The organism is Chondromyces apiculatus DSM 436, from assembly GCF_000601485.1.
In the GTDB taxonomy this organism is placed as follows: Bacteria; Myxococcota_A; Polyangia; order Polyangiales; family Polyangiaceae; genus Chondromyces; species Chondromyces apiculatus.
Map to the genome: position 1 here is coordinate 115,343 of NZ_ASRX01000019.1, position 56,213 is coordinate 171,555.

Below are 56,213 nucleotides of genomic sequence, written 5' to 3' on the forward strand. Positions count from 1 at the left end.
ACGCCGGCTACCCATCCTCCTCCGTCTCGTTCCGCCTCTCCGGGCGCTATGCGCGGCGTCCCTACACCGTCGCGTACGGCGAATCCGACTGGGGCTTCATGGCGCGCCTCCTCGCCGAGGAGGGCGTCAACGTCTGGTTCGACCAGCGTGAGGGCGGCGAGCCGCTCGTCGTCTTCGGCGATGGCCCGAGCGCCCACGCCTCCATCGAGGGCGGCCCGACGGTCCGCTTCGAGGATCCCGCGGGCATGGCCCACACGTCGAGCGCCTTCTTCGAGCTGTCGCGCACCGTGACGCTCGCCCCTGAGCGCGTCCACCTCCAGGATGTCGACCTCCGTCAGCCCGAGGTGCCCATCGAGGGCTCCGCCGGCAAGGGGGCGCTTGAGGTCTTCGAATTCCCTGCGCGCATCCCCCATGCCGAGGCGGCCGCGGCCCGTGCTGTCGTCCGCCTCGAGCAGCTCCGGCGCTTCGCCATCCGCCTTGAGGGCAGGAGTAGCTGCGCGCGGCTTCAGCCCGGCCGTGTCGTCCGCGTCGAAGGCGCCACCGATGAGACGTTCAACGGCGAGCTCCTCATCGTCCGCGTCCGCCACGAGCTGCGCCAGGCCAGCCAGAACGCCTCGGAGCACGGGAGCCCTTACCTCAACGCGGTGGAGCTCGTCCCGTTCTCGCGCCCGAGCGCGTTCCGCCCTGCGCCCCCTGTCACCGCCCATCGCGCCGCTGGAGCGCTGCGCTCCTCGCTCTCCCTCGGAGCCTCGCCGCGCGTCGACGGCCTGGAGACGGCGATCGTCACCGGCCCTCCGGGCGAGGAGATCCACGTCGACGATCTCGGCCGCATCAAGGTCCGCTTCCCGTGGGATCGCTCGGGCGTGGGCGACGATCGCGCCTCCCACTGGGTACGCTCCCTCCAGATGAACCTCGGGGGATCCATGATCCTACCCCGCGTCGGCATGGAGGTCCCCATCGCTTACGTCGACGGCCACCCGGATCACCCCTTCGCGCTCGGCCGTGTCTACAACGGCGCCGCCGCCACGCCGTACGGCATGCCGGGGAAGAAGGCCACCACCACCCTCCAGTCCGCCACCTCCCCGGGGGACGGCACGACCCAGGAGATCCGCTTCTCGGACGACGGGGGCCAGATGGAGGCGTTCATCCACGCGACCAAGGACCAGACCGTGAACGTCGGGGGAACCCACACGATCGAGATCCGCGCCCGCGAATCCCACGACGTCCAGAAGTCGTCGAGCCTCGGCATCACCGGCACCCAGACGACCACGGTCGGAGCGAACCAATCGATCTCCATCGGCGGCGACGCCTCGCTCACCGTGCGCGGGGCGCGGGAAGAGAGCATCGGCGCCATCGAGACCATCCGCGTCACGGGCAACCAGCTCCTCGTCGCCGAGGGCAGCTACAGCGAGCTGATCGGCGGGGCATATGCCCTGCAGTGCAACCAGTCGAACACCGTGGTCCAGGGGGCGTTCACCCAGCTGGTCGGTGGCGGCCTGATCACCGCGGCCGGTCTCGGCACGAACCTCACCGCCGCCATCACGCACCTGGAAGAGGTGGGGGGCTCGCGCAGCTTCAAGGCCGCGGCGTCGTATGCGGACACGGTGAAGGGCACGAAGAAGATCACCGCGGGCAGCGCCAAGGACAAGGCCGGCACGGACGTGGTCACCCACGTGACCGGCGCCGGAAGTATCGAAGTCGGGGGCAGCGCGACGATCAAGGCGGGAGGCCAGCTCCTCGTGGAGGCCGCGAGCATCACGCTCCAGGCGGGCGGATCCCTGACGGCCAAGGGAGGCGCGACCATGAAGCTCGGCGGCAAGCTCAAGGTCTCGCGCGGCAAGCTCAAGTTCGACGCCGCCAAGACGCAAAAGAAAGTGTCCTCGAAGGTGGGTCGATGAGCCTCGACGCGAGCTACACCCTGACCATCGACGGCACCGACGCCACGCTCCGGGTCCGGTCCTTCTCCGCCGAGGAGCGGGTATTCGCGCCCTATCGCCTCGACATCGAGGTCGAAGCAGCAGATCAAGCCCCCCTCGCGGCGGAGGCGCTCCTCGGGCAAACGGCTTCCTTCACGATCCGTGACCCGCTCGAACCTCGGGTCTTCTGCGCCATGGTCGACGCCGTCGAGGCGCGCGGCCGAGGCTACCGCCTCACCCTCGTCCCCCGCCTCGCGCTCCTCGCCGACGCGGTGGACCACCGCGTCTGGGTCGGCGAGGATCCCGTCGCGCTGGCCGAGGAGGTACTGCGCGACCATGGTCTCGAGATCGAGCGCCGCCTCTCGCGCTCCGCAGAGCCGCGCGCCCAGTGCGTCCAGGCCTTCGAGACCGATCTGGATTTCGTGCGCCGCATCCTCGCCGAAGAGGGCGTGCTCTTTCACCTCGAGCAGGGCGAGGGCCGCGACGTCGTCGTCCTCTCCGACCAGCCCGGCGCTTATCCCCCCGTTCCTGGCGGCGATGCCCTCGCGCTCGCGGAGGGCGAGCAGGCAGCCCTTCTGGGTCCCGAGTCTGTCTATGCCGTCGAGAGCACCCGGGCCGCGGCCGCCGACAGGGTAGCGCTCCGCGACGTCGATCCCGAGCACCCGCTCGCCGATCTGAGCGTCGAGAGCGGGAGTGGCCCGATCGAGCGCTACGAGCACCTCGCTGGGTACGTGAATCCCGACAAGGGCCGCGAGCTCGCCGCCATCCGCCTCGAGGAGGCCCGCGCCCGGGCCTTCGTCCTGCGAGGCAGGAGCACCTGCCGCCGCCTCTTTCCCGGCTCCACCTTCGAGCTCACCGGAGACGCCTCGGGCACCCTCGGCCGGCGCTGGCTCGTGCTCGAGGTCTCCCACCGTGGCATCGAGTTCGACGCCGACCCCGGAGAGAGCGGCGGCCAGCGCTATGAAGTCGAATTCGTCGCCGTCCCGGCCGCGACGGCGCACCGTCCCACGAGGCTCGTCCGCCCCACACTCGGCGGTCTGCAGACCGGCGTGGTCACCGGCGCTGCCGGTGGCGAGATCCACCCCGACGCCATGGGGCGCATCAAGGTCCACCTCCGCTGGGATCGCGAGCGGCCTGCGGACGACCAGAGCTCGGCGTGGGTCCGCCCCGTCCAGCCGCCGACCACCGGCGGCCTCCTCCTCCCGCGGGTCGGCTGGGAGGTCTTGCTCGGCTTCGAGGGCGCCTCCGGCGATAAGCCCTACGCCCTCGGCCGCCTCTACAACGCCGAGGGCGCGCCTCCTGAGGGCCTGCCCGGCAAGAAGGTGCGCAGCGCTTTCGGGACGCGCACCAGCCCGGGGGGCGGCGGCGCCAACGTGCTCACCTTCGACGACGCAGCCGGGGCCGAGGGCATGTACCTCGATGCCTCCCGCGATTACAAGGAGCGGACCGAGAACGACAAGGTCACCACCGTCACGGCCGATCACGTGCAGACGGTGGGCTCGACCCGGACCGAGACCGTCGGGGTCGTGAAGACGGTCCAGGTGCAGGGCTCTGACACCTACACCATCGCGGCCGACCGCACCCTCTCGATCGAGGGCAACCACATCATCCGCGCCGCCACCGAGTCGGTGCAGGTCGGGGGCGTGCGCCTCTTCATGATCGGCGGAGATCACGAGACGCAGGCCGCGACGCTCTCGCGCACGGTGGTCGCCGCCAAGGCGGAGGCCGCGATCCATGAGATCAACCGTCACGTCACCGGGGTCTCGACCGTTGCGGTGGGCGGATCCTGGCAGGAGATCGGGGGGCTCTCCGCGGCGACGAGCGTCCTCGGTGCGAGCACCCTGGTCGCTGGCGGTCCCATGTCCATCGGCGCCCGCGAGATCTCGCTCAAGGCGAGCAGCCTGAAAGAGACCTACGGCTCGCAGAAGGTGAAGGCTGGCGCCCGCCACGTCGAGAGCTTCGGCGGCGCGGCGAAGTACAAGGTGGGCGGCTCTCTGAGCGCGAAGGGGAGCTCCATCTCCTTCGTCGCGAAGAACAAGATCACCCTGCTGGCGAGCGGCGTGAAGATCGTGATCCAGCACGGCAAGATCACGATCCAGGGCGCCCTCAAGAGCTCGATGGCGAGCGTGGTCACCGGAGATTTGACGAACGGCTGAGCGTGACGAACGGCTGAGCGAGACGACGCGGAGCAGAGCCATGGCGAAGGCGGCAGCGGCATCGAGGACGAGGGTCAGGGCGGCGGCGAAGGTATCCGAACCGCCGGTTGCGGCGGCGCTCGCCCCCGGGGTGCACCCCGGGCGCATCGAGGTGCGTTCGCGCGATGCGTGGCGTGTGCGCTTGCTCGACGGCACGCTCGTGCGCGCCCGCCCCGCGGACGAAGTCGAGCCTGGCCTGCTCGACGAGTGCTTCCGCGCCCGCCGCACGGTGCTCGTCGCAGCGGGCCCTGTGGGCGCGGTGATCCTGGGCGCCTTGCAGACCGCCTGCGCCCCGGTGCGCGAAGCTGACGGCACCCTCCGCGTGCGCGGGCGCCGGGTGGAGGTGCAGGCCGACGAGGGGATCGAGCTGCGCGTCGGCGCCTCCGCGATCCGGCTCGATCAACGGGGCGTCATCAAGATGGTCGGCAACCGGATGACGCTCGACGTCGCGGCCGTGGTGCGCGTCCTCTCGGCCTTGGTCGAGCTCCCGTAGGCGGAGGACGGAGATGGGCACGACCGTCGGCAACAAGGACATCGCCACCAAGGGCAGCGGCCACACCGCGGTCTCGACGCCAGCGGTGAGCCTGAACCCGCCCACGCCACCGACCGGCCCAGTGCCGGTTCCCTACATCTACACCGCGCGCACCGCCACGGCGAAGAAGACCCGGAAGCAGCTCAAGGCGGGCGGCAAGAAGGTCGTCGTCAAGGGCAGCGTCCTGAAGGTCGACCCGCCGGCGAACCAGCCCTCCCAGCCCACAGGTGGCGATGTCGTCACCCGCGCCGTGCGCAAGAAGGCGGCGGTCATCCAGGGGTCCAGCCGCACCAAGGCCGGAGGCAAGCCGGTCTCCGCGACCGGCGACATGGTCCGGATGAACGTCCTCACCGACGCGGCGCCGGTCGCCCAGGTGACGATGCCGCTGATCAAGGCCGTCGGCGGGGACAGCGCTGGCAGCGCGAAGGGCAAGGGCGCGAAGGGAAAGAAGAAGGGCAAGATCGCGGTGCCCGCGCAGAGCGCGAAGACGTGCACCAAGGCGGGTCACCCGGTCGACGTGGCGACGGGCTACGTCGTCGACGAGGCCGTGGATCTCGCGCTGCCAGGTCTGATTCCGATCACCTGGCGCCGCAGTTACTCGTCGGCGCGCGCCGGGGAGCGTGGCGCGTTCGGGCGCGGAGGGTGGGTCCATGCGTACGAGCAGTGGATCGAACTCCGTGAAGGCGCTGCCGTGCTGCGGATGGGAGACGGCCGCGTGGCGCGCTTCGAGGGCGCAGGGCAGGAGGGGCCGAGTCTCCACCGGGGAGAGCGGCTCTCTCTGCGCATGGATCGCCACGGCGGCTTCTCCGTGTACGACCACGAGACGCGCCGCACGAGCGAGTTCCTGCCCGCGGTCCGCGATGGTCGCGCGCTCCTCCGCGCCATCCGCGATCCCTACGGGCACGCCCTGCTGTTTCAATACGAGGGCGATAGCCTCGTCCGGATCTCCGACACTGCCGGCCGGGAAATTCGCCTCCTCAGCGACGACGAGGGCCGCCTCTCGCGCCTCGAGGTCTGGGCCGCGCCCCCCAGGGCTCCCGAGCAGCCGGCACCGCCCGCGCCCGCGCTCGAGTTCTGGTTCGACTATGCGTACCACCCCACGGGCGAGCTCGCGGTCGCCACCAACGCCCTCGGGTACACTGACCGGTACGAGTACGACAGCCTTCACCGGATGGTGAAGACCACCCTGAAGAACGGGGTGTCCTTCCATTACGAGTACGATGGTGACACCGGCGCCTGCGTCCGCACCTGGGGCGACGGCGGCCTGCACGAGGTCGAGCTCTCCTTCGACCTCGAGAACGGCGTCACCACCACGAGCGGCACCCACGAATCCCGCCGCTACACCTGGAATGCCGACGGCCTGGTCACCCGCGAGGAGACGCTCGACGGGCAGTTCGTCCGCGTGGGGGAGTACGACGCCGACCAGTACCTGCTCTCCGAAGCGAACGCCGCCGGCCAGACCACGCGCTACGCGTACGACGCGCGGGGCAATCGCACGAAGGTCACCGATCCGGCAGGGAACGTGACCACCTGGGAGTACCAGGACGACCTCCCCACGCGGCGCGACGGCCCCGACGGGCTGGTGACGACGTACGCGCACGACGGGCACGGCGCGCTGAGCAGCGTCACCTACCCGACCGGGCTCGCATACGCGCTCTCCCACGACGGCGAGGGGCGGCTCACGGGCCTCTTTGGCGCCGACGGCCTGCTCCTCGATTACGGCTACGACGCGCACCACAACGTCGCCTGGCAGCGCACCGCGCGCGGGGCCGTCACGCGCACCACCCACGACGCCCTGGGCCGCCCGGTCCGCCGCGTCGACGCGCTCGGCCGCACCACGGGGGTCGACTACGACCGCGTGGGCCAGCCCGTCGCCGTGCGCTACCCCGACGGCACCGGCACCCGCTCCGCCTACGATCCCCTCGGCAACATCACGCGCTTCACGGACGCCCTGGGGCAGACCACGGCGATGGAGCATGGCGGCACGGGCGTGCTCGTCGGGCTCGTGCAGCCCGATGGACTGGCGTGGCGGTTCCGCTATGACCGCGACGAGCGCCTCGTCGAGATCGAGAACCCTCACGCAGAGCTGTACCGCTTCGTCTATGACCGCGCCGGCCGCGTCCTCGAGGAGCACTCCTTCGACGGCCGGCGGCTCGAGTACCGCTACAGCAAGGCGGGGAACCTCTCCCGCATCGACTACCCCGATGGAACCTTCCGGGAGTTCGTTCACGACCCGCTCGGCAACCTCCTCGAAGACCGCTCGCCGGACGGCGACATCGTCTTCGAGCGCGATCGCCTGGGCCGGCTCCTCCAGGCCGTCCTCACCGAGGCCCCCGGCAAGGTCGTCAACGTCTTCGCGCGCGACCGCTTCGGCCGGCTCGTGGCCGAGCGCCAGAACGGCCGCGAGATCCGCTTCGAGATCGACAACCGCGGCCGCCGCGCCGCGCGCGTCCTGCCGGGCGGCGAGACCACCCGTTACCGCTACGACCTCCTCGGCGCCCTGGCCGCAGTCGAGCACGACGGCCATCGCGTCACCCTTGAGCGGGACCCGCTCGGCCGCGAGATCCGCAAGCACCTCCACTCGAGCGGCGTCGACATCCAGAGCGCGTACGACGCGATGGACCACCTGGTCGACCAGCGCGTCAGCGCCCCCGAGCCCGGCGGCGGCGCCCCCAGGGTGCTCGCGGAGCGCCGCTGGCACCACGACCCGCTCGGGCGGGTCTCGCAGATCGACGACGCCCGCTGGGGCAGCACCCATTACCGCTACGACGCCGTCGGCCAGCTCGCCCAGGCCGTACGTGGCCGGCACAGCGAGGTCTTCGAGTACGACGTCACCGGTTCTCTCCAGAACATCCTGAGCGACCTCGGGCAAGCAGGCCGGGTCGCCCCCTGGGAGCTGCGCGCAGGCAACGTCCTCACCCGCACGCGCGACGCGCGGTTCGAGAACGACGCATGTGGACGTCGCACCCGGAAGATCCCGCAGGTGCGCGAGGCGGATGGGCTCCTGGTCGATGGCCTGGAGGCGACGGCGTACGTCTGGGATTGCCGTGATCGTTTGCGCGAGGTGAGGCTCCCCGACGGTCAGCGGGTGCTCTTCACCTACGATGCCTTCGGGCGTCGGGTGCGCAAGGAGGTCTTGTCGGCAGAGCGTGGCGATTACCCGCGCATGGTCCGGCTCGCGCTAGAGGGTGGGAAGGAGGCGCTGCCGAAGACGGAGGTGACGGAGTTCCTGTGGGACGGCGACGTGCTCGCAGCCGAGATCCAGCCGGATCGTCGCGTCGAGGCGCCGCCGGATCATCGCACGGCGGCGCAGCAGGCAGCCGACGAGCTCGCGGGCCGCCGCGCGCCCCGACCCGACCAGCCGTGGACGCGGGTATTCGTGCACATCCCCGGGACCTTCGTGCCGCTCCTGCAGGCGGAGCAGGGCGCGGTGTTCACGTACGTGAACGACCACCTGGGGACGCCCAAGGAACTCATCGATCCCGAGGGCCGGGTCGCTTGGTCCGCGGCGCACTCCGCGTGGGGTCGGGTCGTGGAGGTGTGGCGCGACCCGAAGTCGGCGTTGCGCCATGGCGAGGTGGAGAGCCCGTTCCGGCTGCTCGGGCAGTATGAGGATCGGGAGACGGGGCTGTGCTACACGCGGTTCCGGTATTTCGACGCCGCGCTGGGGAGGTGGCTGAGCCCGGATCCTCTCAACGTCCTAGGGGGGATGAATGCATGCGCATGGGATGGCGCTCCCACCTGTAGGACCGATCCGTTCGGGCTCAGCACCTTCACGCCGAACGATGTCAGCATACTAATCTCCGACTCGAACCCGCAGTTCCCGCTGACACAAACGAATGCCGAGACGGTCCTCGGTTCGGGACCTGCCGGCAGCACGGCGCAAGTCGGTGGACCTGGCACAGCAGGGGGCGACGTCACGTTCATAGATACAATGGGACAGGTCGTCGGGAAGTGCGAGGTGAAATGCATTGCGGGCGGCGCCCAGGGCTCGTTCAATAAGGAGGTCGGACATGCCGCGAAGAAGCAGGCGTCGAACGTGTTCGTCCAGGTGCCCTCGGGCTCTGATGCTGAGAGAATGGTCAGGCGGTTCAGGGGGTCGCGTCCCGATGGCGGAGCGCAATATAAGAACGTGACGATTGTGATCGTGGATCCCAACGGAAACGAGCTGTACAACGGGCCGCTCGGTTGCCCGTGATGGTGGGAAGATGAGCCTCTCTGGATGGATGGCGTGCCATACGTGCAGGACGACACTGTGGCTCGGGAAAGCTGTACATAAAAACTATCAGGTCATCCGGTTCCACGCTGCAGTGCAGGATGTGCCACTCAACTCCGACAACACCGAGCTGAACAGGGCCCTGTGGAAGTTTCTGGCTGACCACGCGCGACACAATATCCAGGTCATCGTGGAGGGGGACCAAGTTTACCTCGAGATCGGCGAATACGTCGAAGTCGGCGGAGAGCAGTATGGAGACATCCCGTTCGACGAGTACCTCAAGGGTTGGGGTGGATGAACACCCCCCTCTTCCTCTGCGCTGACGCCCCCCTCTCCGTCACTGCCCTCTCCGGCGTGGAGCGCCTCGGCCACCCCTCCCGCTTCGAGCTCGACCTCCTCGCCCCCGAGCCCCTAGACCCGGACGCGCTCCTCGGCCAGCCCGCCGCCGTCGTCCTCGTCGGCGCCTTTGGCCAGCGCCCCGTACACGGCATCGTCACCTCGTTTACTGCCCTCGCCACCACCCAGGCCGCGAACAGCCGTCGCTACCGTGCCGTCGTCGAGTCGGCGTTTGCCGTCCTCCGCTACCGCCGGCAGAGCCGCATCTTTCGCAAGAAGACGGCGCCTGACATCCTCGCCGAGGTCCTCCAGGGGTCCGGTCTCCAGGGAGACGCGTTCGTCAGGCAGCTCCTCGACCAGCACGCAGAGCGCGACCACACCACCCAGTACGCCGAGGAAGACACCGCCTTCGTCCGCCGCCTCTGCGAGGAGGAGGGGCTCTATTTCCGGTTCGAGGCGCGAGAAGGGCAGGATGCTTTCGTCCTGGAGGACGACTCCACCTCCGCCCCGTCTGCTGAGCATGCGGTCCTCGCGCTCGCGGATGGGACCCAGCTCCTCGAGGATCGTCCCGCCGCGTACGAATGCGTCGCCCTTCGCAAGCGGAGCCCGGGCAAGGTCACCCTGCGTGACTACGACCCTGCGAAGCCCTCCCTCCTCCTCGAAGGCGTGGCCACGGCCGGGCTCGCAGGCGAGCAGGGCGTCGAGGTCTATCGCGCCCCGGGGCGGTTCGCGACTCCGGCGGAGGGGAGTGCACGGGCCCGCGTGCTGCTCGAGAGCCTCCGGGCCGAGGCGCTGACCTATCGCTTCCAGACCAGCTCCACCGCGCTCGCGCCTGGCCTCACGACCCGCCTGGAGGCGACGGAGGCCTATGCCGGCACGGCGCGGCCCGAGGAGGACCTCCTCGTCGTCGAGGTCCGGTCCGCGTGGCGACAGGACGCGGGTGAGGCCCGCCCTGCCTCCCTCAGCGTCACCGCCATCCCGCGCACCACCCGCTACCGCCTCCCGGTGGTCACCCCGCGGCCGAAGATCTCCGGCGTCCATCCGGCGATCATCACCGGCGCGCCGGGGGAGGAGATTCACACCGATGCTGCCGGCCATGTTCACGTCCGCTTCCCCTGGGACCGCGCGGGACCCAGCGACCACCGGAGCAGCAGGCCGGTGCGCGTGCTTCAGCCGAGCCTCCCGGGGCCGATGCTCCTCCCGCGCATGGGGTGGGAGGTCGCGGTCGGGTTCGAGGACGGCGACCCGGACCGGCCCTTCGTGCTCGGGCGGGCGTACAATGCCAGGCAGCCGCCGCCCTTCCCGCTGCCGGCGAACAAGGCCATCACCGCGCTCTCGACCCAGAGCTCACCGGGGGGCGGGCGCAGGAATGCCGTCCATGTCGATGACGCGGCGGGCAGGCAGCACATGGTCTGGGATGCCGGCTTCGCGAAGAGGATCACCGTCGGCAATGACATGACGACCCAGACCGTCGGCTTCGAGGTCACCACCGTGAAAGGGAGCCAGACGCGGACCGTTGGCGCGGACGAGACGGTATCGGTCAAGGATGCGCTGATCGTCGAGGTTGGCTCGCAGTCGGCCACCGTGGGGGGGAACCAGTCGATCACGGTCAAGGCCTCGGGCTCGACCCTCGTGGGGAGCGAGTCGGTGCTCATCGGCGGCGCGCTCATCGAGCAGGTGGGCAACCCGGTCACCGGCACAGAGGAGTGGGTCAAGGCGGCAGGGATCCAGGTCGCCGCGGGGATTCCGCTGGTGGGGCCCTTCCTGTCGGCCGCGGCCGAAATCGGCAAGTCCGTCTATGAAGGCTACCAAGATAGGGGGGAGAAGGGCGCGCTCCTGGCGCTCGCGCAATCGGGGGTGAAGCTCTGCGTAGGTCAGCTTCCGGGCGGCGATGCCATCGTCGCGGCCGTAGATGCGACAGGGCTCCCCCCTTGGTCCGACCGCGCCCGGCAGCCCGAGGGGGCCGCTGCGGCGGGAGGGGGCGGCGGTAGCGCCGCGGCGCAGGGGGCGAGTGGCGTCGCGGTAGGGCCGGGGCACCGCAAGACGATCGTCGACGGGATGATGTTCGAGGGCATCGGCGCCCTGTGTGCCATGGCCACCCCGGGCTCGATCAAGTGGACCTCCCTGGGCGCCTCAAGCATCGCGGTGGGCGGGAGCCACAGCACCAAGGCGATCAAGATCAGCCGCACGACAGGGGGGATCTCCTCGGATACGGCGGCGGCGATCAGCCTCAAGGCGGCTCAGGTGATCGGCCGCACGATCGGCAGCGCCGCGAACCTCAGCGTGGCCGGGGCGCTTAAGAGCAAGGCGGGCGGCGAGCACCACATCAAGGTGGGCGGGGCCCTCACGATCCAGGTCGGCGGATCCATCACACTGAAAGGGAGCAACGTGACCTTCCAGGTCGGCAGCAGCATCGTCGCGGTGCACGGCGGGGGGGTCACGATGAAGGCGAGCAAGGTGGTCGTGAACGGCAAGGCGGTTCAGTCGAAGAAGGCCTCCACCCGGTGATCGCCCTCCCGATCGTCGGCTTCGGCCTCGTCTCGCCCCTCGGCCTTCGCCCCTCCGAGCACGCCCTGTTCGCGCGCGCCGAGGTCGGCGCAGCCGCTCCCGGCGGGTTCGCCGATGCCGCTGGTGAGCGCATCGATGCAGCGTGCTGCCCCTGGATCCCTGCCGGCGCGCCTCTCGCAGAGCGTCTCCTCGACCTCGCGGGCCGCGCGCTCGACGACGCCCTCGCCCCGTGGCGGGCCGCGGGCAAAGGTGCGCCACCCCAGCTCGTGGTCTGCACGGCTGCGCCTCGCGAGGGCCTCGCGGAGGAGGATCGCCTCGCCGTGGAGCGTGCCCTCGCCGCCCGCGCCGCTTCCGACAAGGCCCTGCGCAGGACCGGCACCGCGAGCTTCTTCCTCGCGCTCGCCGAGGCCGAGGCCCTCCTCGCGCGCGAGCCGGACCGGCCTGTCGCCGTCGTTGCTGTGGACTCCCTGGCCTCCTCCGAGGCGCTCGCCGCCTACCTTGCCATCGCCGAGTCCCCCTGGGATGCTAACCTCCCCCGTCCCTCCGAGGCGGCCGCGGCGATCGTCCTCGCCTCGCCCGAGGAGGCGGCGCGCCGCGGGGTCCGTCCCATCGCCGAGCTGCGCTTCGCCGCGGTCGCGGCGGGCGCGGCGAACGACGACAACGACGCCATCATCGACGGCGTCGCCATGACCTCCCTCCTCACGGCAGCGGCCCCGCTCGGACCTCTCGCCGCGGTCTTCGGACCTCACGAGATCGCCGGGGTCCGCCAGCGCGAATGGGATCTCGCGACCGCCCGTGTCGCGCGCGTCCTTGAGCCGGAGGCCGTGCTCCTCTGTCTGGAGAGCGATGCCGGCTGGATCGGCGCTGCTGGCGGCGCCGCGCACCTGGCCTTCGGCCTCGCCGTGGCCCGCAGCGACACCTTCCCCGAGGAGTTCCGCCCATCCGTTGCATCGCCCCTCGGGGCCTGGGCCATCTCCGCGGACGGCACCCGCGGCCTCTGCGTCGCCGCCCTGCTGGCGTCACCGCCCGGCGAGGTGGCCCGCTTCGGGCCCGAGCACGACCCGCGCCGGGCCACCCATGGCCGACCTGCCCCGCTCCGCCCCGTGGACCGGGGCGACCCTGCGGCGCCGATCGAGGCCTTCTACAGCGACATCCTCGCCGGCTGCCTGGAGCGTCTCGGTATGTTCCTCCGCCACCGCCGCGAGTTCCCCTTGGCCGAGCGCCCCGAGATCGAGGCGCGGCTCCTCGCCCAGCTCGACGCGATCGCCGAGGCCGGCGCACGTCCAGGCGCGCTCGCGCTCCAGGCCGAGGAGGACGGCGAGGACGACCCCTGGATGGTGGCCGCGGGAGCGCTGGCGCTCGCCGCCTGCGAGGGCCCGGCCTTCGCGGACGAGCTCCTCGATCTCCTCGCCGCGCATGAGGGCGGCGAGGACACGCTCGCCACCGTGGCGGAGGCGCTGGTCATCGCGCCGCACCGCGCTCCGGTGGCGGTCTTCTCGCGCCTGACCGGCCATGCCTCGCCGTTCGCGCGCGCGGCCGGCGTAGAGGCGGCCTCCCGCCTTGGTCTGCTCGCCCCGGAGGTCCTCTCGCGCGCCCTCGGCGATACGGAGCCGCGGGTCCTCGCCGCGGCGCTGCGCGCCCTTGCCCGCGGTCCGCGTGACGACGCGGCCATCCCCCGCGCGCGGGCGCTGCTCCGCGCTTCCGACCCGGCGCCTGCGTGGGAAGCGGCGCGCCTGCTCTCGCTGTGGGGCTTGCCGGACGCCTACGACGATGTCCGGCAGGGTGGCCCCCTCGCCCGTGCGTTCGGCCCCCGCGCGCTTGAGATCCTCGTCCTCCGCGGCTCCCCCGCCGATCTCGCGGCTGCCCAGGCCATCGTTCGGCGCGCTCCCCCCACCGAGGACCTGCTCGATGCCGTCGCTCGCCTCGGGAGCCCTGGTTCCTGGGCCTGGCTCGTCCATCATCTCGACGACCCGGAGCTCGACGACGCTGCGGCGGCGGCGCTCGTCACCCTCTTCGGCCCTGCCGTCCCGGAGGACGATCTCCTCAAGGCTTCGGCCTGGCGCGACGCCCTCCCCCGCCTCGGCGTGGACCTCGGCGGGCGTTACCGCAGCGGGCAGCCCTGGTCCCTGCACGCCGTCGCTGCGGAGTGCGCCTCGGAGGACCTCTCTGCCGCTGCCGTCGTGTTGCGCCTCGACGAGTTCACGGCCCACACCGGGAGGCCGCACACGGTGGAGCTCGCCGCGTTCGGTGCCGAACCCCGCGCGGCGCTCGCCGCGCTGACGGCCGCGGTGCGCTGACGCGCTCGGTCAGCCCAGCACGCGACGCTTTGCCACGAAGAGCGCGAGGTGTCTCCGGTAGAGGTCCTGCCACGCCGCATACAGCTCCGGCTGCTGCGCGAGCCGCGCCTTCCAGGCCATGTCGACCGCACGGCGCGTCTCTAGATCGCCGAGCCCGTACAGCCTGAAGAGCTGCTCCGACTCCTTGGGATGGACGGCGAGCTCCGCGCAGAGTGACGCATAGAGGCCCAGCGACAGGTCAGGCTGCGAGACCGGTGCGGCGGGTCGAAAGGGCAGCGCCGGGCCCGACTGCACGAGGGGGGCCAGCGCGGTCTGCACCGTGGGATCGCTTTCGGGCTCCGAAGCCTCCCACCAGGCCTCTGCCGCAGTCTTGGGCCGCTCGAACGGGAGCGCCGGGCCCGCCGGGACCAGCGCCGGTGCGGCTGTACCCTCGCCCCATGCCGGTTCGGACGTTCGATCTCGCAGCGGCGCCAGATCGGGTGGCGGCGCGGCCGCCAGGAACTGCACCAGCGCAGCCGGATCTTCGCGGAACGGCAAGAGGAGTTTGGGCGTGAGGAGCGGCGCCGCCTGCGTCTCCGTCACCGCCACCGCAGCCTTCCGCCGGGCTGCGGTCGAGGTCAGGGGGTGCAGCGTCTCGCGCTCGCGCTCATCCTCATCCTCGTCCTCTGACGTTTCCTTTGCAGGCGCCGCTGCCGCTACCGCCAGCGCTGCCGCTGCGGGTGCCGTCGCGCGGTCCCGGGGCGCGGATTCCATGGCTTCGAACGGCACGAACAGCGGCGGCGCCACCGACGTCGCGTCGTCGTCGCCTTCGTCTTCGTCGCCTTCGTCGATGTCGTCCTCGTCGTCATCCTCGTCGCCGTGGGGCGCGAGGTCCCGGAGCGCGGCTTCGTCCAGCGGCTCGGGCAGCGCAGGCCACGGCGCTTCCAGGACGATCTCCGGCAGGGGCCTCGGGCACCCCCCCCCGGCGCAGGCCGCTTCGCGCAGCAGCTCCGGCTGCGTGGCCAGCCGACGTCCCCAGTCCCGTTGCAGCCGCGCCACCTCCTGCAGCCGCAGCCCGAGCTGCGCGAGCAGCGCCGGTGGATCCGGAGCGCTCGAGAAGCACTGCAGGAACGCGAGCCAGGCGCGCAGGTCCTCGGCGAGGGGCAGGACGCGCCGCGCGTACCGCTCCTGGGCACGTGCGAGGTGCTCCTCGTAGGCCGTCTCCAGCGGCCCCTCGTCGCCTTCGTCCGCCTCGGCGAGTCGCTCGGCCCAAGCGGGGGCCGCCTCCGCGTAGGTGCGAGCGTCCACACCTTCGTGAGCCAACACCTGCTCCAAGGAGACACCTTGGGCGAGGCCAGCCTGCACACCTGCATACTGGGAGAGCGGAAGTCCGAGCAGGCGTGGCTCGGGGGATCGGGGCGGCGTCAGTGGTTGGGACGATACCGGGGAGGAGAGCGCGAAAGCGATCGGGCGGGGGGTCATGGGACTGCGCTCCTGGGCTCTTGGATCAAGGCGCTGGCGAGCTTGAAACAAAGAGGCGCGGACAGGCAAGCGTCCAAGCGCGGCTTGAACAGCTCTGGCTGATGCCGTCGTGCGGCGCGTACCCATCGAGAAGCTGCTCGGGGAGTACAAGGACAACGAGGTGCGCGCCGACGGGGAGTTCAAGGGGCAGCTCGTCCAGGTCACCGGGGTCGTCGGCGACGTGAAGAAGGACATCACCGACTCCATCTACGTCATCGTCGGCACTGGTCAGCCCTTCGAGATCCCCGAGGTGCAGTGCTGCGTCGCTGACGGGCAGGAGAAGCGCGCCGCCGCCCTGTCCAAGGGTAGCAAGGTGACTGTGCGCGGTCGTGTCGACGGCTTGATGATGAACGTCCTCTTTCGCGACTGCGAGATCTCGCCGTAATCAGGACAAGCATCCGGCCTATGCCGCCGCGCTTTCCGGTACAGCGTAGGCGCTGAAGGCTTCGATTCCAGAATGTCGCACCATGTGGGAGACGTGTACGAGGCCCGCGGGCGTGAACGCTGGCCGATGCGGAGGAGGGGAGACGTGTTGCTCACTCGGCTATATCCGCCCCTCTGTGCTGCAGCTTCTTGAGGTTCTTGGGCAGTTCTTGCTCGTACGCCGCGAGCTCGAGCAGGCCGACGCCGCGCTTCTCGAAGTACAAGGCGGTCTTCGCCTGGCGAAACGCGAGGTACAGGTCGGCGATGGTGAATGTGGGCGATCGTCTCGTCACCGCCGATCGCCCTTGTCACGGCCGCGCCTCAAGTGCGCGAACGCCACGTTGGCGTCGAGGCTCGTCGACTTGCAGGAGTCGCCCGGTCCCACAAGTGCAGCGGTCTCGGCGATGTGCCGCCATTCCAGCGACATCTCAAGCCGACGGAGTCTCATGACTGCACCGCCAGAGGGGCGTTGAACACACGCTCGCGGTGCCACGGCAGGTAGCTGCGGTGACCGTCCCCAAGGCCGCGTACTCGCAGCGCTTGGTCGAGTCCGAGGACCGCGCGGGCGTTGGCGTCGAGCGTATCACTCACGACGATCGCTCCGTCGTCTTGCACCGTGATGAAGCCCCGGTCGAAGGCGGCATCAAGGTGCGGCGCGAGCAGGATGCCGTTGAACACGTCGAGCCGCTCGGCATCGGTCTCACAGTCGGCCCAGGGCTTGATGTGGCTGGCGCGCAGGAGCGCCGGTATGGCGAGACCGGTCACGGCGCATCGCCCCTCCCACAGGTCCAGGAGCCCCTGGCGGAAGAGGTTCTGTCCGACTCGCTGGACGACGAACCGCTCGGCCTCCGTCGTCTTTGGCAGCGCTGCGACCTGCTTATCGAACGTGTGAAGGAGCTCGTTCGGGAGCGCCTTCGAGAGCTGGAACGCGCGCCGCAGGAGCCGATGCAGCGCAGGCACGTCGAGCACGGTGCGTCCGGCGACAGCGCCCTTCGGCATCGGCGCGGCCACAGGCGTGCCGTACTCGCCAAGCGCACGGGCAACGTTCTGCTGCGAGAACGCCGCGAGGAAAACGACGTCGTCGAACGCCCCAAGCCACACGCGGAGCCGGCTCTGCGTGCTCGCGAAGACGAGCCAGTCGCCCTCAGGCTCGAGCTCTTGGTCGAACCCATTGTCCGTGGCCGCCTTCTCTAGGCGCGAAACGATGATGGACGATAGCGAAGTCGTCACCGTTCCTCCTCGTCGGAGGTGTCGCGCGAGAGTGGCGTCGCCCGCGCGAGCAGGTTCTCGATGCGGCGCTTGAGAAGCATGTTCTCGTCGCTCGCGCGCGACAGCTTGAGGATGCACTTGGGAGGCTCGCGAAGTAACCCCGGAGGCGCCGTGGTCGTCGTGAGGATCACCTGAAGGCCAGGCGCCGCCTTGCAGACTTCGTCCACAAGGGTCAGGAACCGGTCATAGAGGTGCGGGCTCATCTCGCGCTCGCGGGGACAGTCGAAGATCAGGAGCCCGGGATGCGCTCCTCCGCCGCTGGCGCCGTCCACCGCGCACGCGAGGTCGCAGAGCAGGATCTCCAGCACCGTGTACGCATCGCCGTCGGCGCCGAGCATCTGGAACGGACGTTTCTCATCCGAAGGTACGTAGTGCCCGTTCACGCCGAACGCCTTGGCGAGCTTGGAGGCTCGTGCAGCTATCTGCCGCTCACGCTCGGACATCTGCTGCTGCGTCGCGAGCTTGGCACCCTTGGCCGCCTCGAGCTTCTTCTCGAGATTCACGACCGCAGCACGTGCGTCCCGTAACTTTTCCGTCTCGGGGGCTTGGTGGCTCTCCTGCCATTGCGTGAGCGACCGGCGAACCGCATCGCCCTCACCGAGCTGTCGCAATCGGCGTTCGATAGCCAAGCTCAGGTTCGCCCTGTGCTTGGTCTTATTTTCCCGCGCGTCCATGAACTCGCTGAGCGCCTTCACCTCCCGCTCGTAGTCGGCCTTCTCGGCCGCCTCACGGTCGGCATGCTCCTCGAGCATCTTCGTGAGCACGTTGATGTCACGCTTCGCGGTGAGTTTGACCGCGTCGCGTTGCGCCTGGACGTAACTGCATTCGCTGAAGGAGACTCCACCGTACTGGCAGGTGCCCGACAGCGTGAGGAGTTTGTCCCGTCGCTCGCGGATTTCCTTCAGTGACTTGTCGTCTTTGTTCCGAAGTGCCACGGTCTCCTCCCACCGTGCCTTCGCCAACTCGACGATTCGTTCTTGCGTCTTGATGTCAGCCGCTAGCTCTACGAGTTCTCGGTCCAAGGCGGCGACCAGTGTCCGGTCCTCATCGTTCCTGGTTTCGAGTTGCCTCGCCTTCCGCTGGGTCTCCTTCTCGACAGACTCCGCGAAGAGATCATCGGCGACCATCTGCAGCGAGTTGCTCACGCCTGCCCATGCGCGGAGCTGCGTCTCGACGATGCTACGAGTGTTCGTACCCCGTTGCTCGTCGCTCCTGAGCGTGTCGCGGGCCGTCGAGAGCTCATTATTGATGCTGGCGACCCTTTCCTCGGCCTTGGCCTCTGAGTTCGAAAGGAGTCCGAGGACAAGCCTCACGAGAGCCGGAGGGTCCTTCACCTTCCGGCGCAAGCCGGTCCTTTCGTCGTTGCGCCACTCGAAGTACTGGCGCAAGCCCAACGCTTGGTCTCGAGCGACCCAGCACAGCACGTGTTCCCACTCGACGGTCTGGCCGGTGACTGGCAACGCGCGCGTTGGCATATGCTGCAAGCATGCCTGTTCGCCAAGGGCCGTCACGTAGGTCGAGAAGTCGATGGCGTCAGCCTTCGCGTTTGGTTCGAAGAGGCTCTCCACGGTGCCGTTCCTGAGCGCAAGGCTCTGCGCGCCGAACGAGCGGAACACCGCGAACCGTTCCTCACCAGCGACCACTTCGGCGGCGATTCCTCCGCTGCCGTAGCAATCTGCAAGGTGGTTGCGCATTGTCTTCACTGCCGCACCATCGTCGCCCAGCACCGCGCGGAGCATGAGCGAGAACGTGCTCTTGCCGACGCCGTGGCCGGCACGCTCGACCTCCGTCGTCCCCTCGGTGGATGTCAGCTCTTCAGCCCAGATGATGTTGAGCCCCGCGCATAGACGAACGTCCCGAATGAAGCTGGTCGGCAAGCGGGACTCGACGATCACCAAGCGGTCGATGCGAAGGCGCGGAGCATGGTCTGTCATGCGCGTTTCGCCCTTCCGGTCGTCACCTTCTCAACGGCCGGCGTCGTCGCGGCGCCTTGCTCAGCGCGTTCCAACGCCCCGAGCATTACGCTCGCCAGCCTGGCCAGCGTCGGGGTCTGCGGGAGCCAGTTGGGAATCGAACCTCTTGCGCGCAGCCGCACGATGCCTTTCCCGTCTTGCGTGATTGCCTTCTCGTTCTCAAGCGCTTCGAGCAGCTTCGTCGATTGGCTATCGGCTGTACCGTCGGCGATGAGGGGGTCTGATTCTCGGATGCGCTCGAAGTCGGCAAGCAACGTTCCGTCGAGCCACGAGGTCGCGTGTTTCGAATCCCGGAGCCACAGCAGCGCACGAGAGAGCGCGCCCGACGAGATGCCCCCCTCTCCACTGCAGCGGATGAGCGTGAAAAGCAGACCCATGCGGAGCGCCTCTGCATAATCCCTCGGTGTACCGTCAGGAGAGAACGTGCCGTAGCCCGCGCCCGACGTACCCGGCAGTGGGTCCAAGGACGTGCGGTAGGGCTTTCCGATCTGCGCGGCCTTGGTCAGCTCATCGAAAACGTCGAGGATGACTCGTTTGGTACGGTACTCGCCGTGTGCCTTCTCGTCGTTCCTCCGGACGACCGGGAACGTCTCCATCACGTAGTCGACCTCGTCGCGTGAGAACGCGTACAGATGGAAGAACGCTGCATCGAGTTCGCAGCGAAGCCGGAAGCGTCGCTCTGCATCCCAGCGGAACGGCGTTCCGGCGTAGTCGACATCGCGCGCGAACGGCTCAAGATCCCACGCTGTGTAGACGAGCTCGCGGACGCGCGGCAGAAGCCAATCAACATACGAGCCATCGGCCCACTGACACCGCTCGCTAAACCGTGCCGTAGAGAGCACGGGGAACTGCTTCACATAGTTGAAAGTGACGTTGGTGCCTCCAACCTTCTGCCGGGCGCAGTAGTCGAGGGCGAAGGTGCACAGATTGGCGTAGAGCGCCGCAACCAAGGAAGGAGACGCGCCCGGAAACGCGAGCGGAATGGCGTCACCCGCAGCGGTCTTGGGAAAAAGAACGGCAATCATCGTCCTTTGGTCCGTGGACCGCGCTATCTTCCGCCACCCAAGGAGCCATCCCCGCGTCCAGAACTCCGCCAACCGCCGCTCCGCCTCTCGCTCATCTACCCAGTAATGCGGCAGCGTCAGTAGGTGTGGATCTGCGTGCTGTGCGTCATCGAGTTCAGGAAGTTTTCCCTGATTCGCTTGGGCATCACTCTGTCCAGCATAGGTGCCGAAACGATGGTCGAAGTGATGCAGCATCTTCGCCTCCACAAGTGGGACCATGGTCTCGTCCTGGCGAACAAAGCGAGGACCCTGGCCCTGCCATCCCAGTCCACGGAGTGAGTCGGCGGTGTGGAAAGCGTCAGCGTCCTCCGCCATGTGCCAGAGACGACTGTGGATTCGGAACTTCCACGGATTGCCATCTGCGTCATCATCTCGAAGCAGAATGCCGGCGGCGCGGTAGATTCGTAGATTAATCTCCGCATCACGTCGGGACCGGAACGTCGGACAGGTTCGGGTGTTCGGGTTCAGCGTCTCGAAGTCGTCCGGCGCCAGCGAGAAGTGACGCTCAAGATCGGCCAACGCGCTGGTCGTCCGCGCAAAGAACGTGAGGTCCGCAGCCTTCTCACCACCGGAACGCGAGATGGCGAGGAGCGCGAACTTGAAGGCGTGGTGGACACCGGGGAAGATGAACTCCTCGTTCTCGAAGCTGTAGAAGCGAAACAACTCATGCTTGGACACAAGCTCGCTGAAGTACTCCTTCGTGGTGTCGTCGGTCGCAAGGCCCGTCGGCACGACGAAGCCCGCTCGCCCGCGCGGCCCGAGCGACGAACGATTGTGCTCGGCGAAGATTGCGTACGTGTTTACATCGCCTTTACCGCACATCGGATAGCGGCCTGATTGACGGATAGAGTGACTCTCCCCTTCGGCTCGTCGACTCGCGGCACACCAATCTGCCCAGAGTTGCGGATTCGCTTTGGGCAACTTCGCAATGAGCATCTTGCGCGTCGCCGCGTTCGCGGCCGTGGCGATCTCCTCGCTACGCGTTGCGAAGAACTCCTGCTCCTGCAGCTTCACTTTCTCCCACGGCGGGTTGCCAAGCACCACGTCGAACCCGCCCCTCGCGAACACCTGCGGGAACTGCAAGTGCCAGTGGAAGAACCGGTACTGCTCCGCCAGCTCCCCGACGGTCTTCGCCGTCAGCGCCGGCGCGCTCCCCTGCCCATCCCGGATCTGCCGCCACAGCTCATTCGTAGGCGCAGCGTCCGTCAGCTCCCCAGGTTGCTTCGGCCACACGAACGCCGCGCACCAGGCGTCGGCCACGAACTTCTGGTGGCGATACTCCGGCGAGCCGAGGATACCGTCCCAGCGCTCCTCCTTCTTCGTCAGCTCTTCGAGCTTGACGTCGCTCGCCGCGTCGAGTTCGGCAACCGCGCGCGTGACGGTCTGCGCCTCGGTCTGCGAGATAGGCACGAGGAACGACATGGCCATCTGTTCCGCGACGGCGTGCTTCTTATTGCGTTTCTTGAGCGAGCTCGCGGTCTTCTTGTCGTCGCCCTCGATGGGGTCCCACGCCGCATCGGGGATGCCCTTCGCCATGAGTTCCGGCGTCGTCCCGAGGAGCGCGTTGCCGTGCTGGATGTGCGAGTTGAGGAACGTGAGCGGGAGCCCCGGCTCGACGGCCTCCATCCAGAGGCCGACCTTGCACAGCTCGACGGCCATCGGGTTCAGGTCGACGCCAAAGATGCAGCGGCCGACGACCTGACGAAGTGCATGCCGGTACTCGGCGGCCGAAGGCGTGCCGTTCACGTGAAAGCGCGCAACGTGTGCCGCAAGCCTTCGTGCGGCCGCGAGGATGAAATGGCCCGAGCCACACGCAGGATCGACGATCGAGAGGCCGAGCAACGCCTCGATGGGGTTGCCGGGGTTCTTCGCGATGGTGTCGGCGATGACGGGCTCTAGCGCACTGTCGAGCAGCACCTGCACGAGGCTGTCGGGCGTGTAGTAGCTGCCCGTCGTCTTGCGCGCGTTGCCCTTCGTCTCGCCGCCGGTGGCGAAGGCGAACTGGCGCTCGTCCTTGGCGATCCGTGGGACGAGTTCGAGGAGGCTCTCGTAGACGCTGCCCAGCTCCTCGGGGCCCATGTCACGCCAGTTCACACGCGAGAGGCTGCCGTCCTCGCGAAGCCACGCGAGCTTGAAGACGGCGAGGAGAAGCGCACGGTTCTCGAGCTTGCTCGCATCGAGCGTCGGGCATTGGTTCGTCGCGAAGATGCCTGCGAGCGCAGGCAGGCCGAGACGCGGCTCGCCGGCGCCGAGGCACCGACACACCATCTTGGTCGCCTCCCACAAATCCGAGAAGCGATCGCGGGCGCTGCGCTTCACCGAGCGCTCGCGCAGGCGCCGCATCCCGTACCCGTTTGTGTAGAGCGCCTTGGCCGCGTCGCTCGTGCCGTCGGGATGGAGCAATCCGCGCTCTTCCGCCGTGAGGAGGAAGATAAGCCGGTAGACCAGCCGCAAGAGCTGGTTGAAGTAGTCCTTCACCGGCAGCGTGCCGTTCTGCAGGTCAGCACGCAGGGCCTGGTTCTCGGCGTGCGAGAGGAAGCCCTGGCCGAGCGTGATGAGCGCTTCCTCGACGCCGCGCCGCAAGTGCTCTCTAGCGCGCGTGCCCTCTTCTCGGCCCGCGTTGCGCCAGGCCTCGAGCGTGCACTCGGTGACCGCCTGGCCCTCTCGACCGAAGCGCGTCTCGTGGCAGAGTAGCCAGAGGGCAGCAAAGTCAGCGTAGCGCTCCTCCGTGAAGATGCGCTGGAGGTCGGCCTCGATCCATGCGGGCCGCGTGAGGCTCGCGTTGTCGCGCACGACGCGCAATGACGTACCGTCGCTGACGATGCCCCAGAGCGCGCCTTCCTGCGCGTTCAGGTATTCTTGCGCGAGGCCGAAGACGCTCCGCTTGCGGCTTCCCTCGCCGAACGCCGACGCGAGCGCATCGAGCCCGCTGTCGGCCGGAGCGATGACGACGGGCACACGACCGCCGAGAGCCGTGTAGCCGATGGGGTACGAGCGCTCCGCAAGGATGGCAGGCTCCACCGCCGTGAGCGACATGAAACCGAACGCGTCGCGGAGGAGCGCTAGGACGAAGCGTTCGGAGATCGCCTTCGTGTCGGCCTTGGCCTCGCGGCCCGACTTGAAGTCGGCCCAGTGCGCCTGCGCGATGCGCCAGTAGCGGCCGATCTCGTCGCGTAGGTTCAGCCCCTTGGGGATGCGGTAGTCGGCCTCGGCCTGGGTGCCAGCCTGAAGCTGGGCAACCTTCGAGAGCCACTCGGGCGAGAGCAGTCCGCCTTCGATCGAGAGGGCTTCGAAGGCGAGCTGCGCCTCGCGGGCTTTCGTCTTTCGCTTGGCTGCCATGTTCAGTCCACCTTGGGCAGCAGAACAAAGAGTCCGATGACGTCCGCTGGAACAAGCGCCTTTACGCTGTAGCGGCCGAGGGCTTCGGCGGCCGCACGTACGCGACGATGATCGGCGAGGAGCGCCTGCGCGCGTCGCTCGGCGAATGCGTCGAGTTCTGACAGGCGCGTCTCGAGCTGGCCGAGTGCCTGCGTAACAGTGCGCTCGCGCACGTGCGGAGGCGGATCGGCGACGGGCAGCGGCGACAGCAGCGCGAGTGCGTCGGGGCCTTCGAGCTGCGTAGGCGCGCCCGTCCACGCGATGGCGGTCGCCTCCTCGACGAGGAGCGTCGTCACCTGGTGTCCTCGCTGCGACGTGAGTTGGTGTCGCAGACGGACGAGCGCGACCAGGCTGCGCGATGTGATGCCGTCCGCAATCCAGCAACCAACACGCCCAAGCACGCCGGGGTCGCTCACGTCGGCGCTGGCGACGTTGCCGAGCGTGCGCTCAAGCATCGTCTCGGCGAGCACCGAAACGAGCGGGTGGCTTCGCTGCACCGGGCGGCAGCGCGGGGCGGGTGGGTAATCGAAGTCGATGAGGATGGATCCCGCGAGACCTTCCACATCCAGGCGCTCGCGCACGTCCTCAGGAAGCGCATCGAGTGGGGCCTTGAACCCTCTGCGGCCAGAGTTGCTCATGGGCTCAAGCGCACCACCCAGGCGGGCGAGGGCGCGGCTTGTGAAATGCTGCACATCCTCTTTGCCACCAAGAGCGGCGAGGGACTTCTTCCACTCCGGCAGCACGTCCTCGGGCTTGAGGCGGCGCTGCGCGAAGACGGTGCGGTTCTTCTTCGCCTTCTCGGCGGCGTCGAGCCATCGCGTCTCGATGGTCTTAGCCTCCTCCATCTCGACGAAGGCGAACGTTTGCTGACGCTTGCCTTCGGGTTCGCGATTGCGCAACAAGACCGCCTTCATCAGCGCCTGGCTGAGTGTGTGCCCGTCGTCGGGTAGGGGCACAGGTACGCCGAGCTCCTCGCGGATTTTGTCGGCCTTCCTGAGGATGACCTCGATCACCGCGCCATCGACGGGGTTGTTCGCGCCGTAAAGCAGGGTGGTGCGCACGACCTCGCTCTTCTGACCGAAGCGATCAACGCGGCCTTCCCGCTGTTCGTGGCGCGTCGGGTTCCATGACAAGTCGTAATGAACGACCGCGTCGAAGTGGTCCTGGAGGTTCACGCCCTCAGAAAGGCAATCGGTGGCTACGAGGATGCGGCGTTCGGCGTCTCCCAGGAGCTCGACCTTCTCCTTGCGCGCGCCCGAGATGAGCTCGCCCGTGACAACACCGACCGCGACGTCCTTCACCTTGGCCGAGATGTGCTGCCCGAGATAGTGGGCCGTCGCGATGTAGCGGCAGAAAACGACGGGATTGAAGCCCTCTTTCACCAGCTCCACGACGTGGTCGGTGAGCACCTTGAGCTTAGGATCTCCCGCTTGCCCCGCAAGCTCCTCGGCCTGCGTGATGAGCGCCGTGAGTGCCTCGGCTTCCGAGCCCGCAGGGGGCTCCACGTCGTCATGGGGGAGCGCGTCGGCGGCGCCATCGAAGACGCGTGCCTCGACGTCGTCCTCGGCGACCTCCTCTTCGAGTCCCGCGCGCGTGCGCAGCGCCTGGACGGCAGCCGCAGGGCTCGACGCCACGCAGCGCATGAGCGCCAGCGTGCCCCAGAAGTTCAGCCGCTGCTTCTTCGTGTCATCGCCGGCCTGAGCGACGACGGAAGCGCAATAAGCGAGCACGGCGTTGAAAAAGCGCTCCCACGCTCCCGTGAGCTTGTAGGTCAGCTCCGTGGTCTCGCGGTGCGGGAAGAGGCTCCCCTCCCTCCACTCGGCGATGTCGGGACGACGGCGCTGGACGAAGTGCACCGCGAGACGGTCACGGAGTTTCTTGTGCTCGTCGCCCGTCGCGCTCGAGAGTGCCGCGAAGTCGGGGTGTAGCAGTCCGAGCAGCCGAAAGTACGCCTCCTCGTCTCCGCTATGCGGCGTCGCCGTGAGCATCACGAGGTGGCGAGCACGCGCGCGCGGGTCACCGTGCGCGCCATGAGTAGAGTCGCCGACGAGGCCCTTCAAGAGCTCGTAGCGCTGGTGCCGACTCTGGCCAGTCGACGCGCAGGTGTGCGCTTCGTCGACGATGACGAGTTCCGGGCACGCGCGCAGGAACTCCGCGCGGCGTCGCTCGCTCTTGATGTAGTCGAGACTGACGACCGTATGCGCGTGCGTTGTGAAGATGCTTTCGCTCGGCGGCAAGTTGCGTTCAAGACGCGCGGCGCTCGCGGCCGTCACCGCGACGGGGCGCAGGTGGAACCGGCCTTCGAGTTCGCTGACCCACTGCTCGACGAGGTGCGGCGGGCAGAGCACGGCGAAGCGCTCGACGTCGCCACGGTCGAGCAGCTCACGCGCGATAAGCGCCGCCTCGATCGTCTTGCCGATGCCGACGTCGTCCGCGATAAGCAAGCGGACTGGGTCGAGCTTGAGCGCCATGAGCAGCGGCACGAGCTGGTAGGCGCGCGGCTCGATGGCGATCTGCCCAAAGCTACGGAAGGGACCGGCGCCCCGACGGAGCGACAGCACGAGCGCATCGCGCAGGAGCAGTGCTGCATCGTGGCCAGCCTTCTGCGAGAGGTCGGGCTTCGGGAACGACGCATCGGCGACCGGCACAGCTTCAAGCGCGAGGTGGATGTACGTGTGGTCCTCTTCGGAGCCCGAGACCGGACGAACCCGTAGCACCTCGGCGTCGCTGCCGGAGAGCACGATCCACTCGCGGCCGCGCGCACGCACGAGACTCCCAGGGCTCCAGCGCGCTCCCGAAGGCGGCGTCGACGTCGTTGCCGTCGTGCTCACGGAACTCTCCCGAGGAGCTTCGCGAGCGCGGTCGCGGGCTCGCCCCAGCCTGCTTCGCTCTCACCGAGCACGACGGCCTCGAAACCCTTGTCTTCGAGCTTCGCAGCCAGCGCGCTGTTGTTGGCGAAGAGCGCGGCGACGTAGTGGTTGCGCCACACCAGCGCGACGGGTTGTTCGTCGATCACGAGAGGCTCCGAGTCAGGGGAAGGAAGCTCACGGCCACGCGCGTAGGCGAACCATGCGGCCGTGAGATCGCCACCCACAGCGGCGCCGGTGGGAGGAGGCTCGGTAGAGCGGCGCTGCACGGGCGCGGCAAGCCCGGTGAGCGTTCCCCGGGCAAGCCGAAGCAGGAACGCGCGCGCGCCCTCGTCTCGACGGTCGAGCTGCTCGTGATCCGGCTGGTTGAAATACGACATCACGCAGCGGTAGCAGGCGGCGACGCACGCAGTGCCCGGAGCGTCGATGAAGGTCGTCGCTGTCGTCGGGAGCGCATTCGACAAGTCGAAGTGCATGATGGCCAGCGCCTCGCGGGCCACCTCGGCGAGGCGCTCGGGCTCGGCAACGAGGCGGGTGAGAACACCGGCGCCGCCCTCGGTCGCCTCGTAGAAGAGGAAGCCCGTGCGCGCGTCGCGCTGGGGCATAGGCTCGGCGAGGATCTCGCCTTCTTCGAGCTGGAACACGGCCTCGATGCCCCGGAGTAGCGCATGCTGCACCGTCGTCAGCGTGACCTGTGAGAGGTCGGTGCCTTGGGGCTGGAGGAGAAGCGCATTCTTGCGGTCCTGCACACTAGGCACGATCCACTGGCGAGGTGACGCGGTCGGGTCGGTACCGTCGTCCCCTTCATCTTCGTTCTTCGCCCAGTAGCCCGAGACCGGGTCCATCATGAAGCCGAGCTTCGTGCGGTCCTTCCTGCGACGAAGACCCTTGTTTAGGCGGGTGATCGTTGCTCCCGGGCCGTAGGCGAGCCGCCCGATCTCGCCGTCGGAGTCGAGCGCCACACCCTTGCGCACGTCGAGCGCGTGGTCGCGCGTGGCCCATTCGAACGTCGTCTGCAGCTCGAAGCCTTGGCGCTGGCGCTCCTCGTCGTTTGCGGTGATGCGCTCGGCAGGCTGCGTCGAGACGTTCTCGATACGGTACGTATGGTTGACGATCTCCGCATCCCCGAGCGACGCGCTGCACGCGTGGCACATCGACGCTTCATCGGTCCAGTGCCCCGCCCCACACGCCTTACAGATGCGAACCGTCTTCGTCGGGAGGCGCACGTCCGCCGTCACGTTCGCTTGACGGTTCAGCGAGAGCATCGCGCGCACGACGCGGTAGGCGCGACCCTCGTGGTAGACGAGGCTGCGCGGACCGAACTCAGAGAGTGCGAGGAAGCGAGGCCGCTGGAGGTAGGTCTGTCGGCCGCGCCCGTCGTTCGTGGCCGGGATGTAGGCCATCAGCGGGAGACGCGGGAAGTTGTACCCGGGCAAGAAGCCTTCGGTCGCGAGGTAGCGGTACGTGTTGAAGTCGCTCGAGGGACTGTTCGAGTTCCGCGTGTCCGACTGCAGCAGGTTGAGTTGATCGATGGCCTGCGCGTGGCGGCTCTGCGCGGCGCGCTTCTCGTTCTGGGGTGCGGAGTAGTCGTCCATCGTGCGGCGAGCGGCGTCGCGCTGCTGCTCGGCGGCGGCGAAGAGGTCGCGCCATCGGTTGAAGGCCTGCTCAAAGCGCGTCAGCACACGCTCGACAACTTCGTCCGCGAACACCTCGCGACCCGGGTACCAGGGGGCGAGCGCGGGCGACAGGTCTTCTTCGAGGAGGCTCAGCACGCGCCGAATGCGACGGCGGGCTTCCTCGGCAACCTTCGGGAGCGCCATCGGCGCCTTCACTTCCTTCTTCAGCGGACGCCCCGTCTCGGAGAGGACGAGCAGCTCGGCGATCGAGGGATCGAGCGGCAGCTCGGTACACGCAAGCCAGACGGCGCAGAGGTGGCTCTCGACGAGGTCTCGGTTCGCGAGGTCGAGGAGCGGCGGGCGGACCTCGCCGTGCACCATCGCCTTCGGGTCGCGGAAGAAGTACTGGTCGTGTGGGCTTTGCGAGGAGCTGTACGTTAGCACCAGCGCGGCCTGTCCGCTGCGACCCGCCCGACCGCTGCGCTGCGCATAGTTTGCGGGCGTGGGCGGAACGTTGCGGAGGTAGACGGCGTTGAGCGCGGAGATGTCGACGCCGAGCTCCATCGTCGGCGAGCAGAAGAGGACCGGCAGGAAGCGGCTCTGCTCGCCGATCTCGCGCAGGTGCTTCTCATCTGAGCGGAGCTCTTCACGCTCCTTCGCGCCGAAGCGGAAGCGCTTCTCACGCACGGCTCGCTTCTGACCATCGACCTGCGCGGTGTGCTCACGCGCCTCGAACCCGAAGAGCGGATGAACCGGCTCGCGCAGCGTCACTGCGAGGTTCGCGTAGAAGTCACGGAAGAAAGCATTCTCGTTCGAGTGATTCGGATCGATCGCCGGCGTCCCCCGCTTGAAGAGCACGCACGCATCGTTCAGGCGGAAGCCGGTCTGGTCGCCGAAGGGCGTGACCTCTTCGGACACGAGCCCGTGCGTGACGGCCGCCTTAAGCAAGACCTCGATGAGCGCGTCGAAGTCCTTGGACTTGAGCGCGCGCACCGCCGAGGGGTTCTCCCAGAGCCTGCGTCCATCGGGCTCCTGTGACGTGCGCGTTCCACGCGACGACTTCAGGAGCTTGCCAAGCGCGCTGCGTGAGCCGCCGCGCACGATGAGGTCCTCGTCGCGCAAGCTGGTGTCCTTGCGCGGCGGGGGTGCGACGAGCAGCCAGCGTGCCTTGCGCGGTTTCTCGTCGTTGCCGAACCCCCACAGTGCGCGCAGGCGACTGTGGGATTTCTGCAGCATCTGCTCGATGACCGTGGGATCGAGCACCTGGCTGCGGATCGCCATCCACTTCCGCAGGTGGTCGAACACCTCGGTGTAGACGGCCTTGCGCACCGCGGGCGACGCGAGCCGCAGGACGTCCGGCGCCGTCGCGAACAATTCCTCGTCGGAAGCCAGAGCATCGATGCCGAGGTACTCGACCGCGACGAGTTCAAGCTGTTCGAGGTTCGGGTTCGTGTATCGCCAACCTCGCCGCTGGTCGAACCACACGCGGTACGAGAGCACCTGCCGGAGCGCGCTTTCAGCCTCCTGCAGGTTGAAGCCCTTGAGCGTCGGCTCAAGGAGCCACTCGCTGCGTAGCTCTGGCACCGGGCGGTCGAAACCAAGCGCGCGCTGCTGAGCGGCGCCGAGCTGATCGCTGCGGAGCCCCTTGTCGCCCGCCACGTCGAGCGCGCCGAGGAACGCAGCGCGGATGAGGCTCACGAACAGGAAGTCGTTGAAGTGCCCCGACTGGAGCGCCGCGTCCTGGCGGTTGTCGGTGAAGCCGAGGAGCTTTCTCGTGTGCGTCGGGAGGCCCGAGTCCTTCCCATGCATCCAGCGGAGCGCGCTCGACACGAGCACCGTGGTGGCCGAGCTCCGGCCTTCAGCCGAGAGAGACGCGAGGCGCGTGCGGTCGCGCGCCGAAGTGCTGTGCGTCGCCCCGCAGCGAAGGCAGAACCGGAACCGGCCGGGTATGAACCAAGCCTTCGCGCCGGAGCCCACCTTGCCATTGGGCGCGACGAGGACTTCGCGAGCACGAGCGCTGCGGTAGTGGCTCTTAATGCGCGGGTTTCCGGCTGCGTCGAAGTCGAGCCACGTCTCCGGGTAGTCGTCGTCGCGGTCGGCAAAGGTGAACTCCGAGTCGCGTGCGTGGAGCGTGAGGAAGCCGAAGACCTCGCGGTCGGAGGACGATTCATCCTCGCCCTCCGGCTCGTTGTCGTCGGCTTTCGCCGGCGCCGCGTCGTCGATGTCACGGGCCAGGAACTTCCGCTCGCCGTCTTCCGAGACGAAGCGGATTGGGTGGTACTCGTGCCCGCATTCGCGGCAGAAGTGGACCGGGTAGAGACGCTTGTCGGGATCGCCGGGCAGGTACTGCTGCCCCTCGACCGTGACCGAGCGCTTGCCCGGCGGTTCGAGCGTCGCGAAGGCGTGGCCGGCGCCCGAGATGAACTGGTGCAGCTTGAATGCGAAGAAGCTCCGGTGGGAGCCGGACTCGTTGCCGGTCCGATCGCGCTCCGGGAGGCTCGATACGAGGAGCAGCGTCCGCAGCGCTTCTCGGCATGGCTTTTCGTCGCGGCCCGCCTCCTCGGCGAGCTCGCGAGCGGCCTCGTCGAGCGTGCGAGGGCGAGCGCGATGCCACGCCGGATTCGCGTCGGTCGTGGTGATGCCGAGACGCGTCTCGGTCCAGATGGCGAGCGGATGCTTGCGGAGCTCGTCGTCGGTGATGTTCGACGGGAGCCTCGCGTCGATCGCGGGGCCGAGCGCGCTCTTCACCGATTCGGCGCGCTTCGACTTGTCCGTGACGCGCTCGAGTTCCTCGATGATGACGTGGCTCGGGTCCACTGTCGTCGAGAACAGCTTCGAGGCGACGTCCGCGACGACCTCCTGCTTGTTCCGCGCCGTGCCCTCGCTGGCCATCGTGGCCGACGTGCCGATGCACTGGAGCCTCGCGGGCGACAGGCGCTCGCGAACGCGGCGCACCAGCAGCGCGACGTCGGCGCCCTGGCGCCCCCGGTACGTGTGCAGCTCGTCAAGCACCAGGAACCTGAGCCCGGCGCAGTTGCCGATGACCTTCAGGTCCAGCTCGTCCTGACGGGTCATCAGAAGCTCGAGCATCATGAAGTTCGTGAGGAGGATGTCGGGCGGGTTCTCGGCGATGCGCCGCCGCTCCTCGCTGTCCTCCTGCCCGGTATAGCGGGCGAAGGTGACGAGCCGATCGCCCTGGACGTTCGCGACGAACTTGTCGAGTTCTTCGAGCTGGCTGTTAGCCAGCGCGTTCATTGGGTAGATGATGATGGCCCGCGTGCGGCGAGCGGCGCTGCCCCGCTTCTCGGCGAACACCGCGCTCACGATCGGGATGAAGAAGCAGAGCGACTTGCCCGAGCCGGTGCCCGTCGTGACGACGTAGCTCTCGCCCTGGGAGGCGAGCGCGATGGCCTGCTCCTGGTGCTTGTAGAGGGAGAGCGGCGCCCCGTCGGCGCGGAAGATCTCGACGGTCCTAGGGTCGAGCGCGCCGCCTGCGATGAGCGTCTCGATGTTCGCCCCGCGCTTGTAGTTCGGGTTGATTTGGAGAAGCGGGTCGGGCCAGAAGCGCCCATCCGCGTAGATCTTCTCGACCTGCGCACGGATGTCTACTGCGTGGATGGTCGTGAACGAGGTGGCGAACTTGCGGTACTCGCCGACCATCGAGTCGCGCAGCGAGAAGACGTCCATGCTCTTGCCGCTCACGAACACCCCCTCTTGGCCTTGGTGGTCTTGGTCTTCAAGGCCGGCTTCTCGCCGCCCTCCGCGACCCCGGCACAGACCCACGCATCAACCTCGGACAGCTTGAACTTCCAGAGGCGGCCGATTTTGTGGGTTGGGGTACCTCGCCCTCGATCCACCGTAGTATTGAGTCCTGCGCCACGCCCAAGTGTTTCGCAACCTCGTCGACCGAGGACCAAGGCTCCGTCATCTACAACTGCTCCATGGGCGCACGTCTACCCATGGGACCGTACCCCAATGCGGGGGCATCGGGAAGACCGGGAGAGCGTCGGCTACAGCCGGTCTAGGGCGTGTCCCTAAATTCGCAGCCAGGAGAGAGCGCAGGTCAGAGCGACCATGGCTGCGTAGTTACGCGCCGCCTTCTCGTAGCGCGTGGCGAAGCGACGGAAGCGCTTGAGCAGGTTGAACGTGCACTCGATGGCTGCACGCTCCTTGTAGAGGTGCTTGTCATGAGGGATCGAAGGGATGCGGCTGGCCGTTGAGGGGATGACGGCCACGGCTCCGGACGCCTCAAGCTGGGCTCGGAGTGCGTTCGAATCATAGGCTCTGTCAGCGAGCAGGCATGGCGGTTCACAGCGCGCGATGAGTTCAGCGGCCGCTGTAAGATCGTGGCGCTGCCCCTCGGTGATCTCAAAGTCGAGGTGCAGTCCCAGAGCATCCACGATCAGATGAACCTTGGTTGAGAGGCCTCCGCGAGATCGACCAATGCTCTGCCCCTGGCGCCCCCTTTAGCGCCCGCAGCATGCTGGTGGGCTCGAACAACCGTGGTGTCGATACTGACCCACTCCTTGTCCACGTCGGTCTGCATGGCCTTCAGCAACCGCAGCCACTTGCCGCTCTTCGACCAGCCGTTGAAGCGGTTGTAGGTGGTTTTCCAGGGGCCAAACTCACCAGGCAAGTCGCGCCAGGGTGCTCCCGTGCGATCAATCCAGAGGACGGCCTCCACGAAGCCTCGGTCATCGTCCCCACGATGCCCTCGTCCACGATAGCTCTCTAGGTCGCGCGGATCGGCATCGACTACGCTGGCGTCCCCAGCCTCCTCATCGAGAACGGCTGCGGGTGCCTGATCCGGCGCTGGGACGGCATAAACAACGCCGCCCCGAGTTACCGCGAGGCGAAGCTCAAGGTCATCCTGGAAAACCTAGCGGCGCAGGTGTGGAAGAGTACGCACTGCTCGGCCCCGAGTTCCGGGCCTTGGTCGGCGCCAAGAGCGACGCGGCGGTGTACCGGGCCGCCGTCGAGGCGCTGGGGTGCGAGTTTGGCGTTACCGTCCCCGAGTATGAGCCGACCAGCGCGCACCGCTTCCCAGATCCTGACGACCGGCCGGCGAGCAGCGACTGTGCGCCACCTCCCCCACCGAGGAAGGCGCGCAGTGGGGACCAAGGGGGCAGCTACTAAAGAGGGAGGCACGCGATGAACAATGAACGCGAGCGGACAGCCTTTCACAAGGCGGGCCATGCGGTGCTGTACTGCCTGCTGCACGCGTCGTTCTGCAGGGTGACCACCGAGACGCGCAGGGACGCTCTCGGGCGCGTGGTGGCCCCGTGGCGGTCCTCCTTCACGCCTGACGCGACCGGCGGGTTGCATGCTGCCCGCCGGCTGGAGACCGTTACAATGGTCTTCGGCGGTAGACCGGCGAAGTCTGACGCTCATGGCGGGGGGGGGCCCGGGACGAACTCTACTGCTTGTGGCCCACCTATATAACTTGGCCAACGACTGGTTTACGGGTACGAACCTAGGCGACTATGGAAGCAAGTGTGACACTGCACATCCGTGCCCTTGATCCAGAGATCGTGGCAATGCTCGATGGGCTTCTGTCTACTGTGGAAGATGTGCGTCCGTTGGAATTTACCAGCGAGGGCAAACTGACCATAGAGAACCTCAAGGAGTTGCGCGATCGATTCGCAGAAGAGATTTGGAGCAACAAGGTTGAGCCAGGCCAGTTGGCGTTGCGATGGCTACACCGCGAATCTAGGTGGCAGACGCCCGCAGAGCGTGCTGCGGATGAGTATGTCCAGGTCCACCAAGGTGTGGCTCTGCTCGGCATGCTCGACTTCCTCATCGCCAAGCTTCGAACCCACGAGCGCATTGAGATCAGACGCAAAGTGGGTGGCGCCCGATGATTGAATTGTCACGCCGCCAGAGATTGACCCTTCCCGATGATGCAGAAGAATGGTGGAGCAATATTCCGTATGGCTCTTACTACCTGATTCTCAAGTGGGGTGGTGGTGTGCAGCTACGGCTTGGCGAACTTCGCACAAACCCGCCGATGTTCCGCTATGATCCAAAAACTGACGCAGCAAGCGAGGAGTTCAAAGAGGAAGATATTGCTAGCGGCGCTGAGCGCTACGATCGACTTTTCGGTAAAGCACTGACTCGGGCGGGTTGGCAACTCCCAGAGATAGATCCCGCAGCATTTGCGGTAATCATGCGCCTGCGATGTCAATCAGATGTGCGACTCGAGTTTATTTTTGACACCAATGCTATGGTCGAGGGTATTGGACACTGGCTAGCAGCGCTCTTCGCCGAGCGTTGTGATCTGGTAGTCACGGCCGTTAGCCTCCGTGAACTTCAGGACCAGCACGGAGGAGCTAAGTTTGGCCTTCCTATTCGCAAGTCAGTGCCGATTGAAAAACAAAAGAAGGAGGTGTCGGTTTTCGAGAAGGACGTTCTTGGTCGCCGCCAAGCCTATCTCGCTGCAATGAGATTTCGGGAATTTAGCGGCTTTGAGAGAATTGTCTGGCGCGAACTGGAACTTGAAGATGCTTCGCTGATGCTATCGCGGAGTGGGCTGGACAAAACCGACAAGAAAACCTCAGAGGCCGATACTGCTGTACTTCGTGAGGTCCGACGGTGCATTCGTGATCGAGTCCGCGGCCTTGAGCGGTTCTTTGTGACGGGCGATGTCGCAATTTCCCGCCGTGCAGCAACCGAACTGCCAGATGAAAGTCTCATCGCGGCACGCGTTCGCCAGCTTGTCCGAAAGCGTATCTACACACCCAGCGTATGGTGGCCTGCCGGAGCAGACCAAGGATCAGTCCTCGTAGGCCACACGCCGATGCGCCTTATTTGGGAGTTGCTCGCTGTGGGGGACAGTATCGAGTTGCGTTCGGTCGATAACCCCGACCACTCCTGGACTTTTAGCGCGTTCGACGCTCAGATGTGGCCGTCAGATTACCTATCTCCTTGGATGGACTGCATTGAGGCAACCACTGGCCAGCCCATCGTCGAGAAGGGTGACGTAGTTTTTGACGAAGACGCCGGCGCGTCGGCTCCGCGCGTGGTACCTACCGCGGTGATAGCAGGCGATGAACGCATTTTCAGCAGAGTCACCATACCTGATATTGAGCCGATTGACGCAAACTTCCGCGTAGGTACCGACACGCTACTAAACGTCCTCGCGTCGCTCGTACAAGGCCGAACTGAACTCGCGGTCGAACTCGACGAGTTGTCAGCCGAAGCAGAGCGGCATCTGGCACAACTCTTGGAAGGCCTTAAACTTGCAAAACTTTCTGAACGTAAAGTCGAACCGCTAGCCCGTCTCGCTACTATGGCAGCCGCTTGGCGGTCCGGAGATCGCGAGACTGTGTCGTGGCTGATTACGCCGTATCTTGCATACGCTGAGCAAATCGTTCCAGCAAACGCAGCACACGCGGAGCGCCCCGAGAAGACGGTTCGGTTGGCGCGTGGGCTTGCGGCCCGGCTAGGGCAGGGCATGTCGCTGGATGGTGCTTGGATTCCGGGTGGAGCGAATCCAACGCATGATGAAGTGCGCCGCACTATAACTGCTCAGCTCGAAACACAGAAGACAGTCACAATTTACGACCTCTTTACGAAAGTGTTTCTTCGACAGCTCGCTGTAAGCCCAATTCGAGCAATGGACTCCTGGGAACGCATAGAGGCGGCTGGAACGTTCGACAACATTGAGTTCCGTCGAGGTGGAGATGCGCCGAGCGACGAAAGGCGCCAGAGGGTTGTTAAGTTCTCCGCGGATCGATGGACTGACACGAACGTCCCCCTAGACAAGTTCCTCGGCTATCGCGACCTCGTTCAGGTGCGGAGATCCCATGCCGGCTAGACCTTTTCGCTTTGGCGCCCGGACTGTATCCGATGCTAGTGACTCTGAACTTTTTGCTGTCACAGGGTTTGCTAGCAATCCCTTCCCTGAGCCAGGGCTCGATACCGGCGCGCTATACGTCGCGCACATGTCGAAGCAAGTAGATAGACTCAATAGGTGGGTCAACAATATCACGAACACTACTGACCTCGCTCAACAACCGGGTGGTCCCGTATGCCCTATTGCCGTCCGTGGATCTATCGGTGTAGGCAAGACGCATCTGCTCAAAAGGCTGGAACGCGACTTGTCGACCGTTCGAATGATATCGATCATACGCAGAAACCTGCCAGACGAGGGAATGGATCGGCTGCTTCTAGCAACGTTGCTCTTGGGTAGCTTGCCGAGCGGTAACGAGGAGACGGATCTCCCGCGCTTCCCAAGTGCACTCCCGCTTCTTGACCGCATCGTCATGGCTGCACGTTCCGTTACGCTCGCCCGTAAAGTGCGCGATGCGATCAATAGCTTTACAGGGAGCCCTATCGCCTCACCGCTTCTGCGACTACTGAATGAATCAGATCCTGCTCGCGAGGCGGAACTCCGTGCATGGTTCGCACGGTGGCTGCTGCGTGGACATACTACACCTATACAACGGAGCAGACTCGGCCTCACACGACCTCTCGAAGGTGAAGGGCAAGCTATCCGGGCCGTTGTAGACCTCATGCGGGCGGCGCGTGCCGCGTGTCAGGTACAGGTATGGTTTATACTGTTGGACCAGTTGGAGGATCTTTGGCGCGTCGGTGTGATCAGCCCGGGGCGGCGTGCTCGCTTTCTCACAGACCTGCGCTCGCTTATAGATCTAGGGCTGGAAGGCGCTCCTATCGCCGTTCTTCTGGCGTGGAATACTGAGGTGACGATGGGGGAGGATAAACTTGAGTCAGAATACCAGGCACTTTGGCGACGCCTTGGAGATCCGATCGATCTACCTGGGCTCGAAGCGAAGGATGTATGGCCGTTTGCGACCGAGTACTTGGAGCACGCTCAAACCGTTTCTGAAAAGGGCGTGAAGTCTACCAATAAACGATTCCGCCAGCTGCTTGAGAATAGCACAGAAGGTCTTGTGAAGGACCTACGCCAAGACCCCAAAGCACGCCTAGGCCCGCATCGATTTGCCCCCTACCAAGTGCTCCACCACTGGCGCAAAGCGGCCGTGCGTATCGCTCACACTTTTGGTTCGGAACCAATACGAGAAGGATAGGGTTCAACGTATCCGCCCGGCCTTCGCCATCGTGAGTGACCGCTGCTTGGTATCCGCCCCGTATCCGCCCGATCTCCGTCATCGTGACGGACCGCTGTCCGAGAACGTAGCGGGTCTGCTTGCACGCACTCGGAGGTAGAGATGGCGACGCGAGCGGTGTGGGCGGAGAGGGTCGAGCGCTGGAAGCGGAGCGGCTTGAGCGCGCAGCAATTCGGCCAAGCGGAGGGGTGGAGGCCACAGCAGCGTAAGCGCCCGACCAAGGGCATAGACCAAAGGCGGTTGAGGCCCCGAGGCCGCCGGACGAAACTCACCCCGGGCAGGGCTCAACGGCGCAAGCCGCCGTGGAACGCCGTCATGCAGCACGGCGCGACGAGCAGGCCAGACTTGGGGAGTTGCTCTGATTCAGGGAGCTGACGAGCTGGGAGTGGCGGACGCCTCCGCGTGAGTGCTCGCCCAAGCGTCAGGGAGCAACTCGTCGAGGCGGGAGCGAGGCCAGCCGTCCTGCAGCTTGGTGAGGACGTCGGTGGCCCAGGTGAGCGGATTGACGTGGTGCATGCTGCACGAGCGGAAGAGGGTAAAGGCGACGGCGAGGCGTTCGGCGCCCTTGTCGGAGCCAGCGAACAGGAAGTTTTTCCTGCCGAGAGCGACCTTTCGGAGCTGTCGCTCGACCTCGCCATTGTCGATCTCGAAGCGACCATCGATGAAGCACCGCCGAAACGACGGCTCCCTGTGAATGGCGTAGTAGGTGGCCTTGTAGAGCGGAGTCTTGGGGACGAGGTGGGGATGTACCGTAACCGCTGCGTGGACCCCACGTTGAGGGCCCGGCCAGTGAGTCAGAGCCTGGGGGCATGGCCAAACGAAGGACAGAGGAAGAGCGACGAGCCGAGGTGCAGGGCTGGCGTGCGAGCGGGGAAAGCATGGCGCGCTACGCCGCGAGGCGAGGGTACGCCGAGACGTCGCTGATGAACGGGGGCGGCCTTTCAAGTCGTCTTACCGCCCCAAGTCTTGGTCCACCAACCCCGCCTCGACGTCTGGCGGGCTGCACTGGCCTCATGTACCAGCTCGGCCGCACCGCCTGTGATGAGGAACCTGTCGCGATCGATCAGTGGCAGAAGGGGAGCTAGCCGTGGTTCACGCTCGACGGTCGCGAGCAGGTGTTCCGCCGCGATGGCGTAGCCCGCGGGTGAGAGCGCGCCGCGTAGGAGCTGCACTCTGAGGAACAACGCCGCAGTCTGAATGACATCCTGCACGCAGTAGGCTCTGACCTGCTCGTGCTCGCCTGCGTCCATCATCGCCTGGACGTTGCCCCCATTGACATCGAGCTTCCCTGGCATGCCGATGAGCTTCGCTGCGAGGCTGAGGCCGTATGGTCGGGCTGCACCGTGATCGACCAGCAGATCCATCATGTCGATGTGATTATGGGCAGAGTACCTTCGCCGAGCCTCGGTCTCGTAGTACCAAGGCCAGGCAAGACCGTGATGGAGGCACCGTGCGACGAGCACTGGCAGGTCGAAGCCGCGTCCGTTCCACGTGACGATCGTCACGACGATCCCCTCAGCAAGCTTCGCGTTCAGGAAGGCGATGAGCGCCGCGAGCATGGTGAACTCGTCGCGGCCTTCGCTGACGATCCAGGCGCTACGCAGCCGGCAGGAGGCATCGAGCAGCGCGGCGCCCATCGCGACGATCGTATGATATGGCGGCGGGGGGAACACGTCCCCTCCGCTCTTCTTCTTGGGCGGAGGCGGGAGTGAAGTGTCGAGCACCGTCTCCAGATCGAGAACAAGAAAGGAATTCATGAGTACCTCCAACGACGAAGAACCAGGTTGAACTCACGACGTGCCGAGCGGAGGCGCATCGTGGCGATGTAGAGCGAGACGCCGAGGGTCTCAGCGATCTCTTTGAGTTCGCATTGCGCCGCGTACCGAAGCATGAGCACCTCCACGGAGTGCGGAGGCATCAGATCAAAGGCACGGAGGATGTCCCTCGCCTCCACCGTGGCCTGCAATGCCGGCAGATGAGGCAGCCACGGGTCAGCGCCGGAGACAGCCCACGGCGCTGCGTCCGGGACCTCACGACGCCGATATGCCTTCTCCCGGTAGTGCGAGACCTGCCGCCACGTGATGCCCGTCAGCCAGAGCTTGAGGGCATCGCCAAGCGGCTGCCCGGGCAAGGGCCGGAAGCGGCCCTCCGTCATCGCGACCCACGCCGCAGCCGTGACTTCCTGGACGAGATCTTCCACGTCCTGCGGAGGCACCCTCATGGCGCGCAGAAGCGCGCGCACGTAGGGCGCCATCCGGACGATGGGCATCTCGTCCATGAAGAAGCTGGCTGGAGCGTGGGCGGCACCATCGCGGCGCCGCCGGGGCGTCACGCCTTCGCCTCCGGTGGCGCGTCGGGCGAAGGTGGTGTGACCGGATCGGGCTGCGGACGATTGCAGTGAACGCAGCGCCCGTTACGATCGCCAATGATCACGTCATCGACCGAAAGGTTGGTGCACTTGGAGATGCGGTAGGCGATCTCGCAGGTGACGTCGTAGGTGCCGTTCCACATCTTCTCGGCGTCGCCCTTGCCGAGCACGAGCAGCGTATCGACGGCGGACCAAGAGCCGGTGAGGTGCTTCATGGTGTAGAGGCACTGGCGGACGCTGGCGCTCTCCTTCTCGTCCAGCGACAGCTCCATTGAGGACTCCAGGAAGGGGCCGCGGGTGATCACGACACCTCCCAAGCCGCCCCGCAGTGCGGACAGGAAGCGGCGACCTTCAGGTCACCGAGGAGCGCCTCCACGGTGGTGCCTGCGGCTCGCGCGGCGCGGACAGCCATCCCGGGCGACGCAGGGCGACCACTGACGATGTTGGCGAGGCTGCTCGGGCTCACGCCCATCACCTCGGCCAAGGCGCCGTAGCTGCCGTAGAGCGCACGCAGGTTCCGCAGAGCAGCGCGGAGCCGCATCTGCTCGGTCTGAGTGAGCTGGATAGAGGAGCGGCGGGGACCAGGCAGACCAGTCCCCTGGCGCCCAGGAGGGCGAATAGATATGACAGACATGTCGGACTCCGGATGACGGGGTTCGGCCACGCGGGGTGGACGCTTGCCGGCGTCGCACCCCGCACTTCGTTCGCCGAACCTAGCTCAACACCCGGCCTTTTGAGGCAAACCCGGCCACTCTTACTCAAACCCGGCCACTACCCTCCGGCGGGAACCCGTGTAGCTCCGGCGGGAACCCGTGTAGCTCCGGCGGGAACCCGTGTGGCTCCGGCGGGAACCCATGTGGCTCTGGTGCGCCGCTCCCTGGAACTGCGAGGATGCTCACTGGCCCGGTACGATTGTACGAAAGATCACAGTACAGCGGACGCGAGCGCTGCGGGGCCCGGTGAGGAACCGCGGCGGCAGGGAAAGGGTTAGCAGTCCCGAAAGGAACCGCGCGTGCCGACGAACGCAGGGTCAGGCGGAGGCGGGGGACGACGGAGAGAGTTCGAAGGCTTGCGCGAGCAGTTCGTAGGAGCGGAGGCGGGCTTCGTGCGAGAGGATGATGTCCTGGATGACGATCTCCTCGGCGCCCGTGTCACGCGCCATGCGCTCCAGCCGGGTACGCACCTGGGCGGGGTCGCCGATGACGAAGCGGGGCCACGCTTCCTCTCCCGCCGGGATGACGCCACCAAGCTCGCGGATGGCTTCGTCGGGGGTGGCGAGGCGGCGGCTCAACTCACCGCGGGTGAGGCGGGCGTACATGCTGCGGACCGTCATGGCGAGACGCTCGGCTTCGGCCTGCGTCTCGGCGCAGACGACGTGCACGGCGAGGATGGCGCGGGGCTTGGCGCTGCCCACGATCTCGGACTCGGAGGGCTGGAACTCGTTGCGGTAGGTGGTGAGGGCCGAGAGGGCACCTTCCGGGGAGATGAAGCCGGCAAAGGCATAAGGCAGGCCGAGCTGGGCAGCGACGTGCGGGCTGGAGGGGCTGGAGCCGAGGATCCACATCTCCGGAGCGCCAGGAACGTCGGGGAGGATGGGAGCCTCGGAGAAGGCGTGCTCGGGGGGTAGCTCCTGGCCGACCCAGGCGATCAGCTCGACGACCTGTTCACCGTAGTCGTCGACGGGACGGCGCTGGGTGCGGTGGCGCTGGAGCACGATCTCGGGGACGCGGCCCGCGAACGCGCGGCCGATGCCCATGTCGATGCGGCCCGGGAAGAGGGCATGAAGGGTGCGGAACTGCTCGGCGACCTTGAAGGGGCTGTAGTGGTTGAGGAGGACGGCACCCGAGCCGACGCGGATGCGGGAGGTGGCCGCGGCGATGGCCGGGATGAGGACCTCGGGGGCATGAGAGGCGATGGCCGCCGTGCCGTGGTGCTCGGCGACCCAGTACCGGGTGTAGCCGAGGCGTTCGACGCGACGAGCAAGGTCGATGGTGTTGGCGAGGGCGTCAGCCTGGGTGCCGCCCGGGGGGACGGGGGCGATGTCGACGATGGAGAGCTTCATGGAGGGGTGCCTGACGATGGCCCCCCCGCGGGGGTAGTGATGAGGCCGGGGCGAGGCGTGCGCAACCGAATGCGCGCCACGAGGCGAGGGGTGCTGAGAACGCTTGACGACGCGTCGCGCACTTCGCAGGCGCCGGGGCGCAATGGGAGTGGGGGCGGAGGGCGCTCTGGAAGGCGGTGGAGGGCTGTCAGGGCGATCGCTATCCGGAGCGATTCCGGCAGATGGACGGTGACTGGCCGAGGCGCAGAGACCTATGCTGCGAGGCTAGGCTCGTCTCGAAGTGGCTTCAGAGCTTGCTTCGCATGGACGCGCCCAGGGAGGCGTCTTGAATTACCGGGCACGTTTCCCAGCGAAGCTGGGAGCTTTCCTCCTCGTCGCCATGGTCTGGCCGGGCTGCGACTGTGGGGGAGATGAGACGACCACATCGTCCACGGGGACGACCACGTCGACGAATGAAGGCGGTGGAGGAGAAGGGGGCGCTTCGACCGGCGGAGGCGGCGGCGCTGGAGGTGGCGGTGGGCAAGGGGGCGGCGTCGTGGCGGTCCAGGGTGCCCCCGCGACGGAGACGGTGAGCGCCGGGCGGTTCGTCAAGAGCCCCAACTACAGCATGGTCTTCACGCTGGGGCAGCCGACTCAGAATCAGGGGAAATCAACGTCACCGAGCTACCGCATGCAAGGTGGCGTGGTGGGAGCAAGCGGGAACTAGCCATGATCAAGAACTTGAAGAAGGCACTTGCGGCTTCGGTCATCGTCGCGTCGGGGCTGTGTTTCGCGGCCGAGGCGCGCGCAGAGGTGCCCGGGACCATCACCCACCAGGGGCGGCTCTTCAACGCCGAGGGGCTCCCGGTCAACGAGACGATCGCGGTGACGTTCGCGCTCTACGACGCGGACGATGCGACGACGCCGATCTGGAGCGAAGTGCACGACGTCGTCTTCGAGGAGGGGTACTTCGCGGTCGATCTCGGGTCGGTCGTTCCGTTCGGGGACACGGCGTTCGATGGGTCGGTGCGGTACATGGGGATCACCGTGGGCAACGACGCGGAGATGTCGCCGCGCGCTCCGGTGCAGAGCGTTCCGTATGCGCTGCTCGCGAACAACGTGAACGGGGACATCACGCCGCACTCGGTCACGGTGAACGGGATCGAGGTGATCAACAGCAGCGGTGAGTGGGTCGGTGAGCCGACGGGGCTGAGTGGGCCCGCGGGCCCCATCGGCCCCGCGGGGCCGGCGGGCGCACAGGGTGTCCCCGGCGCGGCAGGCGCGGTGGGTCCGGCAGGTGCCACGGGCGCCACGGGCGCGACAGGCGCGGTGGGTCCGGCAGGCGCGGTGGGTCCGGCAGGTGCGGTGGGTCCGGCGGGTGCTACGGGGCCGCAGGGCGCGGTGGGTCCGGCGGGTGCTACGGGGCCGCAGGGCGCGGCAGGTCCGGAAGGGCCAGCGGGCGCGATGGGTCCCGCAGGTCCGGAAGGGCCGGCGGGCGCGATGGGTCCGGCAGGGCCGGAAGGGCCAGCGGGCGCGATGGGTCCCGCAGGTCCGGAAGGGCCGGCGGGCGCGATGGGGCCCGAGGGTCCGATGGGTGCGGAGGGTCCGGAAGGGCCGGCAGGCGCGATGGGTCCGGCGGGTCCGGCGGGTGCCGCGGGTCCGCAGGGTCCGGCGGGTGCCGTAGGTGCGCAGGGTCCGGCAGGTCCGACGGGTGCCGTGGGTCCGGCGGGCGCGATGGGGCCGGCTGGGGCCATGGGTCCGATGGGGCCGCAAGGAGCGCAAGGTCCGCAGGGTCCGGCAGGCGCCGTGGGCGCGACGGGAGCGCAAGGACCGCAGGGTCCGGCAGGCGCCGTGGGCGCGGCGGGGCCCGCAGGTCCGCAGGGGCCGCAGGGGATCTCGGGCGTGATCTCGAGCGCGTACACGGCGGGGGGCACCCCTGGGCTCACCACGACGACGGCGTTCATCGGACCGACGGTGACGGTGAGCACGACGAACGTGAACCAGCGGATCCACGTGGTGGCGCACCATGCGCTCGGCGCGACCACCGGCGGCGCGGCGACGGGTCTGAACCTCTACATCTGCTACCAGCCGTCCAGCGGAGGTGCCCTGGTGAACCTGGGCGCCGGCGCCTTCGGGCTCGGCGCACCCGCGAATACACGGCTGATGTACGGGCTCAGCGCGGTCGCGTCGGGGCTGCCGGTGGGCTCGTACCTGGTGGGGTTGTGCGGCCGGGTGACGAGCACCACGAACTGGGGCAACCACGAGTGGGGCTACGTCTCCGCGATCGTGTCGACCTCGAACTGAACTGAAGGGCTGATCGGGAGAGCGTCGCGGGCGCGCCGCGTCGAGGGAGGCCAACCCAGGAGTCCTCGGGGACTCCGAGAGGGACCGCCCGACGACGCGGGGCACGCAGCGGCTCTGCCGGTCAGCCCTTGACCCTCCGGGATGGGCGCGCGATGCCGCGTGCCTCCGTCACCCCTTGCGCCTCAGGGGACGCTTTCGACCATGCAGAAGGAGTACCTCACCCCTGCTGCCGTGCTCCTCGGCAGCGTGATCATCGGCGGCGGCCTCTACTTCGGGCTGCAGTCCCGGGATGCATCCGGAGGGTCAGGGGCGTCGGCCCGCGTTGCGGGCACCGAGATGGCGATGGAGGCGTCGGAGTCTCCTCCGGGTGCGGTGACGCAGCGGGGCGCGGCGACGCAGCGGAGAGCGGGAATGCAGCACGAGAGACCTGCGGGGAATCCGGAAGGGATGCAGCAGGCTGCGCCTCCGGTGACGCAGGGAGCGCCAGGGATGGGACTGTCGCCACCTGCTGCACCCCGGGACGTGCAGATGAAGGTCGTGGAAGAGGTCACGGCGGCCCTGGAGGCGCAGCGGGCGACGCTGGTGAAAGAGTGCTGGGAACCCTCGTTCAAGAAGAGCACGGAGCCGGCCAAGGCGAAGTACCTCTACAACATGTCGTTCAATCCTGCGGGCACCGAGATCGCGCGGGGGATCAGCGAGGTCCGCGGGATGGAGCGCGCCGATACGGCGCAGTGCCTCCGCGCCAGGCCGATAGGGATCCAGGTGTCACCGCCAGGGCAGCACATGGGGGTGGAGGTGGAGCTCACGCTGCCCTGAAGGAAGCGCGAGCGCGGCTGGCGGGTGACGCGGGGAGCAGCGAGCGCGGCTGGCGGGTGACGCGGGAGCCGGGCCGAGTTGCCGCCGGGGCTGTCAGTGGCAGCGGAGGATCTTGGCGGCCTCCGTGACGGACTCCGAGCAGCCGAGGAACACGCTGCAGCTCCCGAAGCGGCCTGAATGGCCGCAGACGACGGCCCCCAGGAAGGTGTTGTTCCTGGTCGAGCCGGGACAGTTCGGCGAGGCACACGAAGTCTGCGGGTACTCGGGCTCGGTGGCGCCGCTGCAGTTGTAGTCGAACTTGTTGCCGCCGTACGGCGCGTCGAACCACGCGGTCTGGTTGGGGCGGACCTGGGGGCGCGTGTCGTCGCAGTCGGTGTTGTCAGGAACTGCCTCGATGCACTCCGTGGACAGGAAACCGTCGTTGTCGGCGTCGCAGCACGCTGAGGAACCGATGCCGTCGCCGTTGGGATCGCAGCAGCCGGGTCCAGGTGGGGAGCACTCGGGTCCGGTGCCTCCTCCTCCTGCAGCACCTCCAGCACCGCCGAAGCCGCCAGCGCCACCCGCGCCGCCTTGACCAGGAGCGCCGCCAGCGCCACCCGCACCGCTTCCAGGCGCGGTGGTCGCGGTCTCGCCACCGTGACCGCCGTGGCCTCCCGCGGCAGTGGGGCCATCGTCGGGCCGCGGGCCCGGGACCAGTTCGAGGTCGTCGAGGCCGATGATCGAGCTGCACGCTCCCAGGGCTGCGGCGCCGAGGAGAAGGCCGAGGGCGACGAGCCGGGGGGAGCGGGGGCGGGGGGAGCGGGTCATGGGCGGGGCTCCTGCGGAGCGAGATCGGGTACCGAGGGAAGGGCAGACGGGGACTGAGGTCACGGTCGGTGCGCGCGCGGGAGTCCGGAGAAGGTCGGCGTGGTGAGGTGTCATCAGAACTTCCCGCGCACGCCGAGCCAGGCAGGTCCCACCAGCACGGCGGTGTCTTTCGGGGTGGAGGATGTGGACGCGCGGCGCAGGTCCCAGACGAGCAAGCCTGCACCCGCGGCCGCGAGGGCCCCGCCCGCGATGAAGGTCACCGTGGATGCGGTGGCGAGCATCTGGGTGGTGTTGAAGCGGGTAGCGGTGTCGTCGTAGCACTTGCCGCCCGGGCAACTGTCCTGGAGGGCATCGGCGTTGGTCACGGCGAGGATGCCGGTGACGAGGCCGGCGCCGAGGCTGAGGCCTCCGGCGGTGAGGAGGAGGGTGGTGGGGACCAGGAAGCGGCGGGGGGCGGGCGCCGAGGCGGTGTCCTCCGGTGAGGAGGCGCCACGGTCACGGGCGAGGGGAGAGGTCGAAGGGGGGAGGTCGAGCTCAATCTTCGACGATTTGCCCTCTTCGAGGGTGATGACGAGGTTCGCAGCGTCGTGGCCTTTGGCGGTGGCGATGACGGTGTGGTGGCCAGGATCGCGGAGGAGGGGGACGTCGAGGGAGGCGGGCTCGCCGTCGATGAAGAGCTGGACCTGGCTGGCAGGAACGCCAGGCGCCGAGAACTGCACGGTGGGGATGCTCGGGAGGAGGGCGTCGAGCTCGCGGTCGGCGGCGGCGCGGGCGTCGAGGAACTCCCTGGGGGCGTACTCTTCGAGCTGCTCGGCGAGGATGCGCTGGTACTGGGCGCGGGCTTCGCAGAGGCGGCCAAGCTTGGCGTAGGAGCGGGCCACCATGAGCACCAGGGTCGGTGCGTGGAAGCTACGGTCGGCGCGGAGGAAGGCCGCAGCAGCCTCTTCGTAGCTGCCGGCGTCGAAGTGGGCCTGTCCGCGGTCGGCGGCCGTGCGGGCATCGGCCTTGGCATCGTTGAGGGAGCGCTGCTGGCGCGCTGGCTGCGCTTCGGCGGTGGAAGGGACAGCGGCAACGCCGAGGAGCGTGGCGCAGAGCAGGAACGTGCGGGCTGGGGCGGTGCGTCGCATGGCCAGCGTCTTCGTGGGGATGCAGGGAGCGGGAGGGAGGGGCGGCGTCGAAACGGCCGTGAAGTGACGGGAGGGTACCGGAGCGCGGTGAGGGGATCCAGCGGCTGGGGCGGAAGCGAGAGGAGCGAGCGTGATGGGGCTCGAACGGATGGAGTCCCGGGAGAGCGGGAGAGCGAGGCGGCAGGCGGCGGGGCGCGGAGCGCGCGGGAATCCGCGGAGGGATCAGGAGGCGTCGGGCTTCGTGGCAGGGACGCCAGCGATGGGGGTCTTCGGCTGGAAGAGGGGCATGAAGGCGGCGCGGTAGGCGTAGAGCAGGAAGAGTTCGAGGGCGACGATGACGGCGGACATGGGGAAGCCGCTCTTGTCGAGGAAGATGTGGAAGAAGGCGATGTTGAGGATGACCGGCCCGAGGAAGACGAGGCCGAGCGGGACGTAGTAGCCGGAGAGGAGGAGGAGGCCGCCGGTGACCTCGAAGACCTTGACGGCGTGCATGTAGCCGCTGCCGCCGAGCGCCATGCCGAAGCGGGTGGCAGGGGTCTCCACCTCGGGCGGGGGAGGCATGGGCATGAAGTTGAAGAAGAAGTTGAGGCCGAAGACGACGAACATGAGCCCGAGCAGGACGCGGGCGATCGTGGCAGCTATTTTCATGGGTTCCGGTGAGGGTGAGGGTGGAGGTCAGGTCATGGCGGCGGCGTGACGCTCAAGAGCGTCGAGGACGCGGTCGTAGTCAGGGGGGAGGGTGATGGGCGGGTTGGCCCAGGTGCTCTCGATCTCGGGCAGGGTGCGCTCGTGGTACTGCACCTTGAACTCGGTGAACTTGAGGGCACTCGCGGTGGAGATGACGACGACGCGGTCGCCGCGACGGACGACGCCGCGGCGCTCAAGCTTTTCGAGGGCGGCGAGGGCGACTGCGGTGTGGGGGCAGGTGTAGAGGCCGGTGCGGTCGGCGCGCGCGGCAGCGTCGCAGAGCTCGGCTTCGGTGGCCTCTTCGACGACGCCGTCCATCTCGTCGAGGGCCTTGATGGCGCGGGGGGCGCTGACGGGGTTGCCGATGCGGATGGCAGAGGCGAGGGTGTCGCCGGCAGTGATGGGGCGGACCTCGCGCTGGCCGGTGGTCCAGGCGCGGTAGAGGGGGGCGGCGCGCTCGGCCTGGGCGACGGCGAGGCGGGGGATGCGGGTGGTGAGGCCGAGGTCCTTGAGCATGCGGAAGCCGGCGTAGAGGGCGTAGGCGTTGCCGAGGTTGCCGCTCGGGAGGACGACCCAGTCGGGGACGGTCCAGCCGAGCTGCTGGGCGATCTCGATGGCGACGGTCTTCTGGCCCTCGATGCGGAGGGCATTCATGGAGTTGGCGAGGTAGACGACGCCGTCGGCGGCGAGGCGCTGGACGATGGCCATGCAGCCGTCGAAGTCGGTGTCGAGGGCGAGGACGATGGCGCCAGAGGCGATGGGCTGGACGAGCTGGGCGGTGGAGACCTTGCCGCGCGGGAGGAGGACGGCGACGGGGAGACCGGCGGCGGCGCCATACGCGGCGAGGGCGGCAGAGGTGTCGCCGGTGGAGGCGCAGGCGACGGCACGGACACGGAGGCCCTGGCGGACGGCGTGGTGGACGACGGAGACCAGGACGGTCATGCCGAGGTCTTTGAAGGAGCCGGTGTGGCTTGCGCCGCACTGCTTGATCCAGAGCTCGTCGAGGCCGATGGAGCGGGCGTAGCGGTCGGCGCGGAGGAGGCTGGTGCCGCCTTCGTCGGTGGAGACGATGGCGTCGTCAGGGATGCCAGGGGCGACCCACTCGCGCTTGCCCCAGACGCCAGAGCCGAGAGGCCAGGGGCCGCGGCGGTAGCGGTCTTCGAAGAGGCGCTTCCAGGCGTCGGGGGTGCGGGTGCGGAGTGCGTCGAGGTCGTGGGCGACGTCGAGGAGGCCACCGCAGGTGGGGCAGCGGTAGATGGGCTGCGTGAGGAGGTAGCGGCCGGGGCAGCCGGCGAAGCACCGGAAGGCGGCGTTGTGATGCATGGGGGGACCTGAGGGGAAAGACCCGGCGCGGCAGGGCCCGGGTCAGCCCTGGAGTGGACGGGGTAGCACCCCGAGGCGCCTGTAGAAATAGGCGGTCGCTCGGCGGGCAAAGACGCCCTGGGGAGTGTAGACGTCGTCGGGGGTGGCGAGGGGGGTCTCGGCGAGGAGGGGGCGATCGGTGGCGAGGCGATCGAGGTCGTCGATGAGGTGGTCCATCGAGGGGTAGCGGTTGTCAGGGTGCTTGCGCGCGGCCTTGAGGATGATGGCCTCGATGCGGGGGTCGAGGTCGGGGCGGTAGAGGGAGGGGCGCGGGAGGGCGACGAGGAGGTGCTGGACGAGGATGTCGGTGTCGTCCTCGATGCGGGCGAAAGGGAGGGCGCCGGTGAAGGTGCGGAACATGACGATGCCGAGGGCGTAGACGTCGGTGCGGGGGTCGGGGTCGTCGCTGACGACCTGCTCCGGAGACATGTACTCGACGGTGCCGACGGCGAAGCCGGTGACGGTGAGGCCCGACTGGGCAGCGTTCTTGGCGAGGCCGAAGTCGAGGACCTTGACGGCGTAGGGGTCGCCAGGTTCGCCGACGAGGAAGATGTTGTCGGGCTTGATGTCGCGGTGAATGATGCCGGTGCGGTGGGCGGCGCCGAGGGCGGAGGCGGCGTTGCGGAGGACAGGGACGGCGAGGTCGGCGTCCATGGTGGTGTCGCGGCGGAGCCAGTCGCCGAGGGGCTCGCCGAAGAGGTACTCCATGACGAGGTAGGGGCTGCGGTCGTCACGCTGGCCGACGTCGAAGACGCGGACGATGTTGGGGTGGCCGATCATGGCGGCAGCCTGGGCTTCGCGGAGGAAGCGCTCGCGGGTGCGCTGGGCGCCGGCGTGGGTGGGTTCGAGGACCTTGATGGCGACGGGGCGGTGGGTGTGGTCGTCCTCGGCGAGGTAGACCTTGGCCATGGCGCCGCGGCCGAGGTAGCCGCGGATGGTGTAGCGGTCGCCGAGGACCTCGCCGCGCCTGCGGGTGGGGCGGGAGGTGAAGAGGGTGATGTCGGGGGCGTCGAGGAGCTTCGTGCCGTCGTAGGGGCAGAAGCGGCCCTCGTCGAACTCACGGTGGCAGCGTGCGCAGAACATCCCAGCCCCCGTTCCTATGTTCCGGAATACCGTTCTGGGGAAGGGCTGCGCAAGGGAGGGCGGCGCAGGTGAGAACGCGGAGGAATGCGGGGGGAACGAGGGGGGAACGCGGCGCCGAAGGTACGCGCAGGGGCGTCGGCGGTGGGGGGTCGGCGGTGGGGGTGGGTCCCGGGATCAGTCAGTCCGACGGGGGGATTTGCCGGTGAGGCGGGTGTAGAACTCGTAGCCGATCTTGCGGAAAGGCTCGGGGGGGACGCCGGTGAGGCGCTTCATGTAGAAGGGCTGGCCTCTCCAGCGGTCGCCCTCGCCAGCGTAGATGTCGGTGATGACGCGGCCCGCGAGGTTGGCCAGGGTGACGCCGTGGCCGCTGTATCCGAGGCCGTAGTAGACGTTCCGGTGATCGCCCATGACGCCCATGCTGCAGACGCGGCTCATGGTGATGCCGAGGGGGCCGCTCCAGCGGTGGACGATGGGGACGCCGGAGAGGGCCGGGAAGTACTTGTAGAGGAGGTTCTGCATGGCCTGGGTGGCGTGCTCGTCGGAGCCCTTGAAGCTGGGGCTGCCGCCGAGGTGGTAGTCATACGCGGCGTTGCCGCCGCCGCCGAAGACGATGGCGCCATCGTTGTTGAGGCAGCCGTAGGAGATGCGGTCCATGTCGTCGGTGAAACCGGTGACGGTGCCCCAGCCGATGGCGGCGCGCTGCTCGGGGGTGAGCGGGGCGGTGGCGAGGACGTGGGAGTGCATGGCGAAGAGGCCAGTGCGGAAGTAGCCGAGGGCCGGGGTGTAGGCGTTGGTGGCGAGGACGATGGCGTCGGCGCGGACGGTGCCTCGGGGGGTGAGGAGGGTGTGGGTGGGGCCCTCGTAAACGCGAAGGACCGGGGTCTGCTCGTAAACGGTGACGCCCTGGGACTGCACGACGGGCTTGAGGGCGCGGAGGAAGTCGACGCCGTGGAGGTGGCCCTCGGTGGGGTCGTAGACGGCGCCCTCGGCGGCGTGAATGCCGAGGCGTGAGGCGAGGGCGGTGCGGTCGAGGAAGACCACGGGGATGCCCATGGCGTTGAGGCGCTCGACGCGGGCGTGGGCGGCCTCGGCGCGGCGGGCGTCGGTGAGGACCTCCATGCAGCCGTCGCGGCGGTGGCGGACCTTGAGGTCGTGCCGCGCGATGAGGGCGACGATGTCGTCGATGCCGCCGCGCGTCGTGTCGTAGACGAGCTTGGTGAGGGCAGGGTCGTCGGTGCCGATGCCGTTGACCCAGTTGAGCATCATGCCGCCGTTGCGGCCGCTGGCGCCGTTGGCGAGGTGCTTGGCCTCGAGGACGACGATGCGGCGCTCGGGGAACCTGCGGCTCAGGTGGTAGGCGGTGGAGATGCCGGTGAAGCCGCCCCCGATGATGGCGACGTCGGCGCTGATGTCGCCGTGGAGCGGTGGTGAAGGGTCGTAGGGTCCACCCTCGGCTGTCCAGATGCTGCGCGCGGGATCGATCTGCTGGATCTGCTTCGGGGCACCGCTCACAGGGGGCGAGGCTAGCACAGGGCCTGTCGGTTCCCGGCGGCGTTTGGCATACTCACGCGAGACGATCTGTCGCTGCCGAGGCGATGCCGGGGCGAATGATGCTCACGGCAGGGCGACGTCATGCGTCCGCCCTCGCGACCGGTGGCCCAGGGAGCACCTGTGAAAAAGCGCGTCCGGTTGTGCATGAAGGATCTGTTCCACCAGGACGTGGTGGAGATGATCGAGCGGGAGACGCGCAAGTACGAGCTGTGGTCGGTGGACAACCCGGACGCGCCGGAGTTCGACGAGGGCTACCAGCTCCTGTGGGACACATTCGGACCGACGGCGGAGATGGAGCGGAAGGACGTGCTGCGGAAGTTCCTGCGGGACGATCCGTTCGAGCCCGAGCCTTCGGGGACGTACATGCGGTACTTCTTCCTGGTCGCGCGGGGAGAGGACGGGAAGATCCGCGGGGTGCGCGACGGGACGGTGCTGGTGAACCCGGCCTACGCGCCGGACCTGTGCGTGGTGTACCTGGCGCACATCTACATGAAGCCGGAGGCGCGGGGGACCGTGCTGTCGTACTGGCTGCGGATCTCGCCGGTGGAGATCGCGATGCAGTTCCTGCTGGACCTGCACACGATGGGGAAGATCGCGCTGCCAGCGCCGAACGCGCCGGGGAAGTACTTCGGGATGCGGATGAACCTGACGGCAGAGTCGGAGTACTTCTCGCCGGAGGAGCCGGTGTCGTGGCAGCGCATGCTGTTCTACGGGCGCGGGGGATTCGACGCGATCAATCCACGGCATTTTCCGTACCGGCAGCCGGACTTCCGGGAGCCGGAGCAGATCCGGGAGACGGGGAACCGGCCGCTCCCGCTGGTGCTGCTGGTGCGGCGGATGGGGAGGGAGCGGCAGGCGCAGTTGCCGATCGACGAGGCGCGCGCGCTGATGCGGCTGCTCTACGATGACTTCGCAGATCACTGCGCGCCGGAGCTGCTGGAGAACAGCTTGCAGCTCGTGCTGGACAGGCTGGAGGAGCGGGCGCGGCGGAAGAAGTACGTGGAGCTTTTGCCGCTGCCCAGCGGGCCGGGCACGCTGCACAGGTTGAAGCCGCTGTTCAGGTACAGCGTGTTCAACCGGTACTATCCGAACGATCCCATCGTGGTGAGCTACCTGAACGGGCCGATGCGGGAGCAGGCGAAGAACCCGCGGTTCCTCGACGAACAGCTCACGCGCATCGGGCAGGAGCTGGAAGGGCGGCCGCGGGGGTTCGTGTACGGGAGCCGAGACAAGGATTTCACGTGGGAGGGGACGCCGCTGCCGCCGACATTGCCCGAGCGGGACCAGGATGCGTACGGGCCCGACACAGACAGGCCCGCGGCGATGATGATCGAGGAGGAGGAGACGGTGGACGGGGAGGCGGCAGAGCCGGGCAGGTCCGAGCAGGAACGGGAGGCGCTGGCGGCGCCGCGGCTGCCCGAGGTGTGAGGGGAAAGGGAGGCGCTGGAGAGCGCTTTTCCCAGGGGGTGCGTCGAGCGCTACTCACTTGCGCGGCGGGGGGTGCGTGATCCGGCCTGCTTTCGGGGAATCGGGGCGTCGAAAATACGACGTTTGGGTGGCCCCGCGGTTGCTCTCTTGTGGCAGAGAGGCGCAGCCACTGGAGACGCAGGTGGCCTCGCCGTGTCGAGGCCGGTGGTCTCGGTTCACGACGTAGGGTGAACGATCATGCTCGAGAGAGTTTCGACCGATATCAAAGCCACCGGCGACCGAGGTCCGCAGGTCGTGGAAGACGCAGCGCTGCCGAGCGCCCCTGTGCTGAAGGGGGTGCTCGCGCTGTTCACGCTGCAGGATGGGCTGCTGATCGGGTATCTGTTCGCGATTCTGGCGCTGCTGGCGCACGCCGAGGCGAGCGCGATGCAGGCGCAGTGTACGCAGCGCACGATGGCCAGCATCGTGGTGATGGTACTCGGGTGCGTGTTCGCGCGGGGGGCGACGAGCGTGTCGCCCGCGATCCGGAGCGTCGTCTACAAGACGGTGCTGCCGGGCATCGTGCTGATGAACTACCTGACACTGCGCGATGTGCTGCCGATCATCAGGACCGACAGCCTCGACATGCAGCTCCTGCAGTTCGACCTGGCGGTGTTCGGGGTAGAGCCGGCGCTGTGGCTGGAGCGGTTCAACCGCAGGCCCATCGTGGAGTGGTTTTCGTTTTTCTACTTCAGCTACTTCTTCATCTGCGGGTTCTACATGCTGCTCGCGGTCTGGCTACGCCCGCCGACCCGGCACACGACGGAGTTCGCGGTGGGCACGGCGCTGGTCTACTGCTTGGGGCAGCTCGGGTACATGGCGGTGCCCGGTTACGGGCCGATCGGCGCCCTGAAGCACCTATACCAGGGCCCCGTGGATGGGGGATTCTTCTGGGGGTGCGTGATGGGGACGGTGCAGGCTGGCGGCGCGATGAAGGACATCTTCCCGTCGTTGCACACGGCGGCGCCGCTCTGGTTCGCGCTCTGGGCCTTCAACGGCGTCCGCTATGACAAGCGGTTCCTCCCGCTGGCGGTGGTGACGGCGTTCTTCTCGTTCAACATCATCATCTCCACCATGCTGCTCCGCTGGCACTACGTGATCGATGTGCTCGCAGGGCTGACGCTGGCGGTGAGCGCGTCGGTCCTGTCGGTGAAGCTGGCGCGCTGGGAGGAGACGTTCCGGAAGCGCCTCGGCGAGACGCAGTCGTGGTTCTTCACCTGAGGTTGGGCCAGGCGGCGGCGATGGCGGCGCGTTCGTCGGCGGGGTCTTCCAGGGGGTTCTGACGCCAGCGCTCGGGGAAGTGGGCAAGGACCTCGCTGCGCACGAGGGGGGCGATGGCCGCGAGGGCGCCTGCCCCGGTGGGGAGGGGTAGAAGGGGGAGGTCCTTGCCAGTCCACGCAGAGAGGGCGCGCATGGTGTGGGCCTGGAGCGCGTGGATGTCCTCCAGGCGGTTGTCACAGGCGTGGATGGCGTGGATCTGCTCGAGGCAGCCCTGGGCACGCGCGCGCGGCATGGTGGTGCGGCTCTCCTCGCCGACCTGGCGGACCACGGCGAGGAGGGGGATCGGTGAGGCGTCGAGGCTGAGGGCCGCGAGGTTGCGGAAGTCAGGCTGTACGTAGGGGAAAGTGGCCGGGGGGATGACGCGGAAGCCGGCGCGGCCGTAGGCGAGGAGACGGATCACGGTGTCGGGCTCCTCGGCGACGACGGGCTCCATCTCGGCGAAGAGGATGATCTCGGCGGAGGTCGGGTCGAGCCCCGCGGCGGCGAGCGCGCGGCGGCACAAGCCGATGGGGGCTGCACGGAGAAGCGCGGCGAGGCCCGTGCGGCGGTAGGGGGGAAGCACGAGGGTGTGGGAGAGCAGGACGACGCAGCGGCGCGCGCGCACGTCGAGGGTGACGAAGCAATCGCGGATGCCGGCGAGGTCTCCGCTTCGTTCGTGATCGCGGGCGAGGATCAGGTGGTAGGCGCTCTGGACCTGAGTCGGCCAGGCCGCGGGCGGGTGGCGCGGTCCCGAGGACCACCTGAGAAGCACCTCGGGCCGCTCGATCTCGCCTCTGGGGCCGAACATGGCGTCGAGGGCTCGGTAGCCGGTGTCGAAGTCTGCCTGGTTCACCGCCACATCCAGGGTGAATCGCTGGAGCGCCGCAGAGACCTTGTCGCCCCCTTCACTCGCCGGAACGTCGTCGGGCTGAATCATGAGTCCACCTTGAGCCGCTCAGCGGAGAACACGATCGCGCCATCGACCCCGACACGCTGCAGTGAGTCGTCGCTCGAGGGAGCGCGTTGCATGCATCGGCAGTATCTCGCACGGCCGGTCGCTTGTCAGCGATAGGATGGGCGGCATGACAGACCGCTCTACTTCCTCTGTCCCGCTGCAGGACCGGAAGCACTGGATCAACAACCGGGAGGTGGACGCACACTCGGGTGAGGTCTTCGAGAAGAAGAACCCTGCGACAGGCGAACGTCTCGTGACGCACGCACGCGGGAAGCGCGAAGACGTCGAGACTGCCGTCGCTGCGGGGATCGAGGCGTTCAAGAGCTGGGCGCGCACGGATCCGAACGAACGCGCACGGATCCTGTGGAAAGCTGGCGAGCTGCTCATGGCGCGACTCGAAGATCTCGCGCGCCTGGAGGTGCTCGACACGGGCAAGCCGATCGCCAATGCCCGCACGATCGACGTCCCGCGTACAGCGGACACCTTCTTCTACTACGCGGGCTGGGCAACCAAGATCCACGGCGAAACGATCCCTGTCCGAGGGCCGTTCCTCAACTACACGCTGCGCGAGCCACTCGGCGTGATCGGCGCGATCATTCCCTGGAACTTCCCTCTCCTCATCGCTGCTCGGAAAGTGGCACCTGCGCTCGCCGCAGGGAACGTGGTGGTCCTCAAGCCACCGGAGGAGTCGAGCCTGACCTCACTGGAGCTCGCGCGCATTCTCGCCGACGCGGGACTGCCGGCGGGTGTGCTCAACGTCATCACCGGCTTCGGCGAAGAGGCGGGAGCTGCGCTCGTCGAGCATCCCAACGTGGCGAAGATTTCCTTCACCGGCGGCACCGAGACGGGTCGCCTCATCATGCGGGCAGCCGCCGGAACGCTGAAAAAGGTCTCGCTTGAGCTGGGAGGCAAAAGCCCGAACATCATCTTCGCGGATGCAGACGTGGGAGCGGCGTCGCGTGCAGCAGTCCTGGCTGCCTTTTACAACCAGGGCGAGATCTGCACGGCCGGTAGCCGCCTGCTCGTCGAACGACGAGTCCACGATCAGGTGCTGGAGGTGGTCGCCGAGGGGGCGAAGAAAATGCAGCCGGGAGATCCCCTCGATCCTGCCACCCAGCTGGGACCGCTGGTCTCCGAGGGGCACCTCGCCCGGGTCCTGAGCTACATCGAGCGTGGCCAGGAGGAGGGAGCCCGCCGGGAGGTGGG

39 protein-coding genes and 3 pseudogenes (1 of these 42 cut by a window edge) are annotated in these 56,213 nt (G+C 67.7%); 18 read left to right on the top strand and 24 right to left on the bottom strand.

Features of this window, described 5'->3' with window-relative positions:
* The 7 genes in view from CAP_RS14385 to CAP_RS14415 are tightly spaced (at most 40 nt apart) and all read left to right on the top strand, a layout consistent with a single transcriptional unit that may run on beyond the window.
* Positions 1–1,898 carry the 3' portion of a type VI secretion system Vgr family protein gene (locus CAP_RS14385; protein ID WP_052375187.1) on the top strand. The gene continues 361 nt to the left of window position 1, outside the view, so the window shows 1,898 of its 2,259 coding nt (coding positions 362–2,259); its start codon lies off the left edge, out of view; its stop codon occupies positions 1,896–1,898.
* Positions 1,895–4,072, top strand: coding sequence for a type VI secretion system Vgr family protein (locus tag CAP_RS14390; RefSeq protein WP_044240965.1), 2,178 nt, complete (start codon positions 1,895–1,897; stop codon positions 4,070–4,072). The genes CAP_RS14385 and CAP_RS14390 overlap by 4 nt, the downstream gene beginning before the upstream one ends.
* Before the next feature lie 40 nt (positions 4,073–4,112).
* Positions 4,113–4,604, top strand: coding sequence for a hypothetical protein (locus CAP_RS14395; RefSeq protein WP_052375189.1), 492 nt, complete (start codon positions 4,113–4,115; stop codon positions 4,602–4,604).
* Positions 4,605–4,617: 13 nt separating this feature from the next.
* Positions 4,618–8,841 (top strand): DUF6531 domain-containing protein, encoded by a 4,224-nt coding sequence (locus tag CAP_RS14400; protein WP_044240966.1) that lies wholly within the window; start codon positions 4,618–4,620, stop codon positions 8,839–8,841.
* A 10-nt stretch (positions 8,842–8,851) separates the two neighbouring features.
* A complete protein-coding gene (locus tag CAP_RS14405) occupies positions 8,852–9,157 on the top strand; it encodes a hypothetical protein (protein ID WP_156040792.1) in 306 nt (101 codons plus the stop codon).
* Positions 9,154–11,703, top strand: coding sequence for a type VI secretion system Vgr family protein (locus CAP_RS14410; RefSeq protein ID WP_044240968.1), 2,550 nt, complete (start codon positions 9,154–9,156; stop codon positions 11,701–11,703). The genes CAP_RS14405 and CAP_RS14410 overlap by 4 nt, the downstream gene beginning before the upstream one ends.
* Positions 11,700–14,000, top strand: a complete 2,301-nt coding sequence (locus CAP_RS14415; protein ID WP_044240969.1) for a hypothetical protein — start codon at positions 11,700–11,702, stop codon at positions 13,998–14,000. Before CAP_RS14410 ends, CAP_RS14415 begins: the two co-directional genes overlap by 4 nt.
* 9 nt (positions 14,001–14,009) lie before the next feature.
* Here CAP_RS14415 and CAP_RS14420 read toward each other — a convergent pair whose 3' ends face one another.
* Positions 14,010–15,287, bottom strand: a complete 1,278-nt coding sequence (locus tag CAP_RS14420; RefSeq protein ID WP_231511464.1) for a hypothetical protein — start codon at positions 15,285–15,287, stop codon at positions 14,010–14,012.
* Between the two features lie 283 nt (positions 15,288–15,570).
* Here CAP_RS14420 and CAP_RS14425 point away from each other — a divergent pair, with 283 nt between their 5' ends.
* Positions 15,571–15,885, top strand: a complete 315-nt coding sequence (locus CAP_RS14425) for an OB-fold protein (RefSeq protein WP_052375192.1) — start codon at positions 15,571–15,573, stop codon at positions 15,883–15,885.
* 151 nt (positions 15,886–16,036) lie between these two features.
* Here CAP_RS14425 and CAP_RS14430 read toward each other — a convergent pair whose 3' ends face one another.
* From CAP_RS14430 to CAP_RS55730, 10 genes and pseudogenes are all read right to left on the bottom strand, one after another.
* Positions 16,037–16,216: a hypothetical protein gene (locus CAP_RS14430; RefSeq protein ID WP_044240972.1), complete on the bottom strand. Its 180-nt coding sequence runs from the start codon at positions 16,214–16,216 to the stop codon at positions 16,037–16,039.
* The gene (locus CAP_RS50360) at positions 16,213–16,371 is read right to left on the bottom strand and encodes a hypothetical protein (RefSeq protein ID WP_156040794.1); all 159 of its coding nucleotides are present in this window, start codon (positions 16,369–16,371) and stop codon (positions 16,213–16,215) included. The genes CAP_RS14430 and CAP_RS50360 overlap by 4 nt, the downstream gene beginning before the upstream one ends.
* On the bottom strand, positions 16,368–17,153 hold the full coding sequence (locus CAP_RS14435; protein ID WP_044240974.1) for an HNH endonuclease: 786 nt from the start codon (positions 17,151–17,153) through the stop codon (positions 16,368–16,370). The genes CAP_RS50360 and CAP_RS14435 overlap by 4 nt, the downstream gene beginning before the upstream one ends.
* Complete coding sequence (locus CAP_RS14440) at positions 17,150–19,090, bottom strand: coiled-coil domain-containing protein (protein WP_156040795.1); 1,941 nt, start codon at positions 19,088–19,090, stop codon at positions 17,150–17,152. Before CAP_RS14440 ends, CAP_RS14435 begins: the two co-directional genes overlap by 4 nt.
* 32 nt (positions 19,091–19,122) lie before the next feature.
* Positions 19,123–23,568 (bottom strand): Eco57I restriction-modification methylase domain-containing protein, encoded by a 4,446-nt coding sequence (locus CAP_RS14445; protein ID WP_063748689.1) that lies wholly within the window; start codon positions 23,566–23,568, stop codon positions 19,123–19,125.
* A 2-nt stretch (positions 23,569–23,570) separates the two neighbouring features.
* Positions 23,571–26,438, bottom strand: a complete 2,868-nt coding sequence (locus tag CAP_RS14450) for a DUF8741 domain-containing protein (protein ID WP_044240977.1) — start codon at positions 26,436–26,438, stop codon at positions 23,571–23,573.
* A complete protein-coding gene (locus CAP_RS14455; protein WP_052375214.1) occupies positions 26,435–31,792 on the bottom strand; it encodes a DEAD/DEAH box helicase family protein in 5,358 nt (1,785 codons plus the stop codon). Before CAP_RS14455 ends, CAP_RS14450 begins: the two co-directional genes overlap by 4 nt.
* Positions 31,789–32,018, bottom strand: a pseudogene (locus CAP_RS55720) (excisionase family DNA-binding protein). The gene CAP_RS14455 and the pseudogene CAP_RS55720 overlap by 4 nt, the downstream one beginning before the upstream one ends.
* A 106-nt stretch (positions 32,019–32,124) precedes the next feature.
* Positions 32,125–32,490, bottom strand: coding sequence for an IS5 family transposase (locus CAP_RS55725; RefSeq protein WP_370865978.1), 366 nt, complete (start codon positions 32,488–32,490; stop codon positions 32,125–32,127).
* A 2-nt stretch (positions 32,491–32,492) separates the two neighbouring features.
* Positions 32,493–32,801: pseudogene (locus tag CAP_RS55730) on the bottom strand (transposase); the annotation flags it as partial.
* 182 nt (positions 32,802–32,983) lie between these two features.
* Between CAP_RS55730 and CAP_RS14470 the strand changes: the two are divergent.
* From CAP_RS14470 to CAP_RS50370, 4 genes are all read left to right on the top strand, one after another.
* Complete coding sequence (locus CAP_RS14470) at positions 32,984–33,226, top strand: hypothetical protein (RefSeq protein ID WP_044240982.1); 243 nt, start codon at positions 32,984–32,986, stop codon at positions 33,224–33,226.
* A gap of 359 nt (positions 33,227–33,585) precedes the next feature.
* The gene (locus CAP_RS14475) at positions 33,586–33,951 is read left to right on the top strand and encodes a hypothetical protein (RefSeq protein ID WP_044240984.1); all 366 of its coding nucleotides are present in this window, start codon (positions 33,586–33,588) and stop codon (positions 33,949–33,951) included.
* Positions 33,948–35,906: a hypothetical protein gene (locus CAP_RS50365; RefSeq protein ID WP_156040796.1), complete on the top strand. Its 1,959-nt coding sequence runs from the start codon at positions 33,948–33,950 to the stop codon at positions 35,904–35,906. Before CAP_RS14475 ends, CAP_RS50365 begins: the two co-directional genes overlap by 4 nt.
* A 745-nt stretch (positions 35,907–36,651) precedes the next feature.
* On the top strand, positions 36,652–37,140 hold the full coding sequence (locus CAP_RS50370; RefSeq protein ID WP_156040797.1) for a hypothetical protein: 489 nt from the start codon (positions 36,652–36,654) through the stop codon (positions 37,138–37,140).
* Positions 37,141–37,542: 402 nt separating this feature from the next.
* Here CAP_RS50370 and CAP_RS48060 read toward each other — a convergent pair.
* The 6 genes and pseudogenes from CAP_RS48060 to CAP_RS14500 form a co-directional block, all read right to left on the bottom strand.
* A pseudogene (locus CAP_RS48060) lies at positions 37,543–37,929 on the bottom strand (IS66 family transposase); the annotation flags it as partial.
* 191 nt (positions 37,930–38,120) lie between these two features.
* A complete protein-coding gene (locus tag CAP_RS44595; RefSeq protein WP_052375196.1) occupies positions 38,121–38,936 on the bottom strand; it encodes a ribonuclease H-like domain-containing protein in 816 nt (271 codons plus the stop codon).
* Positions 38,933–39,511, bottom strand: coding sequence for a sigma-70 family RNA polymerase sigma factor (locus CAP_RS14485; RefSeq protein ID WP_156040798.1), 579 nt, complete (start codon positions 39,509–39,511; stop codon positions 38,933–38,935). The genes CAP_RS44595 and CAP_RS14485 overlap by 4 nt, the downstream gene beginning before the upstream one ends.
* A complete protein-coding gene (locus tag CAP_RS14490) occupies positions 39,508–39,852 on the bottom strand; it encodes a hypothetical protein (RefSeq protein ID WP_044240986.1) in 345 nt (114 codons plus the stop codon). The genes CAP_RS14485 and CAP_RS14490 overlap by 4 nt, the downstream gene beginning before the upstream one ends.
* Positions 39,849–40,181 carry a helix-turn-helix transcriptional regulator gene (locus tag CAP_RS14495; protein ID WP_044240987.1) on the bottom strand — a complete coding sequence of 111 codons (333 nt, stop codon included), beginning with the start codon at positions 40,179–40,181 and terminating at the stop codon, positions 39,849–39,851. Before CAP_RS14495 ends, CAP_RS14490 begins: the two co-directional genes overlap by 4 nt.
* Before the next feature lie 396 nt (positions 40,182–40,577).
* Positions 40,578–41,609: an LLM class flavin-dependent oxidoreductase gene (locus CAP_RS14500; protein WP_044240988.1), complete on the bottom strand. Its 1,032-nt coding sequence runs from the start codon at positions 41,607–41,609 to the stop codon at positions 40,578–40,580.
* A gap of 379 nt (positions 41,610–41,988) precedes the next feature.
* On the opposite strand from CAP_RS14500, the gene CAP_RS50375 reads away from it, so the two are divergent.
* The 3 genes from CAP_RS50375 to CAP_RS14510 all read left to right on the top strand — a co-directional run bounded on the left by CAP_RS50375 (position 41,989) and on the right by CAP_RS14510 (position 44,708).
* Positions 41,989–42,315: a hypothetical protein gene (locus tag CAP_RS50375; protein WP_197041182.1), complete on the top strand. Its 327-nt coding sequence runs from the start codon at positions 41,989–41,991 to the stop codon at positions 42,313–42,315.
* Positions 42,316–42,317: 2 nt separating this feature from the next.
* Positions 42,318–43,892 (top strand): DUF8740 domain-containing protein, encoded by a 1,575-nt coding sequence (locus tag CAP_RS14505; protein WP_044240990.1) that lies wholly within the window; start codon positions 42,318–42,320, stop codon positions 43,890–43,892.
* A gap of 201 nt (positions 43,893–44,093) precedes the next feature.
* On the top strand, positions 44,094–44,708 hold the full coding sequence (locus CAP_RS14510; protein ID WP_044240991.1) for a hypothetical protein: 615 nt from the start codon (positions 44,094–44,096) through the stop codon (positions 44,706–44,708).
* Positions 44,709–44,801: 93 nt separating this feature from the next.
* Here the strand turns inward: CAP_RS14510 and CAP_RS50380 are convergent, their stop codons facing one another.
* The 6 genes from CAP_RS50380 to CAP_RS14540 all read right to left on the bottom strand — a co-directional run bounded on the left by CAP_RS50380 (position 44,802) and on the right by CAP_RS14540 (position 51,286).
* Positions 44,802–45,515 (bottom strand): hypothetical protein, encoded by a 714-nt coding sequence (locus tag CAP_RS50380; protein ID WP_052375202.1) that lies wholly within the window; start codon positions 45,513–45,515, stop codon positions 44,802–44,804.
* 113 nt (positions 45,516–45,628) lie between these two features.
* A complete protein-coding gene (locus CAP_RS44605; protein ID WP_052375204.1) occupies positions 45,629–46,642 on the bottom strand; it encodes a tetratricopeptide repeat protein in 1,014 nt (337 codons plus the stop codon).
* Between the two features lie 222 nt (positions 46,643–46,864).
* On the bottom strand, positions 46,865–47,290 hold the full coding sequence (locus tag CAP_RS14525; RefSeq protein ID WP_044240992.1) for a DoxX family membrane protein: 426 nt from the start codon (positions 47,288–47,290) through the stop codon (positions 46,865–46,867).
* 27 nt (positions 47,291–47,317) lie between these two features.
* On the bottom strand, positions 47,318–48,652 hold the full coding sequence (thrC, locus tag CAP_RS14530) for a threonine synthase (protein ID WP_044240994.1): 1,335 nt from the start codon (positions 48,650–48,652) through the stop codon (positions 47,318–47,320).
* Between the two features lie 42 nt (positions 48,653–48,694).
* Positions 48,695–49,774 (bottom strand): serine/threonine-protein kinase, encoded by a 1,080-nt coding sequence (locus CAP_RS14535; RefSeq protein WP_052375205.1) that lies wholly within the window; start codon positions 49,772–49,774, stop codon positions 48,695–48,697.
* A gap of 174 nt (positions 49,775–49,948) precedes the next feature.
* Complete coding sequence (locus CAP_RS14540; protein ID WP_052375207.1) at positions 49,949–51,286, bottom strand: NAD(P)/FAD-dependent oxidoreductase; 1,338 nt, start codon at positions 51,284–51,286, stop codon at positions 49,949–49,951.
* Between the two features lie 183 nt (positions 51,287–51,469).
* Here CAP_RS14540 and CAP_RS14545 point away from each other — a divergent pair, with 183 nt between their 5' ends.
* Together CAP_RS14545 and CAP_RS14550 are read left to right on the top strand one after the other, a co-directional pair.
* Positions 51,470–52,753 carry a hypothetical protein gene (locus CAP_RS14545; protein ID WP_231511466.1) on the top strand — a complete coding sequence of 428 codons (1,284 nt, stop codon included), beginning with the start codon at positions 51,470–51,472 and terminating at the stop codon, positions 52,751–52,753.
* A 237-nt stretch (positions 52,754–52,990) separates the two neighbouring features.
* Positions 52,991–54,013 carry a phosphatase PAP2 family protein gene (locus CAP_RS14550; protein WP_044240996.1) on the top strand — a complete coding sequence of 341 codons (1,023 nt, stop codon included), beginning with the start codon at positions 52,991–52,993 and terminating at the stop codon, positions 54,011–54,013.
* Here the strand turns inward: CAP_RS14550 and CAP_RS14555 are convergent.
* The gene (locus CAP_RS14555; RefSeq protein WP_044240997.1) at positions 54,006–54,989 is read right to left on the bottom strand and encodes a hypothetical protein; all 984 of its coding nucleotides are present in this window, start codon (positions 54,987–54,989) and stop codon (positions 54,006–54,008) included. The two genes, CAP_RS14550 and CAP_RS14555, sit on opposite strands and share 8 nt — an antisense overlap.
* Positions 54,990–55,050: 61 nt before the next feature.
* Here CAP_RS14555 and CAP_RS14560 point away from each other — a divergent pair.
* A partial coding sequence (locus CAP_RS14560; RefSeq protein ID WP_231511467.1) for an aldehyde dehydrogenase family protein occupies positions 55,051–56,213 on the top strand: 1,163 nt, incomplete at its 3' end.

Bases quoted from the DNA above. Each gene is read 5' to 3' on its own strand.
- CAP_RS14445 (WP_063748689.1), bottom strand. From the start codon at position 23,568: ATGGCAGCCAAGCGAAAGACGAAAGCCCGCGAGGCGCAGCTCGCCTTC.
- CAP_RS14510 (WP_044240991.1), top strand. From the start codon at position 44,094: ATGCAGAAGGAGTACCTCACCCCTGCTGCCGTGCTCCTCGGCAGCGTG.
- CAP_RS14545 (WP_231511466.1), top strand. From the start codon at position 51,470: ATGAAGGATCTGTTCCACCAGGACGTGGTGGAGATGATCGAGCGGGAG.
- CAP_RS14395 (WP_052375189.1), top strand. From the start codon at position 4,113: ATGGCGAAGGCGGCAGCGGCATCGAGGACGAGGGTCAGGGCGGCGGCG.
- CAP_RS50380 (WP_052375202.1), bottom strand. From the start codon at position 45,515: ATGACCCGCTCCCCCCGCCCCCGCTCCCCCCGGCTCGTCGCCCTCGGC.
- CAP_RS14500 (WP_044240988.1), bottom strand. From the start codon at position 41,609: ATGAAGCTCTCCATCGTCGACATCGCCCCCGTCCCCCCGGGCGGCACC.
- CAP_RS44595 (WP_052375196.1), bottom strand. From the start codon at position 38,936: ATGAATTCCTTTCTTGTTCTCGATCTGGAGACGGTGCTCGACACTTCA.
- CAP_RS14390 (WP_044240965.1), top strand. From the start codon at position 1,895: ATGAGCCTCGACGCGAGCTACACCCTGACCATCGACGGCACCGACGCC.
- thrC (WP_044240994.1), bottom strand. From the start codon at position 48,652: ATGCATCACAACGCCGCCTTCCGGTGCTTCGCCGGCTGCCCCGGCCGC.
- CAP_RS14550 (WP_044240996.1), top strand. From the start codon at position 52,991: ATGCTCGAGAGAGTTTCGACCGATATCAAAGCCACCGGCGACCGAGGT.
- CAP_RS14405 (WP_156040792.1), top strand. From the start codon at position 8,852: ATGAGCCTCTCTGGATGGATGGCGTGCCATACGTGCAGGACGACACTG.
- CAP_RS50375 (WP_197041182.1), top strand. From the start codon at position 41,989: ATGGTCTGGCCGGGCTGCGACTGTGGGGGAGATGAGACGACCACATCG.
- CAP_RS14555 (WP_044240997.1), bottom strand. From the start codon at position 54,989: ATGATTCAGCCCGACGACGTTCCGGCGAGTGAAGGGGGCGACAAGGTC.
- CAP_RS14535 (WP_052375205.1), bottom strand. From the start codon at position 49,774: ATGTTCTGCGCACGCTGCCACCGTGAGTTCGACGAGGGCCGCTTCTGC.
- CAP_RS14525 (WP_044240992.1), bottom strand. From the start codon at position 47,290: ATGAAAATAGCTGCCACGATCGCCCGCGTCCTGCTCGGGCTCATGTTC.
- CAP_RS50365 (WP_156040796.1), top strand. From the start codon at position 33,948: ATGATTGAATTGTCACGCCGCCAGAGATTGACCCTTCCCGATGATGCA.
- CAP_RS14505 (WP_044240990.1), top strand. From the start codon at position 42,318: ATGATCAAGAACTTGAAGAAGGCACTTGCGGCTTCGGTCATCGTCGCG.
- CAP_RS14495 (WP_044240987.1), bottom strand. From the start codon at position 40,181: ATGTCTGTCATATCTATTCGCCCTCCTGGGCGCCAGGGGACTGGTCTG.
- CAP_RS14400 (WP_044240966.1), top strand. From the start codon at position 4,618: ATGGGCACGACCGTCGGCAACAAGGACATCGCCACCAAGGGCAGCGGC.
- CAP_RS44605 (WP_052375204.1), bottom strand. From the start codon at position 46,642: ATGCGACGCACCGCCCCAGCCCGCACGTTCCTGCTCTGCGCCACGCTC.
- CAP_RS14410 (WP_044240968.1), top strand. From the start codon at position 9,154: ATGAACACCCCCCTCTTCCTCTGCGCTGACGCCCCCCTCTCCGTCACT.
- CAP_RS50360 (WP_156040794.1), bottom strand. From the start codon at position 16,371: ATGAGACTCCGTCGGCTTGAGATGTCGCTGGAATGGCGGCACATCGCC.